Origin of the sequence: Micromonospora sp. NPDC006766, assembly GCF_040636055.1 — a bacterium.
In the GTDB taxonomy this organism is placed as follows: domain Bacteria; phylum Actinomycetota; class Actinomycetes; order Mycobacteriales; family Micromonosporaceae; genus Micromonospora.
Genome location: NZ_JBEYIX010000003.1, coordinates 226280 through 283670, shown reverse-complemented (window position 1 = coordinate 283670; position 57391 = coordinate 226280). Strand labels below are relative to the sequence as shown.

Sequence of the window (57391 nt, the reverse complement as noted above, 5' to 3'; positions counted from 1 at the left end):
ATAGCCGCCGAAGCGGGCGGTGTAGTCCTGGAACCACTGCCGACGTGCGGCCTTGGCCGGGGTGGTGGCGATGACGTCGTCGATCACCATGGTCTGGGTGAAGATCAGCGTGGCCCGTTCCGTCGAGCGGGCCGAGGCGCCGAGGAAGAGCTCGCCGGCCGCCGCCGCGCCGAAGAACAGCGAGCCCTCGAAGTGAGCCTGCCGGGCGCTGGCGGCCGCCAGCGCGGCCTGCTCGGACGAGGCCCAGACGATCAGTGCCTGCGGGTTCTTCGCGAGCAGGCCGGCGACCTGGCTGCTGACGTCGGTGTCGGTCGGGCGTACCGCCTCGGCGCGGAGCAGCTTGATGTCGGCCTTGTCGAACTCACCTTGCAGTGCGGTGAGCCCTTCCCTGTCGTAGCTGTCGGAGCTGTGCAGTACGGCCACCTTGCGGATGTTGCGCCGGCCCAGCTCTGCGGTGAGGGTGGCGGCGCTGTCGGTCGCGTTCGGTGCCAGCTTGAACATGTAGCGGCGGTCGGCGATCGGTTCGGTGACGGCGACGGAGGGTGCGAGCGCGATGGTCGGCACGCCCTTCTCGCCGATCGTGCGGGCGGCGCGAACCGCACATTCGTTGCAACCGCCCATGATGATGGCGCTGACGCTCGAGTCCGCGCTGAAATCGTTGATGTTGCGCGAGGACTCGGCGGCGTCCGAGCGGTTGTCCTTGATCCTGAGCTCAATCTTCCGGCCGCCGAGCGCGCCGGAGGAGTTCAACTGGTCGCGCTTCAGTTCCAGCGCCCGCTGGTACACCTTGCCGGCGGGTGCGGAGGCGCCGGAGAGTTCGAGGTCCGCAGCGATCACGATCGGGCTGGTGTTCTGCTGCTCCCCGCCGAACCGGCAGCCGGTGAGCGTGGTGGCCAGCACGGCCGATGCGAGCGCCGCGATGCTCGCGGAACGGATGGGGCTCAACTCAGTCCTCCAGGTGCGGGGCGGGCGTTACACCCGATCATCACCGCTCGTCCGTCCTCATTGGAGTGACGGGATTGTTTGCCGTACGGTGTGCGCGAAGCCTGCAAAACCTTGCCAATGCCGGGCCCTGTGGTCAAGCGCGGATACGGAAGCCGTTTTCGGGACGCCCATCCCACATATTGGGGATGTGCGAGGCCGGCCGGTGCTCACTGCGCAGATACGACCGGCCACCTGGGGTGACATGCCCAGTTCAGGGGTCTGGGGAAAAGAAGGTATTAGTTGACCGGAGCACGGGTTGAAGCCCCGCCGACCGTTTCCTGCCCCGCCGCGGCTTCCCAAACGGGATCATCTTTGATGAAATTCCGGCCGTGCCGCGCGTGGCGCTGGCCGCTGCACCAGGCACGGGTCGGCGGGGCGGGCGTGGAAGATACGACGGAGGCGATGTCGTGAGCACCGGACCTACGACCCTGCCCGAGACCCCCGACGCCGATCAGCGAAAGCGGCGACGGCGGCTGCCTCGGCTTCGTGACGCGCGCATCCGTTCGAAGCTTGCCCTCATCCTGGTCGTTCCGGTCGCCGCGGTCATCGCATTGGCAACTATCCGACTCGTTTCGGTCGGCCAAGGCGCATTCGAGGCCACCCAGATCCGGTCGCTGACCGCGTTGTCGATGGACGTCTCGGCGCTCGCCGACGACCTGCACAAGGAGCGGATGGCCGCGGCCGCCTACCTGGCCGGGCCGAACAACGCAGACAACTACAACCTGCGGGTACGGCGCACCGACGAACGGATTGCGACGTACCGGCACGAGCGGGGGCGGCTCGGCGACGTGCCGGCCTCGGTCCGTTCCCGGCTCCAGGTGATCGACGACCACCTCGCCACGCTGAGCAGCACCCGGCAGGAGGTGCTGGACCGGCAGCAGATGCCGGTGGCCGAGGCGATCCTGCGCTACGGCATCGTCCTCAAGGACCTCGTCGCGTACGGCGACACCCTGGCCCAGCAGCCCGGCGCGGAGCAGATCGCCGACGCCCGCCGCGCGGTGGCCGCGTTCGCCCACGCCAAGGCCGAGGTCGCCGAGGAGCAGGCGGTCGTCTTCACCGCGCTCGCCTCCGACCGGCTCGACGAGGAGCAGTTCGCCTCCTTCCTGGCCACGTTGACCGCGCAGCAGGAGGCGCTGCTCGCCTTCTCGCGGGCCGCCGAGCCGGCGCAGCGGTCCCTGGTGGACAGCAACGTCTCCGGTGACGCGGTGCAGCTCGCCGACCGGGTGGCGAACGACCTGTCCCGCTCGGTCGGGCAGGCGCCCCTCGTCAAGAGGGAGGACGCCGCCACCGCCATCGGCGCGGTCAACGACCTGATGCGGTGGGCCGAGGTCCAGCTCCAGGACCGGCTGCTCAGCGCGGCCGACCAGATCCGCGCCGACGTCATCCGGCAGGCCGTCATCGAGAGCCTGCTCGTCCTGCTCACGCTGGCCATCGCCGTGACGCTGGCCGTGGTGCTCGCCCGCTCGCTCAACGAGTCGCTGCGCCGGCTGCGCGAGGGCGCCCTGGCGGTGGCGAACCATGACCTGCCGGACGCGGTGAGCCAGCTGCAGAACGTCCAGGCGATCGGTGACGGCGGTGTGGACGAGATCGTCCAGCAGGTCCGGGACCCGATCAAGCTGACCAACCGTGACGAGATCGGCCAGGTCGCGGTGGCCTTCAACGTGGTCCACCGGGAGGCGGTCCGGGTGGCGGCCGAGCAGGCCGCGCTGCGGACCAGCGTCTCGGCGATGTTCCTCAACCTGGCCCGGCGCTCACAGAACCTGGTCGACCGCATGATCGGCGAGCTGGACGCGATCGAGCGCAGCGAGGAGGATCCGAAGCGGCTCGCGCAGCTCTTCGAGCTCGACCACCTGGCCACCCGAATGCGCCGCAACGACGAGAACCTGCTGGTACTTGCGGGTGCCGACTCGGCCGTGCCGCGCCGGGACGACGCCCTCCTGATCGACGTGCTGCGGGCCGCTCAGTCCGAGGTCGAGCTCTACAACCGGATCGAGTTCGGCACCGTCGACACCGACATCTCGGTCGCCGCGCACGCGGTCAACGACGTGGTCCGTCTCGTCGCGGAGCTGCTCGACAACGCCACCCGGTTCTCGCCGCCGAACACCATCGTCGTCGCGGACGGCCGGCGGATCCGGGACTACGTGCTGATCCAGGTCGAGGACCGCGGCCTCGGCCTGACCGACGAGCAGCTCGACTCGCTGAACCGGCGCCTGGCCGCCCCGCCGACGGTCGACGTGGCCGCGTTCCGGCTGATGGGCCTCGCCGTGGTGAGCCGGCTCGCCTCCCGCTACGGCATCCGGGTGGAGCTGCGACGCAACGTCGAGGGCGGCATCGTCGCCCAGGTGACCCTGCCCAACTCCGCCGTGGTGCTGCCGGCGAACCGGGGCCAGGCCTCGCTGCCCCGGCCGCGCCAGCCGCTCGCCGTCGAACAGTCTCCGGCGAGCCGGAGCACCTCCCCGGCCGACCCGCTGACCGACGCGGGGCGGGGCGGCACGGCGACCCTCACCGACCAGTGGCGTACCGCCACGCCGCCGCCCGCCCGTTGGCAGGCCGCAGCCGAGGCGCGCGACACCGGCCCGGCCGTGCAGCTGGGCGGTGCGAGTGGTGCCCTGCCGAGCAGGCCGTCGGCCGAGCCGGTCCCGCCCGCGCCGTCGACCCCGGTGTCCGGCGCAGGCTGGTCGGCCGGTGGCCCCACCGTCACGTACCCCACGCTCGACGCGCTGCCGAGGCGGGCTTCGAGTGGCGAGACGAGTGCGCCGGCCGCCCCGGTTCCGCCGGCCTACCCGGACGCGCCGGCGTACACGCCGGTTGCGGCGGTGCCTCCGGCGCCGGCTGCGGCGGTGGTGGCCCAGCCCGAGCAGCCGGCCGAGGCACCGATCTTCCGGGAGATGGAGGCGGTCTGGTTCCGCTCGCACGGCAACGACGAAACCACCATCTTCACCCGACCGCGGTTCGACGAGGAGCCAGCACCCGCCGCGCCACAGCCGGTCGCCGCAGCTTCTCCGCCGCGGCCGCCGCTGCCGAGCCGCACCCCGGGCGCCCAGGCATCGGGGCTGACCACGCCCCCGCCGTACACCCCGCCGGCGGTGCCGTCGCCGGCCACCCCGCCGGCCGCCGTGCCGTCACCGGCCACCCCGCCGGCCCCCGTACCCCCGCCCGCCGCCGCACCCCCGTCGCCGCCGACGGGCAACGCGGACGCCTGGCGAACGGCGGCCGACGAGGGCTGGTCACGGGCCAGCCAGGCCGCGGAGCCCGCCAACGGCGGCACCACCCGGTCCGGGCTGCCGAAGCGGGTGCCGCAGGCCCAGCTCGTGCCCGGCGGCGTCGAGCCCAAGGGCAACCGGGCCCACACCCGGCGGACGCCGGACGAAGTACGCGGACTGCTGTCGGCCTACCACCGCGGTGTGCAGCGGGGAAGGACGGCCGGCGCGGAACTGAACAGCACCTCGACCAAGGAGACGAACCAATGAACAGGCCGGCGGCCATGCAGGACATGGGTTGGTTGCTCAGCAACTTCGCCGACAGCGTGGCGGGCATCGCCCACGTGGTGGCGGTGTCCGCGGACGGGTTGCTGCTCGCCTGCTCCCGCGACCTGCCGACGGACCGGGCCGACCAGCTCGCCGCGATCACCTCCGGCGTGGTGAGCCTGACCGAGGGCGCCGCCCGGATGTTCAGCGCCGGTGGGGTGCTGCAGACGGTCATCGAGATGGACAGCGGATACCTCTTCCTCATGTCCATCAGCGACGGCTCGTCGATGGCGGTGCTGGCCGCCCGCAGCTGCGACGTCGGACAGGTGGGCTACGAGATGGCGCTGCTGGTGGAACGGGTCGGCCAGGCCCTGGTTCCGCTGCCCAGGGATGCCGTCCGGTCCTGACCGGGTGGCGGACGTGATCCGGAGCCGGCCCGGCTCCGTACGGAAGGGGAGGTGATCGCGAGATGGAACCACAGCGGGATCCGCGTGGGGCGCTGGTGCGACCGTACGCGGTCACCCGTGGCCGCACCGAGCCGTTGCAGAACATCGCGCTCGAGGCGGTGCTGTCGTGCAATTTCACCCAGTCGGCCGAGGCGCGGTTCGCCGGGCACGACAAGTACCGCATCGCCACGGTCTGCGAAGGCCGGGCACAGTCGCTGGCGGAGATCGCCGCGTACACCCGGATGCCTCTGGGGGTCACCCGGGTGCTGGTCGCCGACATGGTGGCCGAGGGCCTGCTGACGCTACACACTGCCGCTCCCGCAACCGGATTCCAGGAGCGGATGAACCTGCTTGGAAGGGTGCTAAGTGGACTTCGCGAACTATGACCCCGACGGGGCGAACCGCGGCCGGGAGATCATCTCCGCGAAGATCGTGATCGCGGGTGGCTTCGGGGTGGGCAAAACCACCCTGGTCGGTGCGATTTCCGAGATCACTCCGCTGACCACCGAGGCGCTGATGACCGCGGCCGGCGTGGGCATCGACGACCCGTCGAAGGTGCCCGGCAAGGAGACCACCACGGTCGCCATGGACTTCGGCCGAATCACCATGGCCCAGGACCTGATCCTCTACCTGTTCGGTACGCCGGGCCAGACCCGCTTCTGGTTCATGTGGGACGAGATCATCCGGGGCGCGGTGGGGGCCGCCGTGCTGGTGGACACCCGGCGGATCACCGATGCGTTCGCCCCGCTGGACTATTTCGAGAACCGCAAGCTGCCCTACGTGGTGGCGCTGAACCGGTTCGACGACGCCCCGTTGTACGAGGTGGAAGAGGTCCGCGAGGCGCTGGCGATCTCGCCGGACGTGCCGCTGGTGCTGTGTGACGCCCGGAACCGCGAGTCGGTCAAGCAGGTGCTGGTGACTGTCGTCGAGCACGCCATGCTTCGCCTTCAGGCCGAGCACGACCGCGGCTACCCGACCCCGGTGGGCTGACCCCGGCTCAGCCCACCGATCCTCAGCGCGCCCGCGGCTCGACCGTCGCCGTGAAGCCGGTCAGTTCGGTCGGCACACACTGGCGGCCGCGGTTCGCGCGCACCTCGGTACGGTGTTCACCCGTCGGCCGCCGCCGTGTCGGCGAAGCCGGAGTGGCGGAAGGCGCGCGAGCTGAGGTGCAGCTCACGGACAGCGCCTTCCGTATCCGGCGCGCCCGTTCGGCGATGGCCTGCGGGTCCTCGGTGGGACACCCCCTCCGATCGGGTGGAACGATGCGGATCACTGCGCAGCCTAGAGTTGGCAGGGCCGCCCTGTCCGCCCCGGGCCGTGGGGAAAACGGGCAGAACTCCACCAGATGGACCAGGCCGCGCGAGGTGGTACCCCGTTTTGACCTGCTGCCGGGCGGCCGGGTATCGTTGCCTGCTGTTGTACGACATTCAGAGGCGTGCCGCATCAGGTACGCTTGGTCGTTCGTGCGCGCTGGTTCGACTGGGAAGTCCTGGTCACCTCGGCGCGCGACCCCAGACCGACGACGAGACAAGGTAGACCTGTGCGTACGTACAGCCCGAAGCCGGGTGAGATCGAGCGTCAGTGGCACGTCATCGACGCCTCTGATGTCGTGCTGGGCCGCCTCGCGACCCACGCCGCCACGCTGCTGCGTGGCAAGCACAAGCCGACTTTCGCGCCGCACGTCGACACGGGCGACTTTGTCGTCATCGTGAACGCGGGCAAGGTCGCGCTGACCGGCAACAAGCGCCAGCAGAAGATTGCCTACCGCCACTCCGGTTACCCGGGTGGTCTGAAGCAGGTCGGCTACGACGAGCTGCTCACCAAGCGTCCCGACCGGGCCATCGAGCTGGCTGTGAAGGGGATGCTCCCGCACAACAAGCTCGGCCGCCAGATGATCAAGAAGCTGAAGGTCTACGCCGGCGCCGAGCACCCGCACGCCGCGCAGCAGCCGGTGCCGTTCGAGATCAAGCAGATCGCGCAGTGAGCGCGGGCGAAGGAAACAGCATGACCGACATCACCGTCACCGAGGTTGCCCCCGAGGCCACCGAGGCGCCGGCGCCCGTCGCCCGCGCGCCTCGTGGCGACCGCCTGATCCAGACCGTGGGTCGGCGCAAGGAGGCCATTGTCCGGGTCCGCATCGTCCCCGGCAACGGCAAGATCACCTGCAACGGCCGTGACCTTGAGGCCTACTTCCCGAGCAAGGTGCACCAGCAGCTCATCAAGGACCCGCTGGTGACCGCCGAGAAGGCCGAGGCGTTCGACGTGATCGCCAACCTCCGTGGTGGCGGCACCACCGGCCAGGCGGGTGCGCTGCGCCTCGCCATCGCCCGGGCGCTGATCGTGAGCGAGCCGGACGACCGGCCGGCCCTGAAGAAGGCCGGCTTCCTGACCCGTGACGCTCGGGTCAAGGAGAGCAAGAAGTACGGCCTCAAGAAGGCCCGTAAGGCTCCCCAGTACTCGAAGCGCTGATCATCAGCGGCGCCTTGTACTTCTGACGGACAGCCGGGTCCTCCTCCCCATCGGGAGGTGGGCCCGGCCGTTCTGCTCTTACCATCGCAGTCCCATCGGAGGTTGGGGTATGGGCCGGTTGTTCGGCACGGATGGCGTACGCGGGCGGGCGAACGCGGATCTCACTCCGGAGTTGGCGCTCGCGGTGGCGGTCGCCGCCGCGCACACGCTCGCCGAGTCGGACCGGAGCCATCCGCCGCTCGCCGTGGTCGGCCGGGACACCCGGGCCAGCGGCGAGATGCTGGAGGCCGCGGTGGTGGCCGGGCTCACCAGCGCCGGCGCCAACGTGGTACGGGTCGGCGTGCTGCCCACCCCCGCGGTGGCGTTCCTCACCGCCGAGGCCAAGGCCGACCTGGGCGTGATGCTTTCCGCCTCGCACAACCCGATGCCGGACAACGGGATCAAGATCTTCGCCGCCGGCGGGCACAAGCTGCCCGACGAGATTGAGATGCGGATCGAGGCGGCCGTCGAGGCGAACGCCACCACCGCCTGGGAGCGCCCGGTCGGCGCCGGCGTGGGCCGGGTGCACGACCTGCTCGACGGCGCCGACCACTACGTCCAGCACCTGGTCGGGACCGTGTCGCACCGACTGGACGGGATCAAGGTGGTGGTCGACTGCGCCAACGGCGCGTCCGCCGAGGTCGCCCCGGCGGCGTACCGGGAGGCCGGTGCCGAGGTGATCGCGATCTGCGCCGAGCCGGACGGGCTCAACATCAACGACGACTGTGGCTCCAACCACCTCGATGCGCTGCGAGCCGCCGTGGTGGAGCACGGAGCGCACCTGGGCATCGCCCACGACGGGGATGCCGACCGCTGCGTCGCGGTGACCGCCGACGGCGACGAGGTCGACGGCGACCAGGTGATGGCGATCCTCGCCTTGGGCATGCGCGAGGCTGGCGAGCTGACCCAGGACACCCTGGTCGCCACCGTGATGAGCAACCTCGGCCTGCGCCTGGCCATGTCCGCACAGGGCATCCGACTGGTCGAGACCAAGGTCGGCGACCGGTACGTGCTGGAGGAGCTGCGCGCCTCCGGTCTCGCCCTCGGCGGCGAGCAGAGCGGGCACATCGTCATGCCGGCGTACGCCACCACCGGCGACGGCGTGCTCACCGCCCTGCACCTGATGTCCCGGATGGCGGCCACCGGCAAGCCGCTCGCCGAGCTGGCCTCGGTGGTCACCGTGCTGCCGCAGGTGCTGATCAACGTGCCGGTGAGCGACCGGACCGTGGGCTCCGCCGCGCCGGCCGTCCGGGCCGAGGTGGAACGCGCCGAGGCCGAGCTGGGTGAGACGGGCCGCGTGCTGCTGCGCCCCTCCGGCACCGAGCCGCTGGTGCGGGTCATGGTCGAGGCGGCCACCGAGGCCACCGCCCGGTCCGTCGCGGAGCGGATCGCCGCGCAGGTCCGCACCGCCAGCCCGGTCGCCTGACACCAACCAGGCTCATCCGGGCGCGTCGGAATCCTCCCGTTGCCTCCGGCGCCGTCTCCGCTCCCGTTCCGTTCGCCGTCTCGATGAACGGTTGTGGGTGGTTGGCCCGCTACAAACCCGGGGGCCCTGCCCGTGTCCGCCGCCCCCGGGTGATGCGTTTACGTCATCAAGTTCGTAGCGGCTGACAGAAGGGCCTCAGCCCGGTGGACGAAGCCGCGTCGGGCGGTCCCGCCGCCGGCCCGCCGCACATGCTGCCCGCCAACCGCCGGGTGAGGCCGGGCCGGGCTCAGCGCTGCGGCAGGCGGCGGAGGAAGCGGTCGGCCAGGTCGACGACCCGGTCGGCACCCAGCTCCAGCGCCGGGCCGGCCACCGTCACCTCGGCCAGCGCGATTCCGGGCACCTCGGCGTCCCGCCAGCCGCCGATGAACCAGGCCTTCTCCTCCTCGGCGAGGGCCAGGTTGGCGGCGTTGAGCGCCTCTGCTGGATGCGGCAGCCAGAGCCGGAACTGATGGGTGTGCGGCGGTTCCGGGTGCACCCGCGCGCCGGGAAGGGTGGCCAGCGCTGCGGCCACCACCTTCGCGTGCGTCACGTAGTCGGGTAGCCGGGGCAGCTCGTGTGCCAGGCCGGCGAGCGCGGCGAGGGCGGCCGGCCACTGCTGGAACAGGTTCCCGCCGTAGCGGTGTCGCCAGGCGCGGGCGTATCGCATCAGCTCCGTGGAGCCGGCCAGCGCCGCCCCGGAGTGGCCACCGAGGGACTTGTAGAACGAGACGTACGTGCTGTCGGCCAGGGCGACGATCTCGGCCGCCGGGTGCCCCAGGTGGACGGCCGACTCCCAGAGCCGGGCGCCGTCCAGGTGCACCCGGGCGCCCCGCTGCCGGGCCGCGCCGACCACCGCGACCAGCTCGTCCCAGGCCGGCAGGACGAAACCGGCGTCGCGCAGCGGCAGTTCCAGCAGCAGCGTGCCGATCGGCTCGTCGAGCGCGGCGATCTCCTCGGCCGTCGGGTTGCGCGGCGCGCTCGTGGTCAGCACCGCCCGCAGACCGCTGAGTACGGCGTACGCGTCCCGCTCGTGGAGCAGCGGGTGGTTGAGCGGGTGCAGGCCGACCGCCTCCCGGCCGGTCAGCTCGGCGCCGTGGCGGAGGGCGACCTGCTGGGCCATGGTGCCGGTGGGGAAGAAGGCGACAGCCTCAGTGCCGAGCAGCGCGCCGACCCGGCGTTCCAACTCGTCGAGCGGGCCGCCCTCGCCGTAGCAGTCAGGCAGCAGATCCTCGGTCGCGATGGCCCGGATCGTCGCCAACTGCTCCTGCACCGAGGGGGGCCGCACGCCGGAGAGCATGGTGTCGCAGCCGCGTTGCGCGGTGACCCGGCGGAGCCGGTCGGCGTACGCGTCGGTCACCGTTCCGCCTTCAGCCGGCGCAGCCGGGCGACCGCCTCGGTCAGCACCTCCGGCCGCTTGCAGAAGGCGAACCGGACCAGCCGCCGTCCGGCCTCCGCATCGTCGTAGAAGACCTGGGTCGGCACCGCCACCACGCCGCAGCGCTCCGGCAGCGATCGGCAGAACTCCACCCCGTCCCGGCCGCCGAGCGGGGTGACGTCGGCGGTGACGAAGTAGGTGCCCTCCGGGGCGAGCACGTCGAACCCGGCGTCGGTTAGCCCGCCGACCAGTTGGTCCCGCCGTCGCTGCATGTCGTCGCGGAAGCCGGTGAAGTAGGCGTCCGGCAGGGCGAGTGCCACCGCGACGGCCGGTTGCAGCGGCCCGGCGTTGACGAAGGTGAGGAACTGCTTCACCCGCAGCACCGCGGAGACCAGCGGTGCAGGCCCGCTCACCCAGCCGACCTTCCATCCGGTGCAGGAGAGGGTCTTGCCGGCCGAGGAGATTCGCAGTGTGCGCTCCCGCATGCCGGGGAGCGTCGCCAGCGGCACGTGGGGGGCGGCCGCGTCGGTGAAGACCAGGTGCTCGTACACCTCGTCGGTGACCGCGTACGCGTCGTTCTCCCGGCACAGCTCGGCGACCAGGGCCAGTTCCTCGGGGGTGAAGACCTTGCCGGTCGGGTTGTGCGGGGAGTTCAGCAGCACCAGCCGGGTACGCGGCCCGAACGCGGCGCGTAGCTCGACCGGGTCGACGGCGTACCGGCCGTCGGCGGCGGGACGCAGCGTGACCGGCCGGCGGACCGCGCCGGCCAGCGCGATGGAGGCGGCGTACGAGTCGTAGTACGGCTCGAAGCAGACCACCTCGTCGCCCGGCTCGCAGAGGGCGAGGATGCTGGCGGCGATTGCCTCGGTGGCGCCGGCGGTCACCACGATCTCGCCGTCCGGGTCGTAGTCGAGGTTCCAGAAGCGGCGCTGGTGGGCCGCGACGGCGGCGCGCAGCGCCGGGATCCCTGGCCCCGGCGGGTACTGGTTGTGCCCGGAGCGCAGCGCGTCGGCGGCCGCCGCGAGCATCTCCGGCGGGCCGTCGGTGTCCGGGAAGCCCTGCCCGAGGTTGACCGCGCCGGTGCGTGCGGCGAGCGCGGACATCTCGGCGAAGATGGTGGTGCCGAACGGTCGCATCCGGGCCACCAGCGGATCGGTCGTCATCACGCCGATCAGCCTACGGCCGTCATGCCCGGGGCCGCGCCGGCGGGATCGGTGGGCCCCGACCAGGGCCACCAATGTGTGGGCGGAGGCAAATTCCCAAGATCGCGCCTCCGTCCAGCTGGGCGTTTTTTCTGATCCGCGCCGTTTGCCTATCAATTCACTCAAAGCAGGTGATCATTTACCCGGCTTTCGAGCACACATCATGAGCGAAACTGGGTTAGGCTGCGGACCATGTGTGGAATCGTGGGTTACGCCGGCGCGCGCCCGGCGCTCGGCATCGTGCTCGACGGACTACGGCGGCTGGAATACCGGGGCTACGACTCGGCCGGCGTTGCCGTCGTCTGCGACGACGAGCTGCTGATCGAGAAGAAGGCCGGCAAGCTGGCAAACCTGGAGAAGGTTCTCGCCGAGCGGGCCGCCAGCGACCCGGAGTCCTGCGCCGCCAGCCCGATCGGCATAGGCGACGGCACCACCGGCATCGGCCACACCCGGTGGGCCACCCACGGCGGGCCCACCGACCGCAACGCCCACCCGCACCTGTCTCCCGATGGTCGGGTCGCAGTTATCCACAACGGCATCATCGAGAACTTCGCCAAGCTCCGCACCGAGCTGGAGGACGACGGCGTCGAGTTCGCCAGCGACACCGACACGGAGTGCGCCGCGCACCTGCTCGCCCGGGCACTGGACGGCCTGCGCGCGGCCGGCGAGGTCGACAGCCCGCAGCTGCTCGCCACCGCGATGCGGCTGGTCTGCCAGCGGCTGGAGGGTGCCTTCACCCTGCTCGCCGTCGACGCCGGCATCCCCGGCGCGGTGGTCGGCGCCCGGCGCAACTCGCCCCTGGTCGTCGGCCGGGGCGACGGGGAGAACTACCTGGCCAGCGACGTCGCCGCGTTCATCGAGCACACCCGCGACGCGGTCGAGCTGGGCCAGGACCAGATCGTCCTGATCACCCCGGGCAGCATTGAGATCACCGACTTCGCCGGCCAGCCCGCCACCGGCAGGGACTTCCACATCGACTGGGACTCGTCGGCGGCCGAGAAGGGCGGCTACGACTGGTTCATGCTCAAGGAGATCGAGGAGCAGCCGCAGGCGATCGCCGACACGCTGCTCGGCCGGCTCACCGACACCGGTGAGATCGCCCTCGACGAGGTGCGCCTCAGCGAGCAGGACCTGCGCGACGTCGACAAGATCTTCATCGTCGCCTGCGGCACCGCGTACCACTCCGGCCTGGTCGCCAAGTACGCCATCGAGCACTGGACCCGGATCCCCTGTGAGGTGGAGCTGGCCAGCGAGTTCCGCTACCGCGACCCGGTGCTGGACCGCTCCACGCTGATCGTGGTGATCTCGCAGTCCGGCGAGACCATGGACACCCTGATGGCCCTGCGTCACGCCAAGGAGCAGAAGGCCCGGGTGCTGGCCATCTGCAACACCAACGGCTCCACCATCCCGCGTGAGTCCGACGCCGTCCTCTACACGCACGGCGGTCCGGAGATCGCGGTCGCCTCCACCAAGGCCTTTCTCACCCAGCTCGTCGCCTGCTATCTGATCGGTCTGCACCTGGCCCAGGTGCGCGGGATCAAGTTCGCCGACGAGGTGGGCGCGGTCGTCGCCCAGCTGCAGGAGATGCCGGGCAAGCTGCGCGAGTTGCTCAACCGGATCGAGCCGGTCCGGGAACTCGCCCGCGAGCTGAAGTCCGAGCCGACCGTGCTCTTCATCGGCCGGCACGTCGGCTACCCGGTGGCGCTGGAGGGCGCGCTGAAGCTCAAGGAGCTGGCGTACATGCACGCCGAGGGCTTCGCCGCCGGCGAGCTGAAGCACGGGCCGATCGCGCTGATCGACAAGGGCACCCCGGTGATTTGCATCGTGCCCTCGCCCGTCGGCCGGGGCATGCTGCACGACAAGGTCGTCTCCAACATCCAGGAGGTCCGGGCCCGAGGTGCCCGCACGATCGTGATCGCCGAGGAAGGCGACGAGGCCGTCGTCCGCTACGCCGACCATCTGATCTACGTGCCGCGCACGCCCACGCTGCTGGCGCCGCTGGTGACCACGGTGCCCCTTCAGGTGCTGGCCGCCGAGATCGCAGCCGCCCGCGGGCACGATGTCGATCAGCCGCGCAACCTGGCCAAGTCGGTCACCGTCGAGTAGTCGACCGCGTCGCGGCCCCTCCGCCCGGCGGTGGAGCGGGCCGCGACGCGCGCTCATCGGCCCAGCACGATCTGGGCCATGCCGTCCAGCGCCGGGTTGTCCGGCGCCCAGTAGCCGGTGTGGCCGTACCGGCCGCTGGGAAAGCGCCGGCCGCCGAAGCCCGGGTCGCTCGGGTCGCGCCCGAACCACAGCTCGTGGCCGTCGAGCGCGGCCGCCGCCGGACCGAGCGGCGTGGCGGCCAGCACCGCCCGGCGAGCCAGCTCCTCCGGGGGCCGGGCCAGCCGGATCACGTCGTCCGGCGCGGTGCTGGCCCAGACCTGCCCGGGCAGCATGCGCAGCTCGCCGGCATGCTCGACGCCCACCCCGGGAGAGCCGACGAAGACCAGCGCGTCGGCGCTCAGCCCGTGGTCGCGGGCCGCGATCCCGACCACTACCGAGCCGTAGCTGTGGCCGAGCACCGTCTGCCGGGCCGGCGGGCCCTCGTGCGAGGCACGCAGCCCCTCCTGGAACCGGTGCAGCGCCGGCCCGGCGTCCTCGGCCTGCCGGGTGCGGGCCGCCTCGGGCAGGAAATCCGGCGCGTCGTAGTCCAGCCAGAGCACCGCCGCCGTCTCCTCGTCGGGTCCGAGCGCCGCGCAGCGCTCCAGCACCCGGGCGGCCCGGCCCAGCTCGCCGGGGGCCCCGGCGAGGTCCGAGGTCATCCCCGGGACGTACGTCAGCACCGCGCCGGCCCGGTCCGGGTTGCCCAGCGCCACCACCGCGCGCCCGTCCCCGGCCGGATCCAGCCCGAGCAGGTACGCCCGGGGCGCCTCCGGCGCGGCCAGCCGCAGGCCCAGCGTGTCGAGGCCGTGCAGTGCCGCCTCGACCTGGGCGAGCCGGGCCACCCGGGCCAGCTCGGCCGGCCCCGGCGGCAGCGGCGTCAGCAGCCGTTGGCGCCGGGCGGCGAGTTCCTCGCGTCGCCCGGCCAGCAGCAGCCGGTTGGCCTGGTCCCGGGCCGTCACCGGCACGCCGTCGAGGCAGCCGACCCGGGCCGGCTCGTGCCCGATCAGCCAGCGGCGCTCGGCCGGGGTGAGCCGGGCCCACCACCGGCAGGCCTCGGCGGGGCCGGCTCCCGGCGACGGCCGCCAGGCGGGCGGGACGCTCACCCAGCCGGTGGCCGCCGCCGTGGTCAACTCGCCCAGCCGGGCGGCGGCTTCCCGGTCCGCTGCGCCGGCCAGCGTCAGCGCGCCGTGCAGCTCGGCGGCCACCGTGGTCAGCGCCGGCCCGAGTCGTTCCGCGGGGCGGGGGCGGGCCGGATCGGGCCGGACCGCCCCCGCCCGGTCCACCAGCAGGCCGCCCGCGTCGACGTGCGCCACCGCGGCGGTGAGGCGGGCCTTCGCCGTGCCGAGCCGGGCGGCGAACTCGGCGAGCACCTGGTCGACCTCGATCAGCGCGGGCAGCACCTCGGTCAGCGCGCCGCGCAGCCCGCCGAGCCGCCCACGCGCCGCGGTGGCGGCCCCACCCGACCAGGCGGGGCGCAGGGTGGCGATCCGGGCGTCCAGCCCGTCGGCCCGCTGCCGGACCGGGCCGGTGAGCCCGCGCCAGGCCGCCCCGGCCGCGATCCAGGCCGCCGGATCCGCCGCCCAGAGCTGCCGGTAGCCGGCCGGCGCGGCCGCGAATGCCCCGCTGCCCTTCACCGGGGGATCCCGGCCAGCCGTCGGGCGGCCCGTTCGTCCACCGCCTCGTAGCCGTCGGCGGCGGCCCGAACCGCCTCGGCGGCGGCCGTCATCCGGGCGGCGAGCGTTCCGCACCAGCGGTGCGTCGCGGTTTCCAGCTCGGCCAACGCCGCTCCGACCCGCCAGCCGTCGGCCGGCGGCACCAGCCCGGGTGTGCCGGCCAGCGTCTGCGCCAGCAGGTCTGCGTCGTCGCGCAGCTCCCGGGCGACGCCGCGCAGCAGCTCCGGCTCGACGTTGAACGGCTCCTCGGTCATCGGCGCCTCCCCGTGGCGCAGGCCGCCGACAAGGGGACGCCGGCGGGGGACGGACACCCGCGCGGAACGGCGGGCGGGATCGGGCAACGGGGACGCTAGGCGACCGGCGACCGCCGGGAACGGGCCTGTGGACAACCGGCGGTGGGCGTACCGGAGGTTTGTCCACAGGGGTTGTCCACCGCGCGCCCGGTGACTAATCTGCGGCCGCGACCGCCGGTAGGGTGAGTTGGCATGAGACCGGTGTGGCGGGTCGCGGACGTACGCACGGCGGAGGCCGGCCTGATGGCCACCCTTCCGCCGGGGACGCTGATGCAACGGGCCGCCACCGGCCTGGCCCGCCGCTGCGCGCTGCTGCTCGCCGACCGGGGCGGTGTTTACGGCGCCCGGGTGCTGTTGCTGGTCGGCTCCGGCGACAACGGCGGCGACACCCTGTACGCGGGCGCGCGGCTGGCCCGGCGGGGCGCGGCGGTGTCTGCCCTGCTGCTCACCCCCGGCCGCGCCCACGCCGACGGGCTGGCCGCGCTGTGGGCCGCTGGCGGGCGCCTCGTCGAGCGGCCCCCGACCCTGGTGGATCTGGTGCTTGACGGCATCGTCGGGATCGGCGGCACCGGTGGGCTGCGGGAGACCGCCGACCAGCTCGCCGCAAGCCTGGCGGGACGCTGCGGGCGGGACGGCACCCGGGCCACCGTCGTGGCGGTGGACGTGCCGAGCGGCGTCGCGGTGGACACCGGGCACGTGCCACTCACCGCCGCCGGTCGACCCTGCGCGGTACGCGCCGATGTGACGGTCGCCTTCGGCGCGCTGAAGCCGGCCCTGGTGGTCGGCGCGGCCGCCGCGCTCACCGGGCACGTCGAGCTGGTCGACATCGGGCTGGAACCGTGGCTGCGCGGCACCCCGGCGCTGTGGGTCACCGAATGGTCGGACGTCGTCGACTGGTGGCCACGGCCGGGCCCGTACGCGGAAAAGTACAGCCGGGGCGTGGTCGGGGTGGCGACCGGCTCGGCCGCGTACCCCGGCGCGGCGGTGCTCTCGGTGGGCGGCGCGCTGGTCGGGCCGACCGGCATGGTCCGGTACGCGGGCGGCGCCCGCGCCGAGGTGCTGCACCAGCACCCGTCGGTGGTCGCCACCGGCCGGGTGGCCGACGCCGGCCGGGTGCAGGCCTGGGTCTGCGGTTCGGGGCTGGGCACTGGCGAGGAGGCCGCCGCCGAGCTGCGCGCGGTGCTCGCCGCGCCGGTGCCGGTGGTGCTCGACGCCGACGCGCTCACCCTGCTGGTCGACGGCTCGATGGCCGATCGGCTGCGCGCCCGGGACGCGCCGATCGTGGTGACCCCGCACGACCGGGAGTACGCCCGGCTGTGCGGAGAGACCCCGGGCGCGGACCGGGTGGCGGCCACCCTGCGGCTGGCCGCCTGGATGAACGCGGTGGTGCTGCTCAAGGGCGACCGCACGATCATCGGCACCCCGGACGGCCGGGCGTACGTCAACCCGACCGGCACCGCGGTGTTGGCCAGCGGGGGCACCGGCGACGTGCTGGCCGGGCTGCTCGGCTCGCTGCTGGCCGCCGGGCTGTCGGCCGAGCGGGCGGCCGCCGCGGCGGCGTACCTGCACGGGCTGGCCGGCCGCGAGGCGGCCCGCAGCGGTCCGGTGACCGCGCCCGACGTGGCGGCCGCGCTCCGCCCGGTGCTTGCCCGCCTGCTCTGACCAGGCGACTCACGGCCGCCGTGATCAGGCGGCGGAAGTACGCTGGGGGCATGTGGCAGTCGGAGGTGCGCGTCGACCTGGACGCGATTCGGGAGAACGTGGCCCAGCTCAAGGCGGGCACCAGCGCCGAGCTGATGGCGGTGGTGAAGGCCGACGGGTACGGTCACGGCATGGTCCCGGCTGCCCGTGCCGCGCTCGACGCCGGCGCGGACTGGATCGGGGTCTGCACCCTCGACGAGGCGCTCACCCTGCGCCGGCAGGGGATCACCGCGCCCGTGCTGGCCTGGCTGCTCGCCCCGGGGCTGCCGCTGCACGACGGCGTCGCGGTCGGCATCGACCTGGGTTGCGCGAGCCTCACCCAGCTGGACGAGTTGGTCGAGGCGGGGCTCCGGGCGGAGCGGCCGGCTCGGGTGCACCTGAAGATCGACACTGGCCTGTCGCGCGGCGGCGCGACTGTCGCCGACTGGCCCACCCTGCTGGAGGCCGCGGCGAAGGCACAGGCCGACGGCCTGGTCGAGGTGGTCGGCGTGTGGAGCCACTTCGCGTACGCGGACTCGCCCGGCCACCCCACCATCGACCGGCAGCTCGCCGTCTTCGAGGAGGGGGTGGCCATGGTCGAGAAGGCGGGGCTGCGCCCTCGGTACCGGCACCTGGCCAACTCGGCCGCCACGCTGACCCGCCCGGATTCCCACTTTGACCTGGTCCGTCCCGGTCTCGCCATCTACGGTCTCTCCCCGGTGGCCGGCGAGCGGTTCGGCCTGCGCCCGGCGATGACCGCCCGGGCCCGGGTGATGCTGACCAAACGGGTCCCGGCCGGCACCGGCGTCTCGTACGGCCACACCTACCTCACCGAGCGGGAGGCCAACCTGGCCGTCGTGCCGCTCGGGTACGCCGACGGGGTGCCCCGGCACGCCTCCGGCGCCGGCCCGGTACAGCTCGGCGGCAAACGGCGGACCATCTCCGGCCGGGTCTGCATGGACCAGTTCGTGCTGGACTGCGGCGACGACGAGGTGGCGGCCGGGGACGTGGCGACGCTGTTCGGCAGCGGCGCGGACGGCGAGCCCACCGCCGACGACTGGGCCGAGGCGGCCGGCACGATCAACTACGAGATCGTGACCCGGTTCGGCGGAGTCCGGGTACCCCGCGTCTACGACGGCGAGCGCCCATGAGGCTTCCCCGGCCGCGCACCGCCGCCGGCCGGGTCGCCGGGGTGGTCGGCACCGCCGTCGGCGTCGCCGCCGCCGGGCTCGCCGCGGGCGTGGTGGGCGAGCGGATCCTGATCCGCCGGCTCAAGAACGACCCCGCCGACCCGTACGCCCACGAGCCCTTCGGCGAGCAGCGGTACGACGAGGCGTTCCGGCTGGAGATGCCGGACGGCACCGACATCCACGTGGAGGTGGTCGAGCCGACCCGGCCGGTCGCCGGGCACCCGACCGTGGTGCTGGTGCACGGCTTCTGCCTGGACATGGGGACGTTCCACTTCCAGCGCGAACTGCTCGCCGCGCGCGGTGACTACCGGATCGTCGCGTACGACCAGCCCGGGCACGGCCGTTCCGGGCGGCTGGAGACCGGCGAGTACGACCTGGCCGCGCTGGGCCGAACCCTGCGCCGGGTGCTCGACGAGGTGGCCCCGGAGGGGCCGCTGGTGCTGGTCGGCCACTCCATGGGCGGCATGACGATCATGGCGCTGGCCGAGCTGTGTCCGGAACTGTTCGGCGACCGGGTGGTCGGCACCGTGCTGATGGCCACCTCGGGCGGCGTGCTCGCCGAGACCAGGCTGGTGGCGCCCGCGCTGCTCGGCCGGGTCGCCGCGCCGGTGCTCTACATGATGAGCAACGCCGCCCGGTACGGCGGCACGATGATCGACAAGGCCCGGAAGTCGACCTCCAACGTCGCCTGGCTGCTCACCCGCCGGTACGGTTTCGGCACCGCGAAGCCCAGCCCGGCCCTGGTGTCGTACGTCGAGACGATGAACTCGCGGACCTCCGCCGACACGGTCACCCGTTACCTGCGTACGCTGGCCACCCACTCCCGCTACCCGGCGCTGGCCGCGCTGGCCGGCACGCCGGTGCTGGTGATCGTGGGGGACAAGGACATGATCACACCGGTGACCCACTCCGAGGAGATCGTTCGGCGGTTGCCGCACGCCGAGTTCGTGAAGATCAACGACAGCGGGCACGTGGTGATGTTGGAGCACGCCGACGAGGTCAACGCGGCGTTGGCAGGGTTCCTGGAGGGGCTGTGACCGTGGTCGTGGAGCTGAAGTCGGTCGACGACACCCACGAATTCGGCCGGCGGCTGGCCCGGGTGCTGCACGCCGGTGACCTGCTGCTGCTCAGTGGTCCGCTGGGCGCCGGCAAGACCGCGCTGACCCAGGGCATCGGCGCCGGGCTCGGCGTACGCGGCGCCATCACCTCGCCGACCTTCGTGATCGCCCGGGTGCACCGCCCGGATCCGGCCCGGGGTGGGCGGGTGACCCTGGTGCACGCCGACGCGTACCGGCTGGGGGAGTCCGCCGATCCACGCGCCGAGATCGACGACCTGGACCTGGACGCCTCGGTGGACGAGGCGGTGACCGTGGTCGAGTGGGGCGAGGGGATGGTGGAGCAGCTGGTCGACGCGCACCTGCGGGTGCGCATCGACCGCCGGGACGACGACACCCGCGTGGTGACCCTGGAACCGGTCGGCGGTGACTGGACGGGGCGCCTCGCCACCCTCGACTGACGGATGTCGTACCCGACGCCTACAGTGCCCGCGACCAATCTCCACCGGCGGAAGGTTGCCGATGCCCGAAGACGCCCCCACCCTCGACCTGCTGGCGCTCCTGCCCGACACGTGGCGGGCCGTGGTCACCCCGCACCTCGACGCGGCCCGCGTCGCGGCGCTGGCCGAGTTCGTCGCCGGGGAGTACGCGGCCCACACCGTTTTCCCGCCGGTCGAGGAGCTCTTCTCCGCGTATCGGCTGTGCGGGCCGGCGGAGTGCCGGGTGCTGATCCTGGGGCAGGACCCGTACCACCGGGCGGGGCAGGCGCACGGGCTGAGCTTCAGCGTCCGCGACGGGGTGGCGGTGCCGCCGTCGCTGCGCAACGTCTTCAAGGAGCTCGGCGAGGACCTAGGCGTGCCGAAGCCGCCCAGCGGCAATCTGGCGGGCTGGGCGGCGCAGGGCGTGCTGCTGCTCAACTCGGTGCTCACCGTCCGGCAGGCCACCCCGGGCTCGCACGCGAACAAGGGCTGGGAGGAGTTCACCGACGCCACCATCCGAGCCTTGGACGCCCTTGACCAGCGGGTGGTCTTCCTGCTCTGGGGCGGCTACGCGCGCAAGAAGGCGGCCCTGGTCACCAATCCGCAGCACGTGGTGCTGGAGGCCGGCCACCCCAGCCCGATGAACCCGCGCGGCTTCCTGGGCAGCCGCCCGTTCAGCGCGGCCAACAAGGCGCTCGCCGACGCCGGGCTGCCCACCATCGACTGGGAACGGTCAGCCGGCTGACCGCTCGGGCCTGGCTGGCCGCCCCGGCCCGGGCCCATCGCTATTGACACAGGGCTATCGTTTTGTGGCGGACGGTAGTAGGCTCTTCCCCGGTTGCGACAGACGGGGAGGAAAGCCGTGTCGGCCACCATCACCTCGGAGGGCTGGTCGACCGCGCCGGCCGCGCTCGCGGCCAACGCCGGCCGGTTCCTGGCGCTGGCCCGCTCCGTCCCACCCGACACCATGGTGACCGCTCACTGGACGGTCACCGACACCCTGGCCCACCTGGTCTCGCTGGCCTGGTACTACGTCCGGCTGGTCGACCCGGCCAGCGAGCCGCTGCCGGTCCCCGGCCTCGACGAACGGCTCCCGCTGGTCACCGTCGACACGGTGGCCGACGCCAACGACCTGGTGCTCAGCCACCTGACCGAGCGTGACCCCGGGCCGCTGCTGGACCGGCTGCGCCAGGACGTCGACCGGCTGCTGGCGGGCTGCGCGGACCGCCGGCCCGACGAGGTGGTGCCCTGGCTCGGTGACGCCCGGGTGCCGCTCGCCGGCCTGCTCGCCCACCTGGTCAACGAGCTGCTGGTGCACGGCCACGACATCGCCCGCGCGGGCCGCCGGCCGTGGACCCTGCCACCCCGGGACGCCGTGCTGTTCCTGGAGCTGTTCCTGGCCGGGGTGATCCGGCACGGCTACGGCCGGTTGCTCGACGGGGTCGACCCGCCCCGCCGGCCCCGGATCGTCGTGCTGTTCACTTCGGCCTACTCCGCGCCCCTCACGATCGCCCTGGATCACGGGCGGGTGCGGTTCGCCGCGCCGGACGAGCGGCCGGACGTGACGATCCGCTTCGACCCGGCGACGCTCAACCTGATGATGTTCGGCCGGGTCAGCCGAGCCCGCGCGGTGCTCACCGGCCGGGTGCGGATCGGAGGGCCCCGCCCCTGGCTGCTGCCGCCGTTTTTGCGCGTGTTCCGCACCCCGAGCTGAGCCCGCCGGCCCCGCCCGGTGCCGCCCGAGGGGGGAGGCGCTGGTAACCGCGGTGGCGGCTACGCTGGCATACCGTGCTCGTACTCGTGGTGGACTCCTCGACGCCCGCGGTGACCGCAGCCCTGGTCGAGGTCTCGGCGGACGGTGTCCTCGCCCGCGCGCAGCGGTGCACGGTCGACGCCCGGGCGCACGGAGAGCTGCTCGCCCCGCAGGTCGACGCGGTGCTGGCCGACGTCGACGCCCGCCCCGGCGACCTCGCCGCGATCGTCGCCGGGCTCGGCCCGGGGCCGTTCACCGGGCTGCGGGTCGGCCTGGTCACCGCCGCCACCATGGGGCAGGTGCTGGGCATTCCGACGTACGGTGTCTGCTCCCTGGACGGGATCGGCCACCCGGTGGCCGCCGGCGAGCCGGTCCTGGCCGCCAGCGACGCGCGGCGCCGGGAGGTCTACTGGGCGGTCTACGACGGCGCCGGCCAGCGGATCGCCGGGCCGAACGTCGACGCCCCCGCGGTCGTCGCCGAGCGGGCCCGGGGCCTGGCCGTCACCATCGCCGTCGGCGACGGCGCGCACCGGTACGCGGACGTCCTCGGCCTGCCGCTGCGGAACGAGCCGCGCTACCCGGATGCGGTGGCGCTGGCCCGGCTCGCTGCCGAGCGGATCCGCGCGGGCGCGCCCGGCGAGCCGCTCACCCCGCTCTACCTGCGTCGCCCGGACGCCGTCGCGGCCACCGGCCACAAGCCGGTCCTGCCATGACCGGCGTACGACTGGGCCGCTTTCGCTGGTGGCACATCGACCAGGTGCTGCCGATCGAGGCCGACCTCTTCGGTGTCGAGCAGTGGTCGCCGGCGATGTTCTGGAACGAGTTGGCCAACCGACACTTCTACCTGGTCGCCACCGACGAGGCCGGCAGCGTGCTCGGCTACGCCGGGCTGATGGTGGCCCCGCCCGACGAGGCCTGGGTGCAGAACGTCGCGGTCCGCCGGGACGCGCAGCGCCGAGGCGTCGGCCGGGCGCTGTTGGAGGCGCTGCTCGCCGAGGCGGCCCGGCGCGGCGTCCGCAGCACCCTGCTGGAGGTCGCCGCGGACAACGCCCCGGCGCAGCGCCTCTACGCCACGTACGGCTTCGAGCCGATCGGCGTGCGGCGCGGCTACTACCAACCGAGCAACACCGACGCGCTGGTCATGCAGCGCAACGAGGACTGACGAGCATGGCTGACGAACCACTGATCCTCGGCATCGAGACCTCCTGCGACGAGACCGGGGTCGGGATCGTCCGCGGGCACACCCTGCTCGCCGACGCGCTGGCCTCCAGCGTCGAGGAGCACGCCCGGTTCGGCGGCGTGGTGCCCGAGGTGGCCAGCCGGGCCCACCTGGAGGCCATCGTGCCGACCATGGACCGGGCACTGAAGCAGGCCGGGGTGACGATCGCGGACATCGACGCGATCGCGGTCACCTCCGGCCCGGGGCTGGCGGGCGCGCTGCTCGTCGGGGTCGCCGCCGCCAAGGGGTACGCGGTCGCCGCCGAGAAGCCGGTGTACGGGGTGAACCACCTCGCCGCGCACGTCGCCGTGGACACCCTGGAGCACGGCCCACTGCCCGAGCCGGCGATCGCCCTGCTGGTCTCCGGCGGGCACTCGTCGCTGCTGCGCGTCGACGACCTGGCCCGAGGCGTCACCCCGCTCGGCTCGACCATCGATGACGCCGCCGGCGAGGCGTTCGACAAGGTGGCCCGACTGCTCGGGTTGCCATTCCCGGGCGGGCCGTGGATCGACCGCGAGGCGCGGGCCGGCGACCCGGCGGCCATCACCTTTCCGCGTGGGCTGACCGCCGCCAAGGATCTGGCCGCCCACCGCTACGACTTCTCGTTCTCCGGTCTGAAGACGGCGGTGGCCCGCTGGGTGGAGGCCCGGCAGCGGGCCGGCGAGCCGGTGCCGGTCGCCGACGTGGCCGCGTCCTTCCAGGAGGCGGTCTGCGACGTGCTGGTCGGCAAGGCCCTGGACGCCTGCCGGAGCAGCGGGATCGACACGCTGGTGATCGGCGGTGGGGTGGCGGCCAACTCGCGGCTGCGGGCGATGGCCGAGCACCGGGCGGCCAAGCACCACATCCGGGTCCGTACGCCCCGGCCGAATCTGTGCACCGACAACGGGGCGATGGTGGCCGCGTTGGGCTCGCACCTGGTCGCCGCGGGCGTCGCGCCGAGCCGCCTCGACCTGCCCGCCGACTCGGCGATGCCGCTGACCGTGGTCAGCGTCTGAGAGGGGAGCGCCGTGATCGTCCGGATGTGGGAGGCGAAGGCCGAGCCGTACGGCTTTGCCGACCTGATCACCTGGGTGTGTGAGACCGTGCTGCCCGAGTTCGAGCACGACCCGCTGCACCTGTCCAGCGAGGTGTTCTCCTCCACCGACCACCGCATCGTGGTCATCTCCAAGTGGCGGAGCAACCCGCGTACGCTGCCGGACCCGCCCCCGACTCTGGTGGCCCGCCCGCCGCACACCTGGGACTTCACCCAGGTCGACCGCTGACGGTCAACCCACGTCGAGGGGGTCGGCGAGGAGTCGTTCGAAGGCCAGCTCGGCGGCGCCGATCAGCGCCGCGTCCGCGCCCAGCATCGGCGTACGCAGCCGGACGTGCTCCAGGCAGGCGGGCAGCCCGTTGGAGTTGAGCCGGCTGCGGACCTGGGCGGCGGCGGCCAGGTAGAGGTCACGCATCGTGCCGCCGAAGATGACCATCTCCGGGTTGAAGATGTTGACCAGGTTCGCCACGCCGAAGCCGAGCCAGTCACCGGCCTGGCGGACCGCACCCTGGGCGCGGGCGTCGCCCCGATCGGCCGCGTCGAAGACGGCCAGCAGCGCCTCCCGGCCCCGGGCCTCGGAGCGGCCGGCGGCCCGCAACAGCCCGTGCTCGCCGATCTCGGTCTCCCAGCAGCCCCGGCGCCCGCAGTCGCAGGGCGCGCCGTCGCGGACCACCACCATGTGGCCGACCTCGCCGCTGTACCCGCCGTGCCCGGTCAGTCGCCGCCCGCCGGCGATGATGCCGGCCCCGACGCCGACATCCCCGTACAGGTAGATGACGTTGTGACAGCCGGCCGCGACGCCCCGGGCATGCTCGGCGAAGGCGGCCACGTCCGCCACATTGCCCACGGTGATCGGTACGTCGATGCCCAGCTCGGCGGCGAGCGCCGCGCCAATCGGCTCGTCCACCCAGCCGGTGGTCGGGCCCAGCCGGACCAGGCCGTCCGCGCGGCGCACCATGCCGCAGACCGCGACCCCGCCACCGACGCAGATCGCGTCCGGCGGCGTCGACTGGTGCATCTCCTTGACCGCGCCGGCCAGCAGCGGCGCGGTCTCTTCGGCGACCAGATTCCGGGGCCGGTCCAGCTCCCGGCGGTCGAGCACCGCACCGCCGAGACCGACCCGCGCGGCCCGCAGCCGGTCCACCTCCACGCTGTACGCGTACGCGTAGATCCGCTCCGACTCGGGCCGGACGACCAGCGACGGCCGCCCGGCCCGGCCGGTCTCCTTCGGGGCGCCCTCGCTGACCAGACCGGCGCCGGCCAGGTCGGCGGTGAGCGCCCCGATCGTGCTGCGGTTCAGCCCGAGCGCGGAGGTCAACTCGGCGCGGGTGGTGGCGCCGTGCACGTGCACGTACCGCAGCAACGCGCCCAGGTTCTGCCGGCGAATCTCGTCCTGGCTCGGACCTGCGCGCATTGCCACAACCATCTCGCGTAACGGGGTCAGCGGGTGCCGGTGGCGGCGGCCCGCCGGCGGGACAGCGCGTCGATGGTGGCGGCCCCGAGCAGGACGATGCCGGTGACCACGTACTTGACGCCCGAGCTGTATCGCATCAGGCTCATCCCGTTGTCAATGACGGCGATCACCGCACCGCCGAGCACCGCGTCGAGCACCCGGCCCTTGCCGCCGAAGAGGCTGGTGCCGCCGATGACCGCCGCGCCGACGGCGTAGAGCAGGACGCTGCTGCCACCGGTGTTGGGGTCGACCGAGTTGGCCCGGCTGGCCGCCACGATGCCGCCGATGGCCGCCATGCCGGAGCAGATCACGAAGGCCGAGATCCGGATCCGGTCGACGTTGATACCGGCCCGGCGGGCCGCCTCCTGGTTGCCGCCGACGGCGTAGACGTGTCGGCCGTAGCTGGTGCGCTGCAGCACGAAGGTCCAGACGATCAGCAGCGTCGCGATGAGCGGCACCACGATCGGCACGCCCTTGAGCGAGGTGATCAGGACGTTGTGGCTGCGCTCCAGGTTGAGGATGAAGACCGCCACGCCGAGGACCAGGGCCAGCGCGCCGATCCGGGCGAGGACCACTGCGATCGGGTCGGTCAGCAGGCCGCGGGCGGCGCGCTGCCGGTGTCGGAGCAACTGCACCGCCGCGTAGCCGGCGACCGCCACAGCAGCCAGCAGCCAGCCGACCGCGGGGGGCAAGTTTCGGTTGGCGATGGCCAGCAGCACGTCGTCGCGGACCGAGATGTTCGCGCCCTCCTTCATGAGCATCAGCGCGATGCCCTGGAAGGCGAGAAAGCCGGCGAGGGTCACCACGAAGGAGGGGATGCCGACCTTCGCCACCAGGAAGCCCAGGAGCGTGCCGATGACCAGCCCGGTGGCGATGGCGGCGAGGACCGCCAGGTACCAGGGGTAGCCGAGGACGGTCACCACGTTGGCCAGGACCGCGGCGCAGACTCCGCTGGCAAAGCCGGCGGAGAGGTCGATCTCGCCGAGCAGCAGGACGAAGACCAGCCCCATCGCGATCAGGGCGACGGCCGCGCCCTGGGTGAAGAGGTTGGCGAAGTTGCCGGCGGTGACAAAGGCCGGGCGCGCGACCGAGAAGCCGACGCAGAGCACGACGAGCATGCCGACGGCGGGAAACGCGCCGATGTCGCCTCCGCGTACCCGATGCCAGTAGTTGCGGAGGTGACTGCCGACGGTGGGCACCGGTGTGACGGCGGCGGGCCCCTCATTCTTCACGGCGGTGGTGGTCATCGGACGGCTCCTGGAGTGGGGTCGGCGGGCTCGGCGCCGGTGCCGTTGCTGCCCGGGGCCGGGTCGGCGGGGAGGCCGAGGCTGCCGGAGCGGCCAGCCGTGATCAGCTCGACCACCTGGGAGTGGGTGATGTCGCTGGCCTTCACCTGGGCGACCATCTGGCCGAGGTAGAGCGCGGCGATCCGGTCGGAGACGGCGAAGACGTCGTTCATGTTGTGCGAGATGAGCACCACGGCCAGCCCTTTGTCGGCCAGCCGGCGGACCAGCTCCAGCACCTGCGCGGTCTGCGCGACGCCGAGTGCGGCGGTCGGCTCGTCCAGGATGACCAGCTTGCTGTTCCAGAGCACCGCCTTGGCGATCGCCACGGTCTGGCGCTGGCCACCGGAGAGGCTGGAGACGTGCTGACGCAGCGACTTCACCGTGCGGACGCTCAGCCCGGCCAGGGTCTCGGCGGCCAACTGCTCCATGGCCGGCTCGTCGAGCACGATGCCGCTGCGCCGCTCCCGCCCGAGGAACATGTTCTGGACGATGTCGAGGTTGTCGCAGAGCGCGAGGTCCTGGTAGACGACCTCGATGCCGAGCGCGGCCGCGTCGCGCGGGCCGTGGATGCTCACCGGCTGGCCGTCGAAGAGGAACTCGCCGGCGTCCGTGGGATAGATGCCGCTGATGCACTTGACCAGGGTCGACTTGCCGGCGCCGTTGTCGCCGACCAGCGCGGTGACCTCGCCGGGGTGTGCGGCGAAGCCGACGTCGCGCAGCACCTGGACGGGACCGAAGCTCTTGTCGATCCCGCGCAGTTCCAGCAGGGGGGTGGCGGGCACGGGGGTCTCCTTTGCGCGGAGAGAGATCTCGGATGCCGTCCGGCGACGCGCCGCCCGGCGCGGAGTATGCGTGCCGGGCGGCGCCGCCTGAAACGGGCAGGAAAAGGTCAGCTGATGCCGGCGTCGGCGCAGAGCTTGGCGTACGCCCCGGCGCAGAGCTCTTCCTTGGTCACGTAGCCGTCGTCAACGACGTCCTTGACGTTGTCCTTGAAGATCGCCTTCGGCTCCAGCAGCACGGCCGGCACGTCCCGGCCGCCCTCCGGGTCCTTGACAGTCTGGCCGGTGTCCTTCTTCTCGCCCTTGGCGAGTGCGATGGCCAGCCCGGCGGCGGCGTCCGCCTCCTTCTTGACCGCCTTGTAGACGGTCATGCACTGGTCACCGGCGAGGATGTTCTGCAGGCCCTCGGCGGTGGCGTCCTGGCCGGTCACCGGGACCTTGCCGTTGAGCTTGTTCTTCTTCAGCACCGAGATGGCCGCGTTGCCGAGACCGTCGTTGGCGGCGAGCACCCCGTCGATTTTGCCGCCGGCGTTGGTGAGCTGCTGCTCGAAGATCGTGCCGGCCTCGGCGTTGTCCCACTTCGGTACGGAGTCGTCGGCGGCCTTGGTGTATTCCTTCGAGTCGAACTTCGGCTTGAGCACCGAGTCGTACCCGTTCTTGAACAGGGTGGCGTTGTTGTCCGTCGGCGAGCCGTTGAGGTAGGTGATCGTCGGGTTCTTGACGCCCTTGTCGGTCAGGCACTTGACCAGACCCTCGCCCTGGAGCTTGCCGACCGCCTCGTTGTCGAAGCTGACGTAGTACGCCGCCGAGCCGCCGAGGGTGAGCCGGTCATAGTCGATGGTGGCCACACCCTGGGACTTCGCCCGGTCCAGCACGGCCTTGCCGGTGCCGGAGTCCAGGTTGACGATCATCAGGACGGTTACGCCTTCGTTGATCATCGTGTCGGCGATGGTCTGGAAGGCGTTCTTGTCGTCCTGAGCATTGTCGATCTTGGCCTCGACGCCGGCGGCCTTGAACGCCTCCTCCAGGTACTTGCGGTCCGCGGTCTCCCACCGCGCGGAGGACTTGCTGTCCGGGAGGATCACGCCGATCTTCGGCTTCTTGGCTGAGTCGCCGCGGCCCTGGTCGGAGCCGCCGTTGTCACCACAGGCGGCCATGCTGCCGGCGGCCAGCAGGCCGGCGGCAGCGAAGGTGAGGAAGCCCTTGCGCATGTGCAGGGTCCTTTCCGGAGGTGGGGGATGGTGTTTTTGTTGTGTCCGGCAACGTATTCCCCGCCTCACGGCGCATGCAAGACTGTCGAAGTCGGAAGTTTGTTGGCGGCGATAACAATTCAGCAACGCCACTGGCCTCCGGTTGCTCGGCTGGCCTCAGGTGGGCTGCGACTGGGCTCAGGCCGCGGCGATCGGCGCGGTGACGGCGTCGGTCAGCGCGACCAGGTCCGCCGGGGCGAGTTGCAGTTGAAGCCCCCGACGACCCGCCGAGACATAGACACTCGGATGGCCCAGCGCGGACGCGTCGACCACAGTGGGCAACCGCTTGCGCTGGCCGAGCGGGCTGATTCCGCCCCGCACGTAGCCGGTGGCCCGCTCGGCGGCGGCCCGGTCGGCCATGGTGGCCCGCTTGCCGCCAACGGCGGCGGCCAGGGCCTTGAGGTCCAGATCCCCGGTGACCGGCACGACCGCCACGGTGAGCCCGCCGTCGACCTCGGTGACCAGCGACTTGAACACCCGCTCCGGCGGCACCCCGAGGGCCGCCGCGACCAGGGCACCGTAGTTCGGCGCATCCGGGGAGACGTCGTACGGGTGGGTGCTGTGCCTGATCTTCCGCTTCGCCAGCAGCGCCGTCGCCGGAGTGCCCTGTCCCGCCATGCCCGACAAGCTAACCCGCCCGGTGCCGGCCGGCGAGCCTAATCCCGCGCCAACCATCCTCAGCCCGGCGCAGACCGTCCTCAACCCGGTGCCGACCGTGCTCAACCCGGCAGCGGCTGGCAGAGCAGCACGGTCGGCGCGCCGTCAACCCGGGTCAGCACCAGGCTGGCCGCCGCCTCGCCGGCGAGCCTCAGGTCGCGGCGCAGCTTCTCCGGCTCCAGCGCCGAGCCGCGCTTGAGGATCTCCACCCGGCCCACCCGGCGCTCCCGGAGCAGGGCGCGCAGCCGCTTCAGCGAGAACGGCAGCACATCGGTGATCTCCAGGCAGCGGGCGAACGGGGTGGCTACCGGCGTGTCGGCGTAGAGGTAGGCGATGCTCGGGTCGGCCAGGGTCGCGCCCAGTTCCACGGCCAGTTCGGCGACCAGGTGCGCGCGGACCACGGCCGGGTCCGGGTCGTACAGGTAACGGCGGACGGTGCCGACGGGCGCCTCGGCGTCGCCGCTGCCGGTGAGCTGATAACAGGGGGCCCCTGCTCTACCGGAGGCGTTAACAGGGGGCCCTTCCTTGCACAGGGTGGCGCGGCGGGGGAGGTCGGCCAGTGCACCGCACCAGAGGGCGGCCTCGACCAGGTCGCCGGAGACGCTGACCCATTCCGCCTCGGCACCCGGCGGGATCAGCGCGTGGTCCAGCCCCGGGGCCACCTTCACCACGGTCCGGGGCGCCCGCTCGGCCAGCCCGGTGACGAAGTCCCAGGGCGGCGAGTAGGCGTTCGGGTCGAAGATCCGGCGGCCGGTGCCCGCCTTCCGCCGGGCCGGGTCGCAGAAGACGGCGTCCACCCGGGTCACGTCGAAGGCCGTCGCGTCGCCACACTCGACGTTGAACAATTCGGCCAGTCCGGCCGCCTCGGCGTTCGCGGCGGCCATCGCGGCGGTCACCGGGTCGGCCTCCACCCCGTACACCCGGATGCCGGCGCGGGCGGCGGCGAGCGCGTCCGCGCCGAGGCCGCAGCCCAGGTCGGCGAGGCTGCGCACCCCGGCGGCGCGCAGCCGGGCGGCCCGTCGGTCGGCGACTACCCGACGGGTGGCCTGCTCCAGCCCGGGGCGGGTGAGGAACATGCCGGCGGCCTCCGGCCCGAACTTGCCGGCCGCCCGGCGGCGCAGCTCGGCCTGGGTGAGCGCGGCGGCGGCCAACCCGGCCGGGAACCCCGCCGAGCGGAGCCGGGCCGCCGCGGTCAGCGGATCACCGCCGGCGACCTCGGTGGCCGCCGCGAGCGCGGCCGACCCCTCGGGGGTACGCAGGGCGGCGAGCTGGTCGAGATCCACCCGCTCATTGTCCGGGCAGCGCGCGACGCGCCGGGCGGCGGGTTGGCACTCTCCTTGACGGAGTGCTAGCCGAGGAATAACCTGCGATTAGCACTCTCACCCTGAGGGTGCCAACTCCCGGGCCCGCGTGTCCGGGGGTTGACGCCAGGCGGACCGGCACCCGCGACGACGGCCCCGCCCGGTGGCATGTGGCAGATTGACGCCGGTCGGCGTGCCGACCGGCAACGAAACCAGTACCCCAGGAGGGTATGCCCGTGACTACCGCGACCAAGGTTGCGATCAAGCCGCTCGAGGACCGGATCGTGGTCCAGGCGAACGAGGCTGAGACCACCACGGCGTCGGGCATCGTGATCCCCGACACCGCCAAGGAGAAGCCGCAGGAGGGCACCGTCCTCGCTGTCGGCCCGGGCCGGATCGACGACAAGGGTAACCGTGTGCCGCTCGACGTGAAGGTCGGCGACACCGTTCTCTACTCGAAGTACGGCGGCACCGAGGTCAAGTACGCCGGCGAGGAGTACCTGGTGCTCTCCGCCCGCGACGTCCTCGCGGTCATCGAGAAGTAAGCAACCGATCAGTGTCGTTGCCCCGGTCCGGCTCGCCGGGCCGGGGCAACGTCGCTTCGAAGGGATACTGATGGCAAAGATCCTCAGCTTCTCGGACGATGCCCGGCACCTGCTGGAGCACGGTGTCAACGCCCTCGCCGACGCGGTCAAGGTCACCCTCGGCCCGCGCGGGCGCAACGTCGTCCTGGACAAGAAGTTCGGTGCGCCCACGATCACCAACGACGGCGTGACCATCGCCAAGGAGATCGAGCTCACCAACCCGTACGAGAACCTCGGCGCGCAGCTGGTCAAGGAGGTGGCGACCAAGACCAACGACGTCGCCGGTGACGGGACCACCACCGCGACCGTGCTGGCCCAGGCGATGGTCCGCGAGGGCCTGCGCAACGTGGCCGCCGGGGCCAACCCGACCGGCCTCAAGCGGGGCGTCGACGCGGCGGCCCGGCAGGTCTCCGAGGCGCTGCTCGGCAAGGCCGTTGAGGTCTCCGGCAAGGAGTCGATCGCGCACGTCGCGACGATCTCCGCGCAGGACGCCACCATCGGCGAGCTGATCGCCGAGGCGATGGAGAAGGTCGGCCGCGATGGTGTCATCACCGTCGAGGAGGGCTCCGCGCTCGTCACCGAGCTGGAGGTGACCGAGGGGCTCCAGTTCGACAAGGGCTTCATCTCGCCGAACTTCGTCACCGACGTGGAGGGGCAGGAGTCGGTCCTGGAGGACCCGTACATCCTGATCACCACGCAGAAGATCTCGGCGATCGAGGAGCTGCTGCCGCTGCTGGAGAAGGTCCTCCAGCAGAACAAGCCGCTGCTCATCATCGCCGAGGACGTCGAGGGCCAGGCGCTGTCGACGCTGGTGGTCAACGCCATCCGCAAGACCCTCAAGGTCTGCGCGGTCAAGGCCCCCGGTTTCGGTGACCGTCGCAAGGCGATGCTCCAGGACATGGCGATTCTGACCGGCGCCGAGCTGGTTGCCCCGGAGCTGGGCTACAAGCTCGACCAGGTCGGCTTGGAGGTGCTCGGCACCGCCCGTCGCGTGGTGGTCGACAAGGAGAACACCACCGTCGTCGACGGCGGCGGCCAGGCGTCCGAGGTCGCCGACCGGGTTGCCCAGATCCGCAAGGAGATCGAGGCCTCGGACTCCGAGTGGGACCGGGAGAAGCTGGCCGAGCGGCTGGCGAAGCTCTCCGGCGGCATCGCCGTGATCAAGGTCGGCGCGGCCACCGAGGTCGAGATGAAGGAGCGCAAGCACCGCATCGAGGACGCCATCGCCGCGACCAAGGCCGCGGTCGAGGAGGGTACGGTCCCGGGTGGCGGCGCCGCCCTGGTCCAGATCCTGCCGGTGCTCGACGACCACCTGGGCCTGACCGGTGACGAGAAGGTCGGCGTCTCGATCGTGCGCAAGGCGCTGGTCGAGCCGCTGCGCTGGATCGCCCAGAACGCCGGCCACGACGGCTATGTGGTGGTGCAGAAGGTCGCCGGCAAGGAGTGGGGCAACGGCCTCGACGCCGCCACCGGTGAGTACGTCGACCTGGTCAAGTCCGGCATCCTCGACCCGGTGAAGGTGACCCGCAACGCGGTCACCAACGCCGCCTCGATCGCCGGGCTGCTGCTCACCACCGAGAGCCTGGTGGTGGAGAAGCCGGAGAAGGCCGAGCCGGCCGCCGCCGGCGGTCACGGCCACGGTCACGGCCACCAGCACGGCCCGGGCTTCTGAGTCTGAGGCCGTAACGGCAGTCGATCAGGGCACACCGCCTCCCGAGCGGTGTGCCCTGATCCGTATTGCTCCTGAACTGCTGACGGGCCGGGTGTTGGTCGGGGACGCTACGAAGTTGATGACGTAAACGATTCACCGGCCCCAGCCCGGCGGCCGTCCAGCAAACGGCACACCGGCAGGTGGTCGGCGGGGTACCCCGCCCCTGTCGAGACCCGCGTCCGACCGGTCTCGCCCACCTCGCCCGCGCCGCCGCTGTCCTCGGGCACGCCCGCTTCTGCGCCGCTGGCGTCGCCGTTGCTCGGCTGGTCCCAGCCTGTCCTCGGCCACCCCCGTGCGCGACCTGAATCATCCACGTCATCAAGTTCGTAGCGCCCGAAGGACAGCTTGCGCCGGGCGCACCGGACCGCGGGAGGTGGGCCGCTGCCGTGAGGCATGGCGGTCGCGTGCGAGCGAGCCGACACCCGGAGCTTGGGACGCGTCATCGGGATGGTGGTGGGGGCGGGTCAGGCGATCCGGCGCTGCTCCGGCACCGCGGACCGGTGCGTCGCGCCGAGGCGCGACTCCAGCCGGGCCACGTCGACCCGCGACTGCCGGCGGTCGGCCAGGTCCTCCCAGCCGAGGGCGAGCAGCCGGAGCCGTTCCGACTCGCTGAACCCACCCCACACCCCGTAGGGCTCACGGACCGACAGGGCGTGCGCGGCGCACTCGGCCCGCACGGGACAGGCCCGGCAGACGGTCTTGGCATCCGACTCGCGGCGCAGGCGCGACGAGCCGCGCTCACCGTCCGGGTGGAAGAACTGCGCGCTGTCCCGCCCTCGACAGGCACCGAGCCGCTGCCAGTCCCAGAGGTCGATGATGGGCCCAGGCAGTCTGCGTACGTTCGACATCAGCACCCCTCTTCCTGCCGGTTCCGGCTGCCCCCTCGGTACCCGGGCCTGCTCGCGCTCACACATCTGTGATCGAGACCTCGGACAACTAGCGGCATATGCCCCATCTGTCGGAAAAGTTCGGATGATTGCCCGGAACCTCCTCCCTGGCCGACCCCGTCGTGGTCTGCTCTGAGGCGGAGAGGAGACCACTGTGCGTAGCGTTCTCGTGTGCGTTCGGACACCACTCGCGGCCCAGCACCTGACCTCCGCGGCGGCGCGGCTCGGGCTGGCCGGGGCCGTCCGGACGGCGGTCTCCGACCCCGAGGTGATGCTGCGGCTCGCCGAGCGCCCGGTCGACGTGGTGCTCGCCGACACCGCCCTCACCCGGCCGGACAGCGCGGGCTTCGTCCGCCGGGTGCTCGCCCGCGCTCCCCAGGCCGCCGTGCTGCTCCTCGGCGCCGAGGAGTCGGAGGCCGCGGCGGCCACCATCAGCGCCGGCGCGCGGGGGCTCATCCAGGGTGCCGACCACGATCTCACCAGCGCGGTGGCAAAGGCGTTGCTGCTGCTCGCCGCTCCCGGGCGACCGGCCCGGCACCGAGTGACCGACCCGGCCCGGGACGCCGCTGCGGTCGGTGGGTCGCCCCGCCCGGCCGCATCGACGCGTACGCCGGGCGGGCCGCCCGCCTGGCCGGCGGGCGCCGCGGAGGGCGCGCCCACGGTGGTCCCGGTGCAGCGTGGCGACGACCCGGCCGAAGCGGCCGGCGGCGAGCCGGAACCGACCCGGGCGGGCGGCCCCCAGCGGGCGAGCGCCCGCAGTGCGATGGGGTTGACCGAGCGGGAGCTTCAGGTGCTGCTCGGCATGGCCGAGGGGAAGAGCAACGCGGAGATCGGGCGGGAGTTGTTCGTCTCCGAGGACACCGTCAAGACGCACGCCCGTCGGCTCTTCCGCAAGCTGGGTGCGCGCGACCGGGCGCACGCTGTGGCGGCGGGCTTCCGAGCCGGTCTGGTCGCCTGAGTCCGAGCCGGCCCTGAGTCCGAGCCGGCCGGGCCCGGCCGGCTCGGTCAGTCCTCGGCGGGGACGTCTTCCTCGGTGCCCTCGGTCAGGGTGTCGTGCACGCCGTCGGCGTAACCCCGGGCGTAGTCCCAGCTGACGTAGTGGTCGGGGTCGGGGTCGTACGCCGGCTCGTGCAACCGGGGCCGGCCGGAGTTGAGCAGGTGGCGCAGGTTGCCCCGGAGCAGGTCCCAGTCGAAGTAGTGCGGCTCGCGGCAGTCCTCGCACTCGATGACCAGGCCGCGCACCCCGATCGGCTGGAGCAACGCCTGATAGATCTCCAGGTCGGCGAGGTCCTCCAGGACATCCTGGCGCTCGACCTCGGTCAGCGGGTCGATCGGGTCGTCCTCGCGCGGGTCGTGCAAATCAGCAGCCGGATCGGCCGGGTCGCCGCTGAAGGGGTCGATGGGCTCGTCGTGCACCCCCTCACCGTAGACCCCGGCGCACCGGAAAGTCCGCCCCTGGGCACACCTGTGGCGGTGCCTACCGGGGCCCCGCCGCTGCCCGGGCCGGCGCAGCCCAGTGGGTACGATGAAGCCACGCGCCGTCATTTCCGGCGCCCGCCGGTGCCCGCGCGCGCCGCCTCGCTGAAGCCCGTCCGACCAGCTCAGGGGAGCAATCGTGGAGAATTCGCCCAGCACCGACCTTCCCGCCGGCGCCAACGGCGGCGAGCTGGCCGGTCATCTGCCCGAGTTGCCGGCCGGCTCGGCGCGGGTGGTGCCGCTCGGGCTGACCTTCGACGACGTGCTGCTCCAGCCGGGCGAGTCGGACATCGTGCCCAGCCGGGTCAACACCCGCACCCGACTCACCCGCAACATCGAGCTGAACATCCCGCTGCTCTCCAGCGCGATGGACACCGTCACCGAGGCGCGGATGGCAATCGCCATGGCCCGCCAGGGCGGCATCGGCGTGCTGCACCGCAACCTCTCGATGGAGGACCAGGCGCTCCAGGTCGACCTGGTGAAGCGCTCCGAGTCGGGCATGATCACCAACCCGGTGACCGCCAGCCCGGACGACACCCTCCGCGACGTCGACGCGCTCTGCGGGCGCTACCGGATCTCCGGCGTGCCGCTGGTCGACGGCCAGGGCCAGCTCGTCGGCATCGTCACCAACCGCGACATGCGCTTCGTCTCCGACCCGGCCACCCCGGTCCGCGAGATCATGACCCGGACCCCGCTGATCACCGCCCCGGTCGGGGTGAGCAAGGACGCGGCGCTCGATCTGCTGCGCCAGCACAAGGTGGAGAAGCTGCCGATCGTCGACGACGCGGGCAAGCTGCGCGGGCTGATCACGGTCAAGGACTTCACCAAGAGCGAGCAGTATCCGAACGCCACCAAGGACTCCGCCGGCCGACTGCGGGTGGCCGCCGCGATCGGCGTGGGCGAGGACGCGTACAAGCGGGCCCGCACGCTGGTCGACGCGGGCGTCGACATGCTGATCGTGGACACCGCGCACGGCCACCAGCGGGCCGTGCTGGAGATGGTCGCCCGGCTCAAGAAGGACGTCGCCATCGACATCGTCGGCGGCAACATCGCCACCTACGCCGGCGCGAAGGCGCTGGTCGAGGCCGGCGCGGACGGCGTCAAGGTAGGTGTCGGTCCGGGTGCCATCTGCACCACCCGGATCGTCGCCGGGGTGGGCGTGCCGCAGATCACGGCGATCATGGAGGCCGCCCGGGCGGCCCGCCCGGCCGGCGTGCCGGTGATCGGCGACGGCGGCATCCAATATTCCGGCGACATCGCCAAGGCCCTGGTCGCCGGCGCCGACACGGTGATGCTCGGCGGCCTGCTGGCCGGCTGCGAGGAGAGCCCCGGCGAGCTGATCTTCATCAACGGCAAGCAGTACAAGGCCTACCGGGGGATGGGCTCGCTCGGCGCGATGCAGTCCCGCGGCCAGGCCAAGTCGTACTCCAAGGACCGCTACTTCCAGCAGGACGTGACCAGCGACGAGAAGCTGGTCCCCGAGGGCGTGGAGGGCCAGGTCCCCTACCGGGGCCCGCTCGCCCAGGTGGCCCACCAGCTCGTCGGCGGGCTGCGGCTGGCCATGGGGTACGCCGGCGCCGAGACCATCGCCGAGCTGCACCAGCGGGGCCAGCTCATCCGGATCACCGCGGCCGGGCTCAAGGAGAGCCACCCGCACGACATCCAGATGACCGTTGAGGCGCCCAACTACCACTCCCGCTGACCATCACCCCCAACCACCTGGAGTTCCCATGCGTGACGTGGTCGAGATCGGGCTGGGCAAGACCGCGCAGCGCGGCTACCACCTGGACGACATCGCCATCGTGCCGAGCCGCCGCACCCGGGACGTCGACGACGTCTCCACCGCGTGGCAGCTCGACGCGTACCAGTTCGGCATCCCCTGCGTCGGGCACCCGTCCGACGCGACGATGAGCCCCGCCTCGGCGGTGCGGCTCGGCCAGCTCGGCGGCCTCGGCGTGCTCAACGTCGAGGGCCTCTGGACCCGCTACGAGAACCCGACCAAGGTGCTGGAGGAGCTGGCCGACCTGGACGAGGAGGCCCGGACCACCAAGCGCCTCCAGGAGGTCTACGCCGAGCCGATCCGCCCCGACCTGATCGCCGAGCGGGTCCGCGAGCTGCGGGCCGGTGGCGGCACGGTGGCCGTCCGGGTCTCCCCGCAGCACACCCTCGCGCTCGCCCCGGTGATCCTCGACGCCGGCGTGGACATCCTGGTCATCCAGGGCACCATCGTCTCCGCCGAGCACGTCTCCACCACCGACGAGCCGTTGAACCTCAAGGAGTTCATCGCCGACCTCGACCTGCCGGTCATCGTCGGCGGCTGCACCGACTACAAGACCGCGCTGCACCTCATGCGGACCGGCGCGGCCGGCGTGATCGTCGGGATCGGCGGCGACGACTGGTCGACCACCGAGTCGGTGCTCGGCATCCGGGTGCCGATGGCCACCGCCATCGCCGACGCCGCCGCGGCCCGCCGCGACTACCTGGACGAGACCGGCGGTCGGTACGTGCACCTGATCGCCGACGGAGACATCCAGACCTCCGGCGACATCGCCAAGGCGCTCGGCTGCGGCGCCGACGCGGTGATGCTCGGCGAGCCGCTCGCGGTCTGCGAGGAGGCCCCGGCCGGCGGCGCCTGGTGGCACTCGGCCGCCAGCCACCCGTCCCTGCCCCGAGGCGCGTTTGAGGTGGCCGGCGAGCCGCTCGGCAAGATGGAGAAGCTCCTCTTCGGTCCGGCCGACGAGCCGTACGGCCAGCTCAACCTCTTCGGCGGCCTCCGCCGCGCGATGGCCAAATGCGGCTACCGCGACCTCAAAGAGTTCCAAAAAGTAGCCCTAATCCTCGACCGCTGACCCCTCTTCGCCCGCCGATCATGGAGTTGTGGCTCCCGGATTGCCCCGTATTTCCGGTTTGTAATCCACCACGACCCCATGATCGACGCTGCTGGCGGCTAGGCTCGGCGCGTGGCTTGGGGGCGGCGGTGGGGTGCGGTGGGGGTGGGCGTTGCGGTGGGGGTGGGCGTTGCGGTGGGGGTGGGCGGGTGCACTGACGAGGGTGGCGGCGGGGGGTTCCGGGCTGGGGCGGTGGACGTCGGTGATCCGTATGTGCCGGGGGCCGGCAACGGTGGCTACGACGTCGACCACTACGCGCTGAAGGTCCGCTACGACCCGACCGGCAAGCGGCTCACCGGCCAGGCCACCGTCACCGTCACCGCCACCGCCGCTCTGTCCCGGTTCGACCTCGACCTCGCCGGCCTCACCGTCGACCGGGTGCTCGTCGACGCCGCCGTGGCGAAACACCGGCGTGCCGGCAACGAGCTGGTGATCACCCCGGCGCACGGCCTGCCGGCGGGCAAACGGTTCGTCGTCGAGGTGTCGTACGGCGGCGTGCCGCAACCGCTGCACAGCGACGAGCTCGGCGACGGCGGCTTCCAGACCACGACGGACGGCGCGATCGCCCTCGGTCAGCCCGAGTCGGCGAGCACCTGGTTCCCGGTCAACGACCACCCCTCCGACAAGGCCACCTACGACATCGAGGTGACCGTTCCGGACGGGCTCGCCGCGCTGAGCAACGGGGTGCCGAAGGGACAGTCCACGAAGGATGGCTGGACTACCTGGCGCTGGTCCGAGGGCACACCGATGGCCAGCTACCTGACCACGTTGGTGATCGGCGACTACCGCGTGTCGACCGGCACGCACGCCGGGAAACCGCTGGTCACCGCGGTCGCCGCCGAGCTGCCGGCGGATGGGCCGGCCGCCGCCGCGCTGGCGCGCACCGGCGAGATCGCCGACTTCCTGGCCGACCGGTTCGGGCCGTACCCGTTCGACGCGTACGGCGGGATCGCGGTCGCCGACGAGCGCATCCGGTACGCGCTGGAGACCCAGACCCGGCCGGTCTACGGTCCGGCCTTCTTCCGGGGCGACCGGCCGAACACCGTGGTGGTCGCGCACGAGCTGGCCCACCAGTGGTTCGGGGACAGCGTCTCGCTGGCCCGGTGGAGCGACATCTGGCTCAACGAGGGCTTCGCCACGTACGCGGAATGGCTCTGGACCGAGCACGACGGCGGCCGCAGCGTGGCGCAGGCCTTCGCCGAGCGGTACGCGGCGACCGACTGGACGAAACCGTCCGTCAACCCGGGGCGCGGAGCCATGTTCGGCCCGGCGGTCTACCAGCGCGGCGCGCTCGCCGTGCACGCGCTGCGCCGCGCGGTCGGCGACGAGACCTTCTTCCGGATCCTGCGCGGCTGGCTGGCCGAGCGGCGGGACGGCACCGCCACGACCGCCGACTTCGTCGCGTACGCCGAGCGGATCGCCGGACGGCCGCTGGGCCCGCTGTTCGACGCCTGGCTGAGCGGCGCTACCCCGCCGTAAGCAGGGGCCCCCTACTAACACCTTGGCTCAGGTCTTCACCCGCAGCTTCGGGTGCGCGGCGAGGAAGGAATCGGCGGTGCCGTCGCGCAGCGCGGCGAGGAACTGCCGGCCCACGGGCAGGAGCTGCTCGCCCTGGTAGGAGCCGCCGCTGCTGACCGCGTCGCCGGGAAGCCCGACCAGGACGAAGGCGTCCGCGTCCAACCCGCCCAGGGCGTACGCGAATTCCACCAGCTGGCGCCCGCCGCCGGCGTACACCAGGGTGTCGCCGAGAGCGTCCGTCACCTGCTCGACCCGCGCCGGGTCCCGGGCCAGCCCCTGGTCGAGGATGCCGCGGGCCAGCGCCCGGATCAGCTGCTGCTGGTGCCGCTGCCGGGTGTAGTCGCCGCCGGCGGTGTAGCGCTGCCGGGCGTAGTCCAACGCCTGCCAGCCGGTCAGGTGGCGCTCGCCCTTCTCGTAGACCATCTGCGGTCCGGTGTAGTTGTCGCCGACCCGGTCCCGGTACCGCCCGTCGGGCCGGCGGTGAATCGACGCGACCCGCTGGTCGACATAGAGGTCCACGCCGCCGAGGGTGTCGACCAGCTTGTCGAAGCCGTTGAAGGTGAGCACCGCGCCGGCGTCGAGGCGCAGCCCGGTGTAGCGGCTGACCGTGGTGCGCACCAGCTCGTACCCCTGCGCGGCGCTCGGGTGGCCCTTGTCGCCGGGCACCCGGCTGCCGTAGCTCATCGCGTGGGTCAGCTTGGTGCGGCCGCCGGGGTAGCCGGACTTCGGGTAGGCCGGGATGTCCACCACCAGGTCGCGGGGGAGTGAGAAGAGGTACGCCCGGTCCAGCCCGGCCGGCACGTGCAGGATGAGCACCGCGTCGGCGTGCGGTTCCCAGCCCGGCACGCTGACCCGGGTGTCCACCCCGACGAGCAGCAGGTTGAGCGGGCCGGTGAGGTCGGCTCCCGGCGGTGGGGTGGGGCTGGGGGTCGGGGCGGCGGGCGTGGCGGTGGACGGCGTGGGCGTGGCCGGGCCGGTGCCCGAGTCGGGGGTCGGGCGGGAGATCAGCCGGGTGGTCACCACCGCCCCGGCGGCGACCAGCAGCACCGCCGCCAGAGCCGCCAGCACCAGCGGCCAACGTCGTCTCGGCCTCGTGCCGGTCATGGTGGTCCCCTTCTCCCGGTACCGCGTCATGGTGCACCGGAGGCGGGTGCATCCGGAGCCGTTCCGTCAGGCGCTCTGCATGATCTGCGACGAACTGTCACTGGCGCTATGGCTACCCGTCGGTAATGATGCGTTCATGCGGTACGACGTGGTCGTCATCGGGTCCGGCTTCGGCGGCAGCGTCACCGCGCTCCGGTTGGCCGAGAAGGGCTACACGGTCGGCCTCCTGGAGGCGGGCCGACGCTTCGCCGACGACGAGTTTCCGGAGACATCCTGGCGGGTCCGGCGATTTCTGTGGGCCCCGAGGCTCGGCTGCTACGGCCTGCAACGGATCGACCTGCTGCGCTCGGCCGCCCGGAAGGCCGGCGGCGCGGTCCTGGTGCTCTCCGGCGCGGGGGTGGGCGGCGGCTCCCTCGTCTACGCGAACACCCTCTACGAGCCCCTCGATGCGTTCTACCACGATCCGCAGTGGCGGGACATCACCGACTGGCGCGACGAACTGGCCCGCCACTACGACCAGGCGAAGCGGATGCTCGGGGTCACCGCGTACCCGATGGTCACCGGGGCGGACCGGGCGATGCGGGCGGTGGCCGAGCGGATGGGGGTGGGGCACACCTTCCACGCCGCCCCCGTCGGCGTGCACATCGGCCGGCCCGGCGAGCGGGCGGCCGACCCGTACTTCGGTGGGGCCGGGCCGGACCGCACCGGGTGCACCCACTGCGGCTCGTGCCTGACCGGATGCCGGCACGGCGCGAAGAACACCCTGGTCAAGAACTACCTCTGGCTGGCCGAGCGGCTGGGCGTGCAGGTGCATCCGCTGACCACGGTGACCGCGGTCCGGCCGGCCACCGGCGGCGGGTACGCGGTGCACACCGAGCGCACCGGTGCCTGGCTGCGCCGGCACCGTCAGGTGATCCACGCCGACCAGGTGGTCTTCGCGGCCGGCGCGTTGGGCACCCAGCGGCTGCTGCACCGGATGCGGGCCAGCGGGGCGCTGCCCGGGCTCTCGCCCCGTCTCGGCGAGCTGACCCGGACCAACTCGGAGGCGGTCCTCGGCGCCTCGGTCGGCGGCCGGCAGGCGCGGCGACGCGGGCTCGACTTCACCGACGGGGTGGCGATCACCAGCTCGTTCCACCCGGACCCGCAGACCCACATCGAGCCGGTTCGCTACGGCCGAGGCTCGAACGCGATGGGCCTGCTGCAGTCGCTGCTGGTCGACGGCGGCCCGCGCCGGGTCCGGCGCTGGTTGGGCAGCATCGTCCGGCAGCCCGGGCTCGCCGCCCGGATGCTCTCCGTCCGCCGCTGGTCCGAGCGGACCGTGATCGCCCTGGTCATGCAGTCGGCGGACAACTCGCTCACCACCCGGCTCCGCCGGGGCGTGTTCGGCCGGCGGCTGGTCTCCGGCCCCGGGCCCGGCGCGCCCATCCCGACCTGGATCCCGGCCGGCAACCAGGCCGTCCGGCTGCTCGCCGAGGAGATCGGCGGTACGCCCGGCGGCGCGCTCACCGAGCCGTTCGACATCCCGATGACCGCGCACATCCTCGGCGGGGCGGTGATCGGGGCCACCCCCGAGCGCGGGGTGATCGACCCGTACCACCGGGTCTACGGCCACCCGGGGCTGCACGTGGTGGACGGCGCGGCGGTCTCGGCGAACCTCGGGGTCAACCCGTCGTTGACCATCACCGCGCAGGCCGAGCGGGCCATGTCGTTCTGGCCCAACAAGGGGGAGGCGGATCCCCGCCCGCCGTCCGGCTCGGCGTACCGCAGGCTGGACCCGGTCGCCCCGCGCCACCCCGCCGTCCCCGCCCACGCCCCCGCCGCCCTGCGGTAAGGAGGGGCCCCTGTTAACGCCTCCGGTAGAGCAGGGGCCCCCTGTTAACAACCTGGCAGCCGGGGCGCGTCCGAACCGCCGGTGACTGTCGGTAGGCTTTCTGCACATGAGCACGCCTCGCCCCGTCCTCGTGGTGGACTTCGGAGCCCAGTACGCCCAGCTCATCGCGCGCCGCGTACGCGAGGCGAGGGTCTATTCGGAGATCGTCCCGCACTCCATGCCGGTCGCCGAGATGCTGGCGAAGAACCCTGCCGCGATCATCCTGTCCGGCGGCCCGGCCAGCGTCTACGCCCCGGAGGCCCCGCAGGTCGACGCCGGCATGTTCGACGCCGGGGTGCCGGTTTTCGGCATCTGTTACGGCTTCCAGGCGATGGCCCAGGCGCTCGGCGGCACCGTGTCCAGGACCGGCAACCGGGAGTACGGCGGTACCCCGCTGCACGCCCGTGCCGAGGCCGGCGTCCTGCTTCGCGATCTTCCGGACGACCTGCCGGTCTGGATGAGCCACGGCGACTGCGTCACCGAGGCGCCGGCCGGTTTCGCGGTCACCGCCGAGTCCGCGGGCGCGCCGGTCGCCGCGTTCGAGGATCTGGCCGGGCGGCGGGCCGGCGTGCAGTTCCACCCGGAGGTCGGGCACACCGCGCACGGGCAGGAGATGCTCACCCGCTTCCTCTACGACATCGCCGGCATCGAGCCGACCTGGACGCCCGAGAACATCATCGACGAGCAGGTCGCCCGGATCCGCGAGCAGGTCGGCGACAAGGAGGTCATCTGTGGCCTGAGCGGCGGCGTCGACTCGGCGGTCGCGGCGGCACTGGTGCACAAGGCTGTCGGTGACCAGCTCACCTGCGTCTTCGTCGACCACGGTCTGCTGCGCGCCGGTGAGGCCGAGCAGGTGGAGAAGGACTACGTGGCGGCCACCGGCATCAAGCTCAAGGTGGTCGACGCCCGGGAGCGCTTCCTCGGGGCGCTGGCCGGGGTCACCGACCCCGAGCAGAAGCGCAAGATCATTGGTCGGGAGTTCATCCGGGTCTTCGAGGCCGCCGCCCGGGAGATCGCCGCGCACGGCGACGTCGAGTTCCTGGTGCAGGGCACCCTGTACCCGGACGTGGTGGAGTCCGGCGGCGGCACCGGCACCGCCAACATCAAGAGCCACCACAACGTCGGTGGCCTGCCGGAGGACCTGAAGTTCGCCCTGGTCGAGCCGCTGCGCACGCTCTTCAAGGACGAGGTCCGCACGCTCGGCCTGCAGCTGGGGCTGCCCGAGGCGATGGTCTGGCGGCACCCGTTCCCGGGCCCGGGCCTGGCCATCCGGATCATCGGCGCGGTCGACGAGGAACGGCTCGCGGTGCTCCGCAAGGCTGACCTGATCGCCCGGCAGGAGCTCTCCGTCGCCGGCCTGGACCGGGATGTCTGGCAGTTCCCGGTGGTGCTCCTGGCCGACGTGCGCAGCGTCGGGGTGCAGGGCGACGGGCGCACGTACGGCCACCCCGTGGTGCTGCGCCCGGTCTCCAGCGAGGACGCGATGACCGCCGACTGGTCCCGGCTGCCCTACGAGGTGATCGCCCGGATCTCCACCCGGATCACCAACGAGGTCGCCGAGGTCAACCGGGTGGTCGTGGACGTAACCAGCAAGCCGCCGGGCACCATCGAGTGGGAGTGACCCCGCCTCACGTGGCGGGCGGCGTCGGCGGCGTGGGCGGCCAGCCCGGGGTGGTGCCCGGCGCGTGCGGCCAGGCGGCGGCGCCGGCCGGCTCCTCCGGCATCAGGAACCACATGACCAGGTACGCCAGCGCGGCGAGCCCGGCGCTGAACAGCGTGGCGACGGCGAAGCCGACCCGGACCAGGGTGGGGTCGACGGCGAAGTAGCGGCCGAGGCCGCTGGCCACGCCGGCCACCATCCGGTCGGTGACGGGCCGACGGAGCTGCCTGTACGGGGCCTGGAAGGGGCTCTGGTAGGTCATGGCTCAACGGTCCCGCGTCCGGCGGCTGAAAACCTCGGTGACCGCCCGGACTATTACCCTGACCAATCCCTGATACGCCAGACCAGAGTCAGGAATCCGACTCTTCTCGATGGCCGTAACCGGGCCGGGGGAGAATTCGACCCCGTGACCACCACGCTGGAGCCGCTTCGCAGGATCGCGGCATACGCAGTTTGTGCTGATTCAGACGACCGAGTGTTGCTGGTCCGCGCATCGGCGCGCTCCGGCACACCGGGCACCTGGTCGCTGCCCGGCGGGGCGGTCGACCACGGTGAGGACCCGAACCACACCGTCGTCCGGGAAACCGCGGCGGAGACCGGCCTCTCGGTGGCCGTATCCGGGCTCCGGGACGTGATCGCCGACATGCGGTCCCTGCCCGAGCGCGGCATCACCATCCACACCGACCGCCTGCTCTACCAGGTCTTGGTACGGGGCGGGACGCTGACCGACCGGGAGGGCCGGCCGACCGACCTGGCCCGCTGGGTCACCCTCGACGAGGCCCGGGAGCTGCCGCTGCGCTCGTTCACCGCGCGGGCCCTGGGCCTCTCCTCCGCCACGGCCGACATCGTGCCGGAGGAGGTTCCGGAGTTTCCCTCGTTCTACGCGGTCCCCGGCCCCGACGGGCTCCATCGCGCGCAGCGCTTCGCCGCGTACGCGGTGGTGACCGATCCGGAGGAGCGGGTGCTGCTCACCCGGGTCTCCGACGGCTATCCCGGTGCCGGCTGCTGGCACCTGCCGGGCGGCGGCACCGACTACGGCGAGCAGCCGGGCGCGGCGCTGATCCGCGAGCTGGTGGAGGAGACCGGGCAGAACGGCCGCCTGGTCGAGCTGCTCGGCGTCGCCAGCCACCGGGACGCCGCCTCGCTCGGCCCGGAGGGCTACCCGATCGACTGGCACGGCGTACGCGCCTTCTACCGGGTGGTCGTCGACCAGCCGGCCCCGCCCACGGTGGTCGACGTGGGCGGCTCGACCTGCGAGGCCCGCTGGTTCCGCCGCGAGGAGCTCAACGCCCTCCCGACGGACCGCCTCACCGAGGTGACCGCCGAAGCCGTCCAGGCCGCCCAACTCATCTGACCCGCCCCTCTCCGGATGATCATGAGGTTGACGTGCGGTAGGTCCTTCTCCGTGGCGCTAACCTCATGATCGACGGGGTAGCGGCGATGCGGGGAGTGGTGCGGGTGGAGGAGCGGCGGCGGGTCGGGGCGTACGGGGTGCTGCGGAACGGGTTCGGGCGGGTGCTGTTGGCCCGGGGGTCGGCCGGGTGTCCGTATCCGGGGGTGTGGCAGTTGCCTGGTGGCGGCATCAAGCACGCGGAGCATCCCGAGACCGCAGTGGTCCGCGAGTTCGCCGAGGAGACCGGGCTGGACGTCGCAGTGACCACGATCCGGGCCGCCGTCGCCGACGTGGCCGTCTTCGGGGACGCGGGCGTCGCGCTGCACACCGACCGACTGGTCTTCGACGTCGAGGGGCGCGGCGGCACACTCCGCCCCGAGCCGGCCGGCGGCAGCGACGAGCTGGGCTGGTTCACGCCGGACGAGGCGGCGGGCCGGCCGCTGATGCCATTCACCGCCGAGCTGCTCGGGATTCCCGTCTCTCCCCTGCCGGCCGACCTGCCCCGAGCCCTGCCACCCGCCCCGGCCACCCCCACCGTCGACCGGCGGCAGCGTTTCGCCGCGTACGGGCTGGTCACCGATCCGGCCGGGCGGGTGCTGCTCACGATGATCGCCGACGGGTATCCGGGGGCCGGGAGGTGGCATCTGCCCGGCGGCGGCACCGATCACGGCGAGCAACCGGCGGCCGGGCTGCTGCGCGAGCTGGTGGAGGAGGCCGGCCAGCTCGGCCGGGTGGTCGACCTGCTGGCGGTCGACAATTTGCACAATCCCGCCGCGCTCGGTCCCGAGGGGCGACCGCTGGACTGGCACGGGGTCCGGGTGATCTATCGGGTACGCGTCGACAACCCGACCGAGGCGGTGGTGACCGAACTCGCCGGCGGCTCCACCGCGGCGGCCGCCTGGTTCGCTCCAGAGCAGATCGACAGTCTGCTGATGACCGACGTGGCGGCCCTGGCCACCGGGCATCGAAGCGGATGAGACCCACTCGTTCGGTCGAGGCGGCGGCCTCCGGTACAGTCGAAGGTCGGGGTTGGGCCGAACGAAACGGGCGATGACGCCCGAGATGAGAATAAGTGAGCGGTTCGCGCGGTTAAGTCAGTTACAAGTAGCGCTGACAACTATCGCCAAGCCCCCGTCCCCTGTGCAATGGTGTACTCCCGTAAATGGGCTGCCGGGCCGGAATGGTCCGGCACGAGACAGCCGGACACCCGCCCCAGGGGCGGCTAGCCGATCCGGTGATGGAGGAAACGTGCCGAGAGCCCTTTGGCGCCGGCGTCGTACGACTGACAGTCCGCGTCCCGCAGGGCGCCGCTGGGCGGGCGGTTTGCGCCGCAGCAGCACGTTCGCCCGTCAGGTGCTGCTGGTTCGGGTGGGCCGCCGGGATGGCGGTGCCACCCCCGCGACCGACATGGTCGCCCCCGATCAGCGCCGCACCGACCGCCAGCGCCGGCGCTACGGTCGACTCGACCCGGAGGCCGAGGCGGTGCTGCCGGTCAGCCCGGCACTCGCCCCCGCGGCGGCCGACGAGGCGCCGGCGATGTCGATCCCGCTTCTGCCGGGCGCCCGCACCGCCGCCCGCCGGGCCAAGTTCGCCCTGGTCAACGCCGCCACCCTGAGCAGCCTGCTGCTGGGCATGCTGGCGATCTTTCTGGCCATGCGGGGCGAGGTCCGGTCGGCGGCGCTCTGCCTCATCGCCTGCGTCGTGTTCGACGGCCTGGACGGCGCGCTGGCCCGCAAGCTCGGTGTGGCCAGCCCGTTCGGCGCTCAGATGGACTCGCTGGCCGACATGTGCTCGTTCGGCATCGCCGCCCCGGTGGTGGTCTACGCCTCACTGGCCGGCTCGGTCCGGCCGGCCGCCGCCGCTGTCGCCTGCGCCCTGGTCGCGGCCTGCGCCGCGATCCGGCTCGCCCGGTTCAACGTCTCGCCGAAGGATGGGCGGTTCTTCTGCGGCGTACCGACCACCATGGCGGCGGCTGTGCTGGCCCTGACCGTGGCGATCGGGCTGCCGGTCCCCGGCCTGGTGCTGGTCGCCGGGGTGGCGCTGCTCGCCTTCGCCATGGTCTCCAGCTTCCCGTACGCGAAGCTCGCCCGGCTGGTGAAGCTGCCGGCGTGGCTCTGGCTGGCTCCGGTGGTCGGCGCGCTGATCGACATCCGGCTCACCTTCGCCCTCGTGGTGGTGGGCTATCTGGTCAGCGGCCCGGTGCTGTGGCTGCACCAGCGCCGTACCGCCTGACCCGTTCCACGAAGAAAGGGGCGCCGCGACGAGCGGCGCCCCTTTCCCATGCCGAGGTCAGCTCCAGCGGGCGATCACGGTCGAGCCGCCGACCACCTTGTCGCCGGGGCCGACCAGCGGCTCGGCGGCCTCCGCCGGCAGGTAGACATCGGTACGCGAGCCGAACCGGATCAGGCCGAAGCGCTCGCCCCGGGCGAGCAGCGCGCCGACCGGCGCCCGCTGCACGATCCGCCGGGCGATCAGACCGGTACGCTGCGCCACCACCACCGTGCCGTGCTCGGTGTCGAGCACCGTGTAGGCCGCCACGTTGTGCTCGGCGCCCGGCTTCATCGCGTTGACGAATCCGCCGTCCGCGACGAAGTAGTCGACCACCTTGCCGGCCACCGGGGAGCGGTTGACGTGCACGTCCAGCACGGAGAGGAAGACGGCGATCCGCAGCCACTCGCCGTCGCCGAAACGCTCGTCGTGCAGCCGCTGCACCGAGAGGACCTGGCCGTCCGCCGCGGCGACCACGGCCGCCGGGCCCTCCGGGACATCCCGCTCCGGGTCCCGGAAGAACGCGGCCACCGGCGCGGCGGCCAGCGCCGGCAGCAACCAGAGCTTCGACTTCGGCCGGGCCATCCGGACCAGCGCGGCCAGGCCGAGGCTGATCCCGGCTGCGGCCACGCCGTTGGAGTCGATGTGCATGCTCCGGGTCAACGGCACGCTCGACGGTCGGTAGGCGGGCGCGAGCCGGGCGGCAAGCCCGACGGGCACCGGGGTGAAGCGGAGGTGGTGCACCCGTACCGGCGGAGAGTTGCGCAGCACCAGGTCGGTGCGAACACCGTGCAGCAGGCCTTGCCGCTCCAGCTCGGCACCGGCGCCCTCGCTGCGGAAGATCGGCGCGGCGAGGCTCAGCACGCCGCCCTCGGTGAGGTGTTTCGCCAGCCCGTCGACGGCCGCGCGGGCCTCGTCGGCGGTGCCGCCGAAGGGTTCGGCGGCGATGACCACATCGGCGGCGTCCGCCTCGGCGAGGGTGTCGTCGACGCGTACCCGGTCGGCGACCCAGCGGCCCTGAGCCGCCACGTGCTCGCGCAGCGCGGTCGGGGTGCACCCCTCCGCCGGCACGACGGTGAGCCGGTCGTCGGGGAGCAGCGCGTCGATCGCGGCGGCCAGCACCGCGGACTCCGGGGTCGCGCCGACCAGCAGGGCGGCCTTCGAATCGTTACGCCGGGCGAATTCGGCGACGAGGGTACGGGCGGCGCGCTCGCCGACGCGGACCGGGCCGGACGGGCCGGGGGTGCGTACGGCGGGGGACTGGGTCATGTCGGACGGGCTCCTGACGAGATAGCGACGGGACGCGGCGGAACCGCCACGGCGACCTGGCCGGCCGGGGTCGCGGACGGCGCCCGGTGACCGGCAGCGCCGGGCGCCACGGGGTGGGCCGGCTGGCGGAGGCGAGATCTCCGCCAGCCAGCATATGCGCCGTCGCCAGTGCCCCGCACCGTCGTGGTCAGCCGTTCACCGCTCGTCACGGCCGGGTTCGTCCCCGTCGGTAGGCGGGCCGCTGGTCGTGCCCCGGCCAGCCGGCCACTCGGGACCGTCGACGGGATCGGTGGCCCATTCGTCGGTGTCCGACGCGCTGGGCCCGCCGCTGGTCGGGGTGCCGCTCGTTGACGGTGCGGCGACGGTGGCCGTCGACCCGGGGCCGGTCGGCGCCGGGTCGGAGGGCCCTGCCGACCGCAGCGCGCCGACCAGGCTCAGCAGCCCGACCAGGATGAGCGCGCCAGCCACGAACCAGCCCACCGGTGGCAGGACGAGCTCGAGGATCCGGGCGAGCAGCCACCACACGGCGAGGGCGACGAAGACCAGCCCGAAGGCGAACGACACGACGTCGGTGCGGTGGGCCTTCACCGGGTCACCTCCAGTTCTCCGGCGTTGACGTGGATGAGCAGTCGGAGGGTGCCCCCGCCCCGGCCGTCCGGTCCGAGATCGGTGGTCTCCCAACTAGCGTTGTTGAGGCCGCTGGAACGCTTGCCGAAGACGGTGGCGTCCCCGGCGTTCACACTGGCGACGGTGGTGACGTCGACCTCCGGCGGCAGGTACACCGTCAGCTTGCCGAGGTTGATCTCCACGGTGACCTGGGTGTCCTTCTGGTCGAAGTCCACCGCGCGCAGGTCGAGGACGGCGTCTCCGAAGTTCTTCTTGTAGCGGACGGCCAGGGACTGGTAGTCGGGCGGTGCCCAGGTGACGGTGCCGTTGATCCCGCCGACCCGGTCGTAGGACTCGGCCACCGTGGCGATGCCGAGCGCCGCCGCGATGACCAGGCCGAGCGCGATCAGCCAGCGGGCCCGGCCGAACCAGGTGCCCACCAGCAGCCCGACCCCGATGGTGGCCAGCGCCGCGGCGAAGTACCCGGCCGCCCCGATCGGGAAGACGTGCAGCAGGTCGAGCACGGCCACCACGCCGAGCGCCAGGAAGATCAGTGAGAAGGTGATCGCGCCGAGCGCGGAGCGTTCCTTCGGCCGCTTCGGCACCCGGGCCGGAGCCGGCGGTGCCGGTGGGTACGGCCCGGCGTACGGGCCGTGCGGCGCGAAGGGCGGCCGGTACCCGCCGGGCGGCAGGGACGCACCCATCGGCGGGGGGGACGGCACGGAGATCGGTGACCCGAGCGGACCGGTGGTGGGCGGGTTCGGCCAAGCCGGCTGCTGCCCGGCCAAGGTCTCGGTGGTAGTCGGCTCAGCGGGTATCCGGGCGGTCTGCTCCGAGCCCAGGGCAATTGGCTGCGTGCCCGGTTCGGGGCCGTACCCGGCGGCCGGCTGGGCCGGATTCGACCAGGCCGCGCGCGGCGCGGGTGGCACGGCGCCGGACCAGACCGACCCGGTGGCGGTGCCGGTCGTCGGCCAGACCGGCGGGGTGGCCGTGCCGACGGGAGTCCCGCCCCAGCCTGCCGCGGCGCTCGCCGGCCCGGCCGTATCGGACATCGGGCCGCCGCCGGTCCCGCTGGTGGCGGTCGCCGGCCAGGCCGTCGGCGGCACCGGACCCGAGGCCGGGCCGGCCCCGGCGGGCTGCCGGTCCGCCGCGGCCCGCGGCTGGCGATTGAGCAACAGCGCGCCGCCGATCAGGATCACCGCCCCGAGCAGGATTGCCCGGAGGGCATCGGTGACGATGTAGCCGAAGCCGATCGCGACCACGATGCTGAGCACGATCACGGTGGTCGGAGACATGCTCGACCGGCCTCGGCCGAGCATCGACTCCACCGGGGAGGCGCTGTCTCCCTCGCCGGGAATGATCAACCAGGCGGTGAGGTAGACCAGGATGCCGATGCCCCCGAAGAAGCCCAGCACGGCAAGGAGCACCCGCCACAGCACCGGGTCGGTGTTGGTGGCCCGGCCGATGGCGGCGCAGACGCCGGCCAGGTAGCGGCCGTCGCGGGGGCGGACCAGGCCGTACCGGGAGGTGAAGCCGGCACCGGTCGGCGGTGGGGTGTACCCGGGGGGCGGTCCGCCGAACGGCGCGGAGCCGGCGGTCGGCGCGCCCGGCGGCGGCCCGGCCGGGCCGGGCGGTGGGGGTGGTGGTGGCGCGTCCTGTGACGCCGCCCCGGGCCGGGGCGGAGGGACAGCTTCCTCGGTCATGCCTACGATCCTGCTGCGCGCGCCGCCCGAACGTCCTCCGGTGGGGACCCTGACGCCACCCTGAGATTCGGTGCCCCTCGAATGTCGGGGACGTCCCGATGGCCGGCTGCGGTGCGGCCGTGTGACGATCGAAGCGGCGCCGGCGCGGCTGGCCGCCATTACCGTCCGCCCGACCCGGGGAGTCTCTCATCAGCAGCACCGTGACCCCGCATCCGCCGCGGCTCTACCGGGCCACCGAGCACCGGTTGGCCGCGGGGGTGGCCGCCGGCATCGCCGAGCACCTCGGCATCTCGGTGCTCCGCGTTCGGATCGCCTTCATGGTGCTGCTCGGGCTGAACGGTCTCGGGTTGCTGCTGTACGCCGCCTTCTGGGCGGTCGTTCCGCCCCGCCCGGGCGACACCGCCGCCCCGCCCCGCCGTGACCTCGGCCAACTTCTGCCCTTCGTGGCGATCGGGCTGGGCGTGTTGCTGGTGCAGATGATGGCCTTCCACTCGGTCGGCGCGGCTGGCACCGCCGGCTGGTTGGTCGCGATCATCGCGGTCGGCGCCGGTGTGATCTGGCACCAGTCCGCGCCGGAGCGCCGCCAGCAGCGGAGCGGGCCGATGGCGGTGCCGTGGCTGGGCGCGGTGGTGGAGGAGAGCGACCGACGCTCGTTCGTGCTGCGCTTCGTCGGCGGCGGGGTGCTCGTCGCCGTCGGCATCATCGGTGTGGCCGCGGTCTACTCGCCGGTGCAGAACTTTGACGCCGTGCTCAACGGCGTGATCTTCGCGCTGGTCGGCTTGGCCGGGGTCGGCGTGGTGATGGGGCCGGTCCTCTGGCGTACCTGGAACCAGCTGCGCTCGGAGCGCGAGGGGCGTATCCGGGAGCAGGAACGCGCCGAGCTGGCGGCGATGGTGCACGACCAGGTGCTGCACACGCTCGCCCTGATCCAGCGCAACGCCAGCGACACAAAGACCGTGCAACGGCTGGCCCGGGGCCAGGAGCGGTCGTTGCGGAACTGGCTCTACAAGCCGACCGCCTCGCCGACGGAGCGGTTCGCCGCCGCCCTGGAGCAGGCCGCCGCCGAGGTGGAGGACACCTTCGCCATCACCGTCGAGGCGGTGGTGGTCGGCGACCGGGACACCGATGAGCGGGTGGGCGCGCTGGTCGCCGCCGCCCGGGAGGCGTTGGTCAACGCGGCGCGGCACGCCGGGGTGCAGACGGTGTCGCTCTACGCCGAGGTGGAGGCGCACCAGGTCAGCGTCTTCGTGCGGGACCGAGGGAAGGGCTTCGACCCGGCTACGGTGGAGGATCACCGGCACGGCGTCCGGGGCTCGATCATCGGGCGCATGAGGCGGCACGGCGGTCGGGCCGAGATCCGGTCCGGGCCGGGAGAGGGGACCGAGGTCCGGCTGATCCTGCCGATCAGCGGCTCCGGCTCCAACGCGGAAAGGGACAGGTGACCATGGCCGAGCAGGGACCGGTCGAGGCAGCGGCGCCCCGGGACGGGCGACTGCGGGTGTTCCTCGTCGACGACCACGCCATGTTCCGGGCGGGCGTACGCGCCGAGCTCGGCGGGCACGTCGAGGTGGTGGGCGAGGCCAGCACGGTGGCCGAGGCGGTCAGCCGGATCGCGGCGACCCAGCCCGACGTGGTGCTGCTCGACGTGCACATGCCGGACGGCGGCGGCCGGGCGGTGCTGGAGGCGATGCGGCGTACCCACCCGCAGGTGCGGTTCCTGGCGTTGAGCGTCTCCGACGCGGCCGAGGACGTGATCGGGCTGATCCGGGCCGGTGCCCGGGGCTACGTCACCAAGACCATTTCCCCGGACGAGTTGACCGACGCCATCCGCCGGGTGGCCGACGGGGACGCGGTGTTCAGCCCCCGGCTGGCCGGGTTCGTGCTGGACGCGTTCGCGGCCCGGCCGGACGCGCCGGTCTCCGACCCGGAGCTGGACCAGCTCACCAACCGCGAGCGGGAGGTGCTTCGGCTGCTGGCCCGGGGGTACGCGTACAAGGAGATCGCCAAGGAGCTGTTCATCTCGATCAAGACGGTCGAGACGCACGTCTCCAACGTGCTGCGCAAGCTCCAGATGTCCAACCGGTATGAGTTGTCCCGCTGGGCGGCCGACCGTCGGCTGGTCTGATCGCCCGCTCCGGTTCACTCGGTGCGTAGCACGGTGAACGCCTCGGCCAGCCGCCCGGCGGGCAGCCCGGCGTTGCTGGCGATCGTGCCGAGCAGGTTGTGCACCCAGGTCTCGACGTCCAGGTGCGCGGTCTGCGAGTGGTGGGCCCGCATCGCGGCGATCTTCCGGTCGACCCGGTCGGTCACGTCGACGACGTGGTCCGGCGCGGGGCCGCCCGCGTACCAGATCTCGCGGACCACCCACGGCTCCAGGCCCTCGGCGAGTAGCTCGGGGAAGGCGAAGCGGTTGCGCGAGTCGGGATAGACCGCGCAGGTGGTGGCCTCGCCGACGGCCAGGTGGTCGGGGTGGCTCGGACCGGTGAGGATCTCCCAGCGGCGTAGCGGGGAGCTGGTGAGGACCCGGTCCGGCCGGAACCGGCGGATCGCGGCGGCGATCTGGCGGCGCAGCTCCGGACCGGGGGCGAGCAGGCCGTCGGGGTGGCCGTCGAGGAAGTCGACCCGGTGTACGCCGACCGCGGCGGCCGCCGCCCGCTGCTCCGCCTCGCGCCGGGCGGGCAGCTCGTCGCGCGGGGTGTTGTCGAACCCGCCGGAGTCGCCCCGGGTCACGATCAGGTACGCCACGTCGATTCCCTCGTCCACCCAGCCGGCAACTGTGCCCGCGCAGCCGAAGTCGACATCGTCCGGATGGGCAAATACGGCCAGGGCCCGACGGGCGTCGGGGAGCACCGGAGCCGAGGCGGGGAAGCTCACAGCCATCGAGCCTACGCGGGGTGCGTGACCGTGTCTTACCTGTTCAGAGTGGTACGACCCGCCCCTATCACGATCTTTTCTCAAGTATCGGCAACGTGGCAACCAACTAACGGCTTGATAACGGCACCTTCACGGAACGGGCCGGTGAGTGTCACAGTGGCAGCACCTCACCCCTGGTGTATGGCACCTCGTCGGGCCTGCCGAACACGCGATGTCGCCTCGATGTGACGTCGAGTGTTGGCCGGCCCTGCATGGTGTTGTGCGCTCTGGTGCGGTGCCCGGCGGAACGGCGCCCCTGGGGTGTGCCGACTTCCACTGCGGTAAACCGCCGAACTGTGGTTCGGGTCGGCGGTCGGTGGCACACCCCCAAGACGTGCGTGAAACTCACGACGGAACCAGGTTAGAAAGAGGAGGCCCCTCGGAATGAGAGTCTCGAAGCGGGCGAGCAGCGCGCTCGCGGTGGGCGCGGCATTCGCGCTCGTCGCGTCCGGCTGCTCCAACGGTGGCGGCAACGGCGACGACACCAGCGCCAGCAAGGACGGCGCGATCACCATCGGTGGCACCCAGCCGCAGAACCCCCTGGTTCCGGCGAACACCACCGAGACCGGTGGCGGCAGGATCATCGACTACCTGTGGACCGCCCTGGTCGAGTACCCGAACAACGGTGGCGCTCCGCAGAACGCCCTTGCCGAGTCGATCGAAACCAACGACTCCAAGGTCTTCACCATCAAGATCAAGCCGAACACCAAGTTCCACGACGGCACCACCGTCAAGGCCGAGAACTTCGTCAAGGCCTGGAACTGGGGGGCGTACGGCCCGAACGGTGCGCAGGGCGCGAGCTTCTTCGCCGACATCCAGGGCTTCGACGACGTCTACTCTGAGCCGGAGAAGGAAGGCGACCCGATCCCGGAGCCGAAGGCCAAGGAGATGTCCGGCCTCAAGGTCGTCGACGACTGGACCTTCGAGGTCACCCTCAACGCGCCGACCTCGGTGTTCCCGACCAAGCTCGGCTACAGCGCCTTCGTGCCGCTGCCGGACGCCTTCTTCACCGAGGGCGCGGAGAAGTTCGGCCGGAACCCGATCGGTAACGGCCCGGTCAGCTTCGTCTCGTGGACTGACGACGTCGACATCAAGCTCACCCGCTTCGACGACTACAGCCTGCGCAACAAGATGAAGATCAAGGACGTCACCGTCAAGATCTACCAGGACGACGTGGCGGAGTACAACGACCTGGTCTCCGGCAACATCGACTTCATGCAGCAGGTCCCGGTCTCCATGCTGGCCGGTGACAAGTGGAAGAGCGACCTGGGCGAGCGGGCGATCCCCAGCGTCACCCCGGCGACGGGCATCATCGCCTTCCCGTTCTACGACAAGCGCTTCAACGACCCGAAGCTGCGCCGGGCGATCTCGCTCTCCATCGACCGGAAGGCGATCACCGAGAAGATCTTCTTCGGTAACCGCACGCCGGCCGACAGCTGGGCCAACCCGCTGACCCCGGGCGCCGAGCCGGGCAACTGCACCGCCTGCAAGTACGACCCGGAGGAGGCCAAGCGGCTCTTCAAGGAGTCCATCGGCTTCACCGGCAAGCTGACCCTGTCGTACAACGGCGACGCCAGCCACAAGGAGTGGATGGAGGCCGTCGCCCAGCAGATCAAGACCAACCTGGGTATCGACGCCGTCGCCGTCGCCGTGCCGACCTTCGCGGTCTTCCGCCAGAACATCACCGCCCACAAGATGACCGGTGCCTACCGGGCCGGCTGGCAGCAGGACTACCCCGACGTCGAGAACTGGATCATGCCGCTCTACGTGACCGGTGGTTCCTCGAACGACGGCCAGTACAGCAACCCTGAGGTCGACGCCCTCGCCAAGGCGGCCGTGGCGGCCCCCAGCATCGAGGAGTCGCACAAGAAGTTCGCTGAGGCTGTCAAGATCATCGACCAGGACGTTCCGTCGATGCCGATCTACTTCCAGGGCCAGCAGTCCGGCCACTCGGAGAAGATCAAGAAGATGGAGCTGACCAACGTCGGCGAGCTCGACATCACCACCGTCGAGCTCTGATCCGAACGGTCTGACCCCGGGCCGGGCTCGCCTACCGGTGGGCCCGGCCCGGGGCCGTTCCGCGAGAGGGTGTACAACATAAATCCCCTCGCACGTTGTCGCCACCGTGTCGGCCGTCCGACGCGCGCCCCTGTCTGGAGGACCACCCCATGGGCCGTTATCTCTTGAGACGGCTGCTGCAACTCGTGCCGGTGTTCATCGGCACGACGTTCCTGATCTATTGGCTCGTCTGGTCGGTGCCCGGCGACCCGTTCGCCGGCAAGTGTGGCGACCGCGCCTGCCCGCCCAACTACGTCGCGATGATGACTGAGAAGTACCATCTCAACGATTCGATCTGGGTGCAGTACGCCAGCTACATGAAGAACCTTTTCCAGGGTGATTTCGGCGCCACGTTCGGTGGCCGGCCGATCAGCGACATCATCGCGACGTCGTACCCCAACACCCTGAAGCTGGCGGTGGTCGCGCTCGCCATCGAGGCTCTCATCGGTCTCGGCGCGGGCGTCCTGACCGGTCTCCGGCGCAACGGCTTCCTGGACAACCTGGTCCTGGTCTCCACCCTCTTCCTGATCGCGCTGCCGGTCTTCGTCATCGGCTTCGTGACCCAGTGGTTCTTCGGCGTCAAGTGGGGCATCGTCACCCCCACCGTCTCCGCCGAGATGCGGATCCCCGAGCTGATCCTGCCGGGCTTCGTGCTCGGCAGCGCCTCGATGGCGTACATCGCCCGGGTGGCCCGCACCAGCATCGCGGAGAACCGCCGTGCCGACTACGTCCGGACCGCCATCGCCAAGGGGCTCCCCATGCGCCGGGTGGTGGGCGTGCACCTGCTGCG

At 72.4% G+C, this 57391-nt stretch carries 51 protein-coding genes and 1 pseudogene (2 of these 52 cut by a window edge); 33 read left to right on the top strand and 19 right to left on the bottom strand.

Annotated features, from left to right (window positions below):
- A protein-coding gene (locus ABZ671_RS06945) for an ABC transporter substrate-binding protein (RefSeq protein WP_357852473.1) crosses the window boundary here: on the bottom strand, positions 1-945 show its 5' portion. Its footprint begins 237 nt before the window's first position; 945 of the gene's 1182 nt are visible here — the first part of the coding sequence; its start codon is at positions 943-945; the stop codon falls past the left edge of the window.
- Positions 946-1391: 446 nt separating this feature from the next.
- Here ABZ671_RS06945 and ABZ671_RS06940 point away from each other — a divergent pair, with 446 nt between their 5' ends.
- The 7 genes from ABZ671_RS06940 to glmM all read left to right on the top strand — a co-directional run bounded on the left by ABZ671_RS06940 (position 1392) and on the right by glmM (position 8831).
- Positions 1392-4454, top strand: a complete 3063-nt coding sequence (locus ABZ671_RS06940) for a nitrate- and nitrite sensing domain-containing protein (RefSeq protein ID WP_357852470.1) — start codon at positions 1392-1394, stop codon at positions 4452-4454.
- Positions 4451-4858 carry a roadblock/LC7 domain-containing protein gene (locus tag ABZ671_RS06935; protein WP_357852467.1) on the top strand — a complete coding sequence of 136 codons (408 nt, stop codon included), beginning with the start codon at positions 4451-4453 and terminating at the stop codon, positions 4856-4858. The genes ABZ671_RS06940 and ABZ671_RS06935 overlap by 4 nt, the downstream gene beginning before the upstream one ends.
- A gap of 62 nt (positions 4859-4920) precedes the next feature.
- Positions 4921-5283, top strand: a complete 363-nt coding sequence (locus ABZ671_RS06930; protein WP_357852464.1) for a DUF742 domain-containing protein — start codon at positions 4921-4923, stop codon at positions 5281-5283.
- The gene (locus ABZ671_RS06925; RefSeq protein ID WP_357852461.1) at positions 5264-5887 is read left to right on the top strand and encodes an ATP/GTP-binding protein; all 624 of its coding nucleotides are present in this window, start codon (positions 5264-5266) and stop codon (positions 5885-5887) included. Before ABZ671_RS06930 ends, ABZ671_RS06925 begins: the two co-directional genes overlap by 20 nt.
- Positions 5888-6437: 550 nt before the next feature.
- Complete coding sequence (rplM, locus tag ABZ671_RS06920; RefSeq protein WP_357852616.1) at positions 6438-6881, top strand: 50S ribosomal protein L13; 444 nt, start codon at positions 6438-6440, stop codon at positions 6879-6881.
- Between the two features lie 20 nt (positions 6882-6901).
- On the top strand, positions 6902-7366 hold the full coding sequence (gene rpsI, locus ABZ671_RS06915; protein WP_357852458.1) for a 30S ribosomal protein S9: 465 nt from the start codon (positions 6902-6904) through the stop codon (positions 7364-7366).
- A 109-nt stretch (positions 7367-7475) separates the two neighbouring features.
- Complete coding sequence (gene glmM / locus ABZ671_RS06910; RefSeq protein ID WP_357852455.1) at positions 7476-8831, top strand: phosphoglucosamine mutase; 1356 nt, start codon at positions 7476-7478, stop codon at positions 8829-8831.
- 286 nt (positions 8832-9117) lie between these two features.
- Here the strand turns inward: glmM and ABZ671_RS06905 are convergent, their stop codons facing one another.
- Positions 9118-10227 carry a beta-eliminating lyase-related protein gene (locus tag ABZ671_RS06905; RefSeq protein ID WP_357852452.1) on the bottom strand — a complete coding sequence of 370 codons (1110 nt, stop codon included), beginning with the start codon at positions 10225-10227 and terminating at the stop codon, positions 9118-9120.
- Positions 10224-11408, bottom strand: coding sequence for a pyridoxal phosphate-dependent aminotransferase (locus tag ABZ671_RS06900; protein WP_357852613.1), 1185 nt, complete (start codon positions 11406-11408; stop codon positions 10224-10226). The genes ABZ671_RS06905 and ABZ671_RS06900 overlap by 4 nt, the downstream gene beginning before the upstream one ends.
- A 231-nt stretch (positions 11409-11639) precedes the next feature.
- Between ABZ671_RS06900 and glmS the strand changes: the two genes are divergently transcribed.
- A complete protein-coding gene (gene glmS / locus ABZ671_RS06895; protein ID WP_357852449.1) occupies positions 11640-13553 on the top strand; it encodes a glutamine--fructose-6-phosphate transaminase (isomerizing) in 1914 nt (637 codons plus the stop codon).
- Positions 13554-13606: 53 nt separating this feature from the next.
- Here glmS and ABZ671_RS06890 read toward each other — a convergent pair whose 3' ends face one another.
- Positions 13607-15226: an alpha/beta hydrolase gene (locus tag ABZ671_RS06890; protein ID WP_357852446.1), complete on the bottom strand. Its 1620-nt coding sequence runs from the start codon at positions 15224-15226 to the stop codon at positions 13607-13609.
- Entirely contained in the window at positions 15223-15519 is a 297-nt protein-coding gene (locus ABZ671_RS06885; protein ID WP_357852443.1) for a type VII secretion target, read from the bottom strand. The genes ABZ671_RS06890 and ABZ671_RS06885 overlap by 4 nt, the downstream gene beginning before the upstream one ends.
- Positions 15520-15750: 231 nt before the next feature.
- On the opposite strand from ABZ671_RS06885, the gene ABZ671_RS06880 reads away from it, so the two are divergent.
- The 10 genes from ABZ671_RS06880 to ABZ671_RS06835 all read left to right on the top strand — a co-directional run bounded on the left by ABZ671_RS06880 (position 15751) and on the right by ABZ671_RS06835 (position 24196).
- Entirely contained in the window at positions 15751-17220 is a 1470-nt protein-coding gene (locus ABZ671_RS06880) for an NAD(P)H-hydrate dehydratase (protein ID WP_357852440.1), read from the top strand.
- 50 nt (positions 17221-17270) lie between these two features.
- Entirely contained in the window at positions 17271-18389 is a 1119-nt protein-coding gene (alr, locus tag ABZ671_RS06875; RefSeq protein ID WP_357852437.1) for an alanine racemase, read from the top strand.
- Complete coding sequence (locus ABZ671_RS06870) at positions 18386-19465, top strand: alpha/beta hydrolase (protein ID WP_357852434.1); 1080 nt, start codon at positions 18386-18388, stop codon at positions 19463-19465. Before alr ends, ABZ671_RS06870 begins: the two co-directional genes overlap by 4 nt.
- The gene (gene tsaE, locus ABZ671_RS06865) at positions 19462-19944 is read left to right on the top strand and encodes a tRNA (adenosine(37)-N6)-threonylcarbamoyltransferase complex ATPase subunit type 1 TsaE (protein WP_357852432.1); all 483 of its coding nucleotides are present in this window, start codon (positions 19462-19464) and stop codon (positions 19942-19944) included. The genes ABZ671_RS06870 and tsaE overlap by 4 nt, the downstream gene beginning before the upstream one ends.
- Before the next feature lie 61 nt (positions 19945-20005).
- Entirely contained in the window at positions 20006-20707 is a 702-nt protein-coding gene (gene ung / locus ABZ671_RS06860) for a uracil-DNA glycosylase (RefSeq protein ID WP_357852429.1), read from the top strand.
- 117 nt (positions 20708-20824) lie between these two features.
- Complete coding sequence (locus tag ABZ671_RS06855; RefSeq protein ID WP_357852426.1) at positions 20825-21676, top strand: maleylpyruvate isomerase N-terminal domain-containing protein; 852 nt, start codon at positions 20825-20827, stop codon at positions 21674-21676.
- 74 nt (positions 21677-21750) lie between these two features.
- Complete coding sequence (tsaB, locus tag ABZ671_RS06850; protein WP_357852423.1) at positions 21751-22428, top strand: tRNA (adenosine(37)-N6)-threonylcarbamoyltransferase complex dimerization subunit type 1 TsaB; 678 nt, start codon at positions 21751-21753, stop codon at positions 22426-22428.
- Positions 22425-22877, top strand: coding sequence for a ribosomal protein S18-alanine N-acetyltransferase (gene rimI / locus ABZ671_RS06845; protein ID WP_357852420.1), 453 nt, complete (start codon positions 22425-22427; stop codon positions 22875-22877). The genes tsaB and rimI overlap by 4 nt, the downstream gene beginning before the upstream one ends.
- Before the next feature lie 5 nt (positions 22878-22882).
- Positions 22883-23929 (top strand): tRNA (adenosine(37)-N6)-threonylcarbamoyltransferase complex transferase subunit TsaD, encoded by a 1047-nt coding sequence (tsaD, locus tag ABZ671_RS06840; RefSeq protein WP_357852417.1) that lies wholly within the window; start codon positions 22883-22885, stop codon positions 23927-23929.
- A gap of 12 nt (positions 23930-23941) precedes the next feature.
- Positions 23942-24196, top strand: a complete 255-nt coding sequence (locus ABZ671_RS06835) for a hypothetical protein (RefSeq protein ID WP_357852414.1) — start codon at positions 23942-23944, stop codon at positions 24194-24196.
- A gap of 3 nt (positions 24197-24199) precedes the next feature.
- On the opposite strand, the gene ABZ671_RS06830 is transcribed toward ABZ671_RS06835, so the two are convergent.
- From ABZ671_RS06830 to ABZ671_RS06805, 6 genes are all read right to left on the bottom strand, one after another.
- Positions 24200-25381 carry an ROK family transcriptional regulator gene (locus ABZ671_RS06830; RefSeq protein ID WP_357852412.1) on the bottom strand — a complete coding sequence of 394 codons (1182 nt, stop codon included), beginning with the start codon at positions 25379-25381 and terminating at the stop codon, positions 24200-24202.
- 26 nt (positions 25382-25407) lie between these two features.
- Positions 25408-26667 carry an ABC transporter permease gene (locus tag ABZ671_RS06825; protein ID WP_357852409.1) on the bottom strand — a complete coding sequence of 420 codons (1260 nt, stop codon included), beginning with the start codon at positions 26665-26667 and terminating at the stop codon, positions 25408-25410.
- Positions 26664-27488, bottom strand: coding sequence for an ATP-binding cassette domain-containing protein (locus ABZ671_RS06820; RefSeq protein WP_357852406.1), 825 nt, complete (start codon positions 27486-27488; stop codon positions 26664-26666). Before ABZ671_RS06820 ends, ABZ671_RS06825 begins: the two co-directional genes overlap by 4 nt.
- Before the next feature lie 107 nt (positions 27489-27595).
- Positions 27596-28696 carry a substrate-binding domain-containing protein gene (locus ABZ671_RS06815; protein ID WP_357852403.1) on the bottom strand — a complete coding sequence of 367 codons (1101 nt, stop codon included), beginning with the start codon at positions 28694-28696 and terminating at the stop codon, positions 27596-27598.
- A 177-nt stretch (positions 28697-28873) separates the two neighbouring features.
- On the bottom strand, positions 28874-29353 hold the full coding sequence (gene ybaK, locus ABZ671_RS06810) for a Cys-tRNA(Pro) deacylase (protein WP_357852400.1): 480 nt from the start codon (positions 29351-29353) through the stop codon (positions 28874-28876).
- A gap of 101 nt (positions 29354-29454) precedes the next feature.
- Complete coding sequence (locus ABZ671_RS06805) at positions 29455-30675, bottom strand: methyltransferase domain-containing protein (protein ID WP_357852396.1); 1221 nt, start codon at positions 30673-30675, stop codon at positions 29455-29457.
- 248 nt (positions 30676-30923) lie between these two features.
- On the opposite strand from ABZ671_RS06805, the gene groES reads away from it, so the two are divergent.
- Positions 30924-31238, top strand: a complete 315-nt coding sequence (gene groES, locus ABZ671_RS06800) for a co-chaperone GroES (protein ID WP_089005269.1) — start codon at positions 30924-30926, stop codon at positions 31236-31238.
- Between the two features lie 70 nt (positions 31239-31308).
- On the top strand, positions 31309-32949 hold the full coding sequence (gene groL, locus ABZ671_RS06795; RefSeq protein WP_357852392.1) for a chaperonin GroEL: 1641 nt from the start codon (positions 31309-31311) through the stop codon (positions 32947-32949).
- Between the two features lie 503 nt (positions 32950-33452).
- Here groL and ABZ671_RS06790 read toward each other — a convergent pair.
- On the bottom strand, positions 33453-33836 hold the full coding sequence (locus ABZ671_RS06790; RefSeq protein ID WP_357852389.1) for a WhiB family transcriptional regulator: 384 nt from the start codon (positions 33834-33836) through the stop codon (positions 33453-33455).
- A gap of 193 nt (positions 33837-34029) precedes the next feature.
- Here ABZ671_RS06790 and ABZ671_RS06785 point away from each other — a divergent pair, with 193 nt between their 5' ends.
- On the top strand, positions 34030-34833 hold the full coding sequence (locus tag ABZ671_RS06785; RefSeq protein ID WP_357852386.1) for a helix-turn-helix transcriptional regulator: 804 nt from the start codon (positions 34030-34032) through the stop codon (positions 34831-34833).
- A gap of 47 nt (positions 34834-34880) precedes the next feature.
- Here ABZ671_RS06785 and ABZ671_RS06780 read toward each other — a convergent pair whose 3' ends face one another.
- Positions 34881-35291 carry a DUF5319 domain-containing protein gene (locus ABZ671_RS06780; RefSeq protein ID WP_357852383.1) on the bottom strand — a complete coding sequence of 137 codons (411 nt, stop codon included), beginning with the start codon at positions 35289-35291 and terminating at the stop codon, positions 34881-34883.
- Positions 35292-35490: 199 nt separating this feature from the next.
- Here ABZ671_RS06780 and guaB point away from each other — a divergent pair, with 199 nt between their 5' ends.
- The 3 genes from guaB (at position 35491) to ABZ671_RS06765 (ending at position 39718) form a co-directional block, all read left to right on the top strand.
- Entirely contained in the window at positions 35491-37053 is a 1563-nt protein-coding gene (gene guaB / locus ABZ671_RS06775; protein WP_357852380.1) for an IMP dehydrogenase, read from the top strand.
- Positions 37054-37081: 28 nt separating this feature from the next.
- The gene (locus tag ABZ671_RS06770) at positions 37082-38200 is read left to right on the top strand and encodes a GuaB3 family IMP dehydrogenase-related protein (RefSeq protein WP_357852377.1); all 1119 of its coding nucleotides are present in this window, start codon (positions 37082-37084) and stop codon (positions 38198-38200) included.
- A 162-nt stretch (positions 38201-38362) separates the two neighbouring features.
- Positions 38363-39718: a M1 family metallopeptidase gene (locus tag ABZ671_RS06765; RefSeq protein WP_357852610.1), complete on the top strand. Its 1356-nt coding sequence runs from the start codon at positions 38363-38365 to the stop codon at positions 39716-39718.
- A 27-nt stretch (positions 39719-39745) separates the two neighbouring features.
- Here the strand turns inward: ABZ671_RS06765 and ABZ671_RS06760 are convergent, their stop codons facing one another.
- The gene (locus ABZ671_RS06760; RefSeq protein ID WP_357852374.1) at positions 39746-40861 is read right to left on the bottom strand and encodes an LCP family protein; all 1116 of its coding nucleotides are present in this window, start codon (positions 40859-40861) and stop codon (positions 39746-39748) included.
- A gap of 136 nt (positions 40862-40997) precedes the next feature.
- On the opposite strand from ABZ671_RS06760, the gene ABZ671_RS06755 reads away from it, so the two are divergent.
- Together ABZ671_RS06755 and guaA are read left to right on the top strand one after the other, a co-directional pair.
- Complete coding sequence (locus tag ABZ671_RS06755; protein ID WP_357852371.1) at positions 40998-42692, top strand: GMC family oxidoreductase; 1695 nt, start codon at positions 40998-41000, stop codon at positions 42690-42692.
- Positions 42693-42798: 106 nt separating this feature from the next.
- Positions 42799-44352 carry a glutamine-hydrolyzing GMP synthase gene (guaA, locus tag ABZ671_RS06750; RefSeq protein ID WP_357852368.1) on the top strand — a complete coding sequence of 518 codons (1554 nt, stop codon included), beginning with the start codon at positions 42799-42801 and terminating at the stop codon, positions 44350-44352.
- 7 nt (positions 44353-44359) lie between these two features.
- Here guaA and ABZ671_RS06745 read toward each other — a convergent pair whose 3' ends face one another.
- Complete coding sequence (locus ABZ671_RS06745; protein WP_357852365.1) at positions 44360-44653, bottom strand: PspC domain-containing protein; 294 nt, start codon at positions 44651-44653, stop codon at positions 44360-44362.
- A 144-nt stretch (positions 44654-44797) separates the two neighbouring features.
- Here ABZ671_RS06745 and ABZ671_RS06740 point away from each other — a divergent pair, with 144 nt between their 5' ends.
- The 3 genes from ABZ671_RS06740 (at position 44798) to ABZ671_RS06730 (ending at position 48016) form a co-directional block, all read left to right on the top strand.
- Positions 44798-45745, top strand: a complete 948-nt coding sequence (locus ABZ671_RS06740; RefSeq protein WP_357852362.1) for an NUDIX domain-containing protein — start codon at positions 44798-44800, stop codon at positions 45743-45745.
- 104 nt (positions 45746-45849) lie between these two features.
- Positions 45850-46761: an NUDIX domain-containing protein gene (locus ABZ671_RS06735; RefSeq protein WP_357852607.1), complete on the top strand. Its 912-nt coding sequence runs from the start codon at positions 45850-45852 to the stop codon at positions 46759-46761.
- Positions 46762-47107: 346 nt separating this feature from the next.
- Entirely contained in the window at positions 47108-48016 is a 909-nt protein-coding gene (locus ABZ671_RS06730; protein WP_357852360.1) for a CDP-alcohol phosphatidyltransferase family protein, read from the top strand.
- Between the two features lie 57 nt (positions 48017-48073).
- Here ABZ671_RS06730 and ABZ671_RS06725 read toward each other — a convergent pair whose 3' ends face one another.
- The 3 genes and pseudogenes from ABZ671_RS06725 to ABZ671_RS06715 form a co-directional block, all read right to left on the bottom strand.
- A complete protein-coding gene (locus ABZ671_RS06725; RefSeq protein WP_357852357.1) occupies positions 48074-49321 on the bottom strand; it encodes a phosphatidylserine decarboxylase in 1248 nt (415 codons plus the stop codon).
- A 408-nt stretch (positions 49322-49729) separates the two neighbouring features.
- Positions 49730-49909: pseudogene (locus ABZ671_RS06720) on the bottom strand (hypothetical protein); the annotation flags it as partial.
- On the bottom strand, positions 49906-51630 hold the full coding sequence (locus ABZ671_RS06715) for a PspC domain-containing protein (protein WP_357852354.1): 1725 nt from the start codon (positions 51628-51630) through the stop codon (positions 49906-49908). The pseudogene ABZ671_RS06720 and the gene ABZ671_RS06715, both read right to left, overlap by 4 nt.
- A gap of 200 nt (positions 51631-51830) precedes the next feature.
- Here ABZ671_RS06715 and ABZ671_RS06710 point away from each other — a divergent pair, with 200 nt between their 5' ends.
- On the top strand, positions 51831-53072 hold the full coding sequence (locus tag ABZ671_RS06710) for a PspC domain-containing protein (RefSeq protein WP_357852351.1): 1242 nt from the start codon (positions 51831-51833) through the stop codon (positions 53070-53072).
- Positions 53073-53074: 2 nt separating this feature from the next.
- On the top strand, positions 53075-53755 hold the full coding sequence (locus ABZ671_RS06705; RefSeq protein WP_357541342.1) for a response regulator transcription factor: 681 nt from the start codon (positions 53075-53077) through the stop codon (positions 53753-53755).
- A gap of 14 nt (positions 53756-53769) precedes the next feature.
- On the opposite strand, the gene ABZ671_RS06700 is transcribed toward ABZ671_RS06705, so the two are convergent.
- Entirely contained in the window at positions 53770-54504 is a 735-nt protein-coding gene (locus ABZ671_RS06700) for a PIG-L deacetylase family protein (protein WP_357852347.1), read from the bottom strand.
- 423 nt (positions 54505-54927) lie between these two features.
- On the opposite strand from ABZ671_RS06700, the gene ABZ671_RS06695 reads away from it, so the two are divergent.
- On the top strand, positions 54928-56562 hold the full coding sequence (locus ABZ671_RS06695; protein ID WP_357852344.1) for an ABC transporter substrate-binding protein: 1635 nt from the start codon (positions 54928-54930) through the stop codon (positions 56560-56562).
- Positions 56563-56711: 149 nt separating this feature from the next.
- Positions 56712-57391, top strand: the 5' portion of a protein-coding gene (locus tag ABZ671_RS06690; protein WP_357852341.1) for an ABC transporter permease. 247 nt of this gene lie beyond the right edge of the window; only the first 680 of its 927 coding nucleotides appear in the window; it begins with the start codon at positions 56712-56714; the stop codon falls past the right edge of the window.

Coding starts and splice junctions, on each gene's coding strand:
- ABZ671_RS06935 (WP_357852467.1), top strand. CDS start 4,451: ATGAACAGGCCGGCGGCCATGCAGGACATGGGTTGGTTGCTCAGCAAC.
- ABZ671_RS06930 (WP_357852464.1), top strand. CDS start 4,921: ATGGAACCACAGCGGGATCCGCGTGGGGCGCTGGTGCGACCGTACGCG.
- rpsI (WP_357852458.1), top strand. CDS start 6,902: ATGACCGACATCACCGTCACCGAGGTTGCCCCCGAGGCCACCGAGGCG.
- glmM (WP_357852455.1), top strand. CDS start 7,476: ATGGGCCGGTTGTTCGGCACGGATGGCGTACGCGGGCGGGCGAACGCG.
- ABZ671_RS06900 (WP_357852613.1), bottom strand. CDS start 11,408: ATGACGACCGATCCGCTGGTGGCCCGGATGCGACCGTTCGGCACCACC.
- glmS (WP_357852449.1), top strand. CDS start 11,640: ATGTGTGGAATCGTGGGTTACGCCGGCGCGCGCCCGGCGCTCGGCATC.
- ABZ671_RS06885 (WP_357852443.1), bottom strand. CDS start 15,519: ATGACCGAGGAGCCGTTCAACGTCGAGCCGGAGCTGCTGCGCGGCGTC.
- ABZ671_RS06880 (WP_357852440.1), top strand. CDS start 15,751: ATGAGACCGGTGTGGCGGGTCGCGGACGTACGCACGGCGGAGGCCGGC.
- alr (WP_357852437.1), top strand. CDS start 17,271: ATGTGGCAGTCGGAGGTGCGCGTCGACCTGGACGCGATTCGGGAGAAC.
- ABZ671_RS06870 (WP_357852434.1), top strand. CDS start 18,386: ATGAGGCTTCCCCGGCCGCGCACCGCCGCCGGCCGGGTCGCCGGGGTG.
- ung (WP_357852429.1), top strand. CDS start 20,006: ATGCCCGAAGACGCCCCCACCCTCGACCTGCTGGCGCTCCTGCCCGAC.
- rimI (WP_357852420.1), top strand. CDS start 22,425: ATGACCGGCGTACGACTGGGCCGCTTTCGCTGGTGGCACATCGACCAG.
- tsaD (WP_357852417.1), top strand. CDS start 22,883: ATGGCTGACGAACCACTGATCCTCGGCATCGAGACCTCCTGCGACGAG.
- ABZ671_RS06830 (WP_357852412.1), bottom strand. CDS start 25,381: ATGCGCGCAGGTCCGAGCCAGGACGAGATTCGCCGGCAGAACCTGGGC.
- ABZ671_RS06825 (WP_357852409.1), bottom strand. CDS start 26,667: ATGACCACCACCGCCGTGAAGAATGAGGGGCCCGCCGCCGTCACACCG.
- ABZ671_RS06815 (WP_357852403.1), bottom strand. CDS start 28,696: ATGCGCAAGGGCTTCCTCACCTTCGCTGCCGCCGGCCTGCTGGCCGCC.
- ybaK (WP_357852400.1), bottom strand. CDS start 29,353: ATGGCGGGACAGGGCACTCCGGCGACGGCGCTGCTGGCGAAGCGGAAG.
- groES (WP_089005269.1), top strand. CDS start 30,924: ATGCCCGTGACTACCGCGACCAAGGTTGCGATCAAGCCGCTCGAGGAC.
- groL (WP_357852392.1), top strand. CDS start 31,309: ATGGCAAAGATCCTCAGCTTCTCGGACGATGCCCGGCACCTGCTGGAG.
- ABZ671_RS06790 (WP_357852389.1), bottom strand. CDS start 33,836: ATGTCGAACGTACGCAGACTGCCTGGGCCCATCATCGACCTCTGGGAC.
- ABZ671_RS06770 (WP_357852377.1), top strand. CDS start 37,082: ATGCGTGACGTGGTCGAGATCGGGCTGGGCAAGACCGCGCAGCGCGGC.
- ABZ671_RS06760 (WP_357852374.1), bottom strand. CDS start 40,861: ATGACCGGCACGAGGCCGAGACGACGTTGGCCGCTGGTGCTGGCGGCT.
- ABZ671_RS06755 (WP_357852371.1), top strand. CDS start 40,998: ATGCGGTACGACGTGGTCGTCATCGGGTCCGGCTTCGGCGGCAGCGTC.
- guaA (WP_357852368.1), top strand. CDS start 42,799: ATGAGCACGCCTCGCCCCGTCCTCGTGGTGGACTTCGGAGCCCAGTAC.
- ABZ671_RS06745 (WP_357852365.1), bottom strand. CDS start 44,653: ATGACCTACCAGAGCCCCTTCCAGGCCCCGTACAGGCAGCTCCGTCGG.
- ABZ671_RS06725 (WP_357852357.1), bottom strand. CDS start 49,321: ATGACCCAGTCCCCCGCCGTACGCACCCCCGGCCCGTCCGGCCCGGTC.
- ABZ671_RS06715 (WP_357852354.1), bottom strand. CDS start 51,630: ATGACCGAGGAAGCTGTCCCTCCGCCCCGGCCCGGGGCGGCGTCACAG.
- ABZ671_RS06705 (WP_357541342.1), top strand. CDS start 53,075: ATGGCCGAGCAGGGACCGGTCGAGGCAGCGGCGCCCCGGGACGGGCGA.
- ABZ671_RS06695 (WP_357852344.1), top strand. CDS start 54,928: ATGAGAGTCTCGAAGCGGGCGAGCAGCGCGCTCGCGGTGGGCGCGGCA.